Raw genomic sequence first — 47,483 nt, forward strand, 5'->3', positions numbered from 1 at the left:
ACAGCCCTGAAGTCGAAGGCGTGACGGTTGACGTCTTCCTCACAAGTTCAGTCGCCGCTATCCTCGACCCTTCGAGCGGTGCGATTCTGCTTCAGATCTCGTAGCATCCGGCGCAGTAGCCCCTGATCATGTCCGTGTACGCCATCTTCGCATTGGCCGGAGCCTTAGAATCCTTTCCGTGACCGATAATGCACATGCAACCACTGCCACTCAGGCCATGGCCGAGTCTCTGATTGCCCTCGCCATCCGCCTGTCAGAAGACGGGATTTTCGGAACAGAAACAGCGCAACAACTCGTAGATGAGCTGAAAAATAGCCCAGATGACTGTGTAATGGTGATCCGCAAGTTCAGCCAATGCGAAATCCGGCCCTGAGCCCTAGCCTCACCGTCTCAACCTCACCCCCGTCCAGTACATACGTCAAGGCCCCCCGGCGGCAATCCGGCCCGCGAGCTCCTTCGAGGCCGTGGCGCACTGCGTTGCCGGGGAGCACCGCGTCTACGCAAGGCGCATTGGATGACCTGCCCCCACCTGGGCTCGTGGCTCATTCGAGTGTGGTGAGGTGGTCGGCTTTGCCGCCGCGCCATTCGATGAGGAAGATGGTGGCGTCGTCGCTGGTGGCGCCGCCCCGCTCCCGTTTCAGGGCGTGCGAGAGGCTGCGCGTGACCGCTCGCACCGAGGCGTGTTCGTGGAGGGTGCGGTTGGTGCACTCGATGAGCTGTTCCTCACCGAACTGTTCCTCGCCGGACTGGTGTTCCTCGATCAGGCCGTCCGTGAAGCACAGCAGTCGATCCCCGCGTTGCAGCATCCGCTCGCTGACTTGCGGCTCCTCACCGCCGAAGCCGACGGGCAGCGTCGTGGGGCTCTCCAGGCGGTCCACCACAGCGCGGTCGCGGATCAGCAGAGGGGCCGGGTGACCGGCGTTGACCCATTGCAGTTGTCCCGTGGTGATGTTCAGGCACATCATCTGCGCGGTGACGAAGTGGTCGGGCCCGAACTGTGCACTGATCGCATCGTCCATGAACGCATACATCTGGGACAACTCGGTGTTCACGCGGCGGGTGTGGCGGTATGCGCCGATAGCCACTGTCGCCATAGTCGCCGCGTCCAGCCCGTGCCCCATCGCATCGATCATGGCCACGTGCAAAATGTCGTCGTTGAGAGCGTAGTCGAAGCTGTCGCCAGCCACGTAGTAGGCAGGTTCCAAGATCCCCGCCACTTCAACCTGCGGGACGATCATCGACAGCGGAGGCAGCAGTGACCACTGGATCTCGGCAGCCACGGTCATGTCAGCGCGGCGGCGAGCCTGGAAGAACAGATCGGTGTAGGCGTCCTTGGTGACGATCATGTCGGCGACCAAACCGGCCAGTCTGCGCAGAAGCCGCCGGTCGTCATCATCAACGTCATCGAGGGTGACGACCATGGCCCCGACCTGGTCACTGCCGTCCAGAAGCGGGAGATACATCCGCACACTGCCGTCCTGGGGAACCTCCACGGTCCTGGCGCGCAAGAAGGCATCGCCGGCGGGCGAGTCCTCGATGGGCTCAGGGTCGCCGACCACCAGCCGTCGCCCGGGCAGAGGCACCAGCAGCATTTGTTCGTAGTCCTGCAAGAGGATGGAGACATCCCTTCCTCCGATGCTGGCGACCTCTTCCGCGATCAGCGGGGCGATCAGCTGTGGGGGCATCTCGTGGGCGCGGTCCAGCAGCACCCCCAGCAGCCGTTCGCCGAAGCCCTCCGAGCGGTCCACCTTGACCCTGTGCGGCTTTCGCTCAGCATCTGCCACCGCGCACGCCCCTCCTGGCTCCGCTGTTTCCACGGACCGTGATCAACCCACACAGCCTGGCGGGGCCAACCGGCCCAACAAGCCCATTACGCCAAAGGCGGCATGTCGAATCCATGCCCGATCACCCCCCACCGCAGGCAACGGTGCCTGAAATCAACCAGCCCCTCTTCCAGCGAATCCACGACCCGATCCCCCCGCACCCCGAAGGCCACGACCAGACCACGTGGGGCAACGGCTGCGGGACCGTGCACTGCGTCGCCGGCTGGGTGATCACCTTCGGCACCGACTACGGGATTGAGGGAATTATCCGAGGACCGCATGCGCAGGATACGAGAACGGCGGGGCCCGGCCCCGGCGCCGCTGAGGTGGCCGCCGAACTCCTCGGTCTCACCAAGCGGGAAGTCGACCAGCTCTATGCCGCCGCCCTGGTGGAGCGCTACGCCCTGAAGGGCCGCACCCATGACTGACCGGGGGCCATGATGAGCAGCGCCCGCACGGCTACGCCCGGTACAAGCTGGACGGCTGCCGCTGCTACACATGCGGCTACGTGGGGGCCGCATACAACGACGCGCGGAGCCAGGCATCATGTACGGAACCTGGCGGCCGTGGTTTGACACCGCTCCAGTGCGTCGGCACATCCGTTCCCTGCAAGAGTGCGGAATGGGACTCCGGCGGATAGCGGAACTTGCCCAGGTGGACCGAAAGCGCCTTCAGGCCGTCCTCCACGGCCGCCCGGAACGCGGGACGCCCCCGCAGGAACGCGTACGCCCCGCTATCGCGGTCGCCGTCCTGGCCGTGGAGCCCGACGCGAAAAACGTGAGCAACGGAGCACTCGTGGATGCCACCGGCACCACCCGCCGCCTCCAAGCGCTCGTCGCGGTCGGCTGGCCGCAAGCGCACCTCGCGCAACGCCTGGGCTTGACGCCTGGCAACTTCGGCTCCCTCCGGCGAAGCCACGTGACCGCAGGCACCCGGCAGGAGGTCAGCTCCCTGTACCGGGAGCTGTGGGACACCAACCCGAAGCTTCACGGCGTCAGCAACCGTGCGTTCGTGCGGGCCAGGAACCATGCCGCCGCGCATCACTGGGCACCGCCCGCCGCATGGGACGACGACATTGATGATCCCGGCGCGTTTCCAGACTGGACCGGCCGCTGTGGCACGCCCGACGGTTACCGGGCACACCGCACTGCGGGCGTCCTGCCGGCCTGCGAACCGTGTCTGGCAGCACGACGGAATGTCCACGTGACGCCATAGGGGGAAGGGCCACCACAGGGGGAAGGGCCACCACAGGGGGTGTGTCGGGTGGCCCTTCCCTTGTGGGCGGACCAGCCGACTAGAGCGGGCCCACAGAGTCCGCCGGCCCGCACCTCACCTCGCGAGGTGAGGTGCGGCGCATGAGACCAGCAGAAACAGAAGCAACACTACCCCTGACCTGACGTGTAGTCAGGTATTGACACGCGGGAGCTAACAACCATGACTGATCACCTCGACGCGGGCTCCGTTGAGTTGCTGGACGACGCCGTGGACTACATCAACGAACACGGCTGGCCCCAAGAGGAGTACCGCACCAAAGACGGCCGCGTGTGCGCCATGGGCGCCATCGGCCAGGGGCAGGCGGTCTACCTCGCCGCCCGGCTCAACGCCCAACGCCCACGCCGGCTTCACACTCGCCGATACCGTCAGCGGCGTACCCGCCGAAGGCTGCGCCGACGCCAACGCAGTCCGGCCGCTCTGGAAACCCGAACCCGACAGCAACGGTGGGCCGACGGAAGGCAGCTCGTCCCGCACACGTCTTCGGTCGCTGACGAAGATCGTCATTCCCGTGGAGTCGGATGATGTCCACGGGCTGGATGCAGCTCGAGGAAGTATCGGTCTGAGGCCTGCCAGTCGTTGCCCGGCTGCCACCCTGTGACCGTTGCCTTGCGACGAAGTGCGGGAAGGCCGATGCCGGCCCAGGGAAAGGGCCTTCCCAGACGACCACAGCCGTCGTCGAACTGCACCTGCAGCTGTTCGTCTACGTCAATGGCGGCTGCTTCCACGAGCAGCAGGCTTCCCAACGGTGCTACGAGGGTCCTGATCCGTGCGAGCAGGAGCTGGGGGTCGCCGCCGATGCCAATGTTGCCGTCCATGAGCAAAAGGGTGTTCCAGAGCCCTTCGTCCGGGAGCCGCTCGAAGACGGACCGGCACAGCGCCCTGCCTCCGCTACACATGGTTCTCGCGACCGCGGCGGGGCTGGTGTCGATGCCGAGTGCAAGGTGACCGCGGGAGTTGAGGGCGGTGACCAGGCGTCCGGGCCCGCATCCGACATCGAGGACCGCCCCATTGCACCGTCGCAGGACCGTCATGTCGGCGGAGTCAGGTTCAGCGCACCATCGGTCCACCTCTGACAGCAGCACCCCACCGTCCGCCCGGCGCATGTACAGGGAGCCGCGGCCATTGGTCAGGGCGGTGGCGTACGGGTCCTGGTGCCGGCGGCCGGGGCCCGGGCGCTGCTCTGGCGCCTGTTCCTGAGTGTTCACCCGGAGTGCGCTTTCGCGATGCGGCGCAGCGGCCGCGACGGCTTGTGCTTGTGCGTCGGGTGCGGTGTCGATGTTTCTTCCCCCGCCCGGTAGGGATTCCTTGGCCAGGACGATCATCGTGGTGGGGCGCATTGCACCGGTCATCGGATCTCCGCTGTCACGATCAGGGCTGGCACGTCGACGCTCTCTCCGTCGTGCATCAAGGAGATTCGCTCCGAAGGTCAGGCGGGTGACCCATTTGGTGTTGTGCACGCCGGGGTTGAGTCCTTCCTCGCACCCGCACGACCGGCCTCGCGAACCACGATATGTGACACTTCGCGCAGTTCACGTGAACCAGTGGGGGGAATAGGGAGGGCGCGCCGGGTCTCCAGGGCACCACGGGCTCGTCCGGCTTCGATGTTCGTGGTAGCTGCGGCAGGTCAGTGCCAGGGGAGATGGGCGTGGACGCGTTTGCCGCCGGTGGAGTCGACAGCGGCGTCGATCTGGTCGCAGACGCCGGTGATCAGGTGTCAGCCCCAGCCTCCGGTACCGTTTTCGGTGTCGGGGGTTCGGGCGTGGGGAAGTTGGGCGCTGGGGTCGGTGACGGTGACGTCTAGACCGCCGGTGTGGGCGACAAGGGTCAGTGTGCCGGAGCCGTGGGCGTGTCGGATGGCGTTGGTGACCAGTTCGGACACCACAAGCACGGCGGCTTCCTGCTCGTCCGGGTGCCCGGGGTGGGTCTGTTCCAGGAACCTGCGGGTCAGGGCGCGCGCGAGGGCGACGTCCTCGGGGCGCTCGGCGAACCTCATGTCCTGTGAGCAGCTGTTCCCGCGGACTGCGGAAGGTGCGGGCAGCCCGGGCTCCTGAGCTGGTCCACCGTTCACGGCTCGGGCGCGGCGGGTGAGTGCGAATGTCGGAGTCATGGCCTTGAGCCTTTGAACGGTGGCTGTGCGTGGTTCGGGGCGCTCGTGACGCCTGGGTGCGGCTCCCGTGGCCGGGAGCCGCACCGTTGCTCTCTGTCGGGCCGTTCAGCGGTAGCAGGACCAGTAGCCCTTGTGCCACTGGTTCTCCCAGTAGCCGTGGTGCCACTGGTGGCTCCAGTAGCTGTGGTGCCAGTGCTGATGGTTGTCCCACCAGCCGGCATGCCACCGGTTCTCCCAGTACCCCTTGTGCCAGTGCTTGCTCCAGTGACCAGGGTGCCAGTAGCAGCCGTGGTGATGCTGACTGCTCGCGGTGGGCGCGGCGGCGGGGGCGGATGCCGTGGCAACACCCGCGGTGCCGATGGCGGCACCGCCGGCCAGCAGAGCGCCGGCCGCGGCCACTGCTGTCAATGGCCTTCTGTGGCGCCCCGCTGGCTGCCTTGAGACATCCCCGCAGGTGGTCGGCATGATCGGTTCTGATCCACTTCTTGTGGGGCGGTTGCGGAGGGTGACGGTCTTCAGTCGGCGAGGAGGATCTGCAGGCGGAGGAGATCGAATCCGGCGCGGCCGTATCCATCCCTCTTGATTCGCTTCGCCCGATTTACATTGCCCTCGACCTTGCCCGAGCTCCATTCCAGGGTGAGGCCGGCGGTGACGGCGTCGAAGTCCTGACGGAGGCCGCGGGCCAGGCTCCGCAGCGGCTTCATCCCGGTGCCCTCGGCGCTGGTGAGCCAGCTCTCGAGGTCGCTGCCTCGGCGCTCGGTCATCATCGCGGCGAAGGAACGAACGTACGCGGCGACGGCGTCCAGTTCGGGACTGCGCGACAGGAGCTTCTTGAGCTTGAGCTCGCTGCTCTCGTCCAGGTTGTCCGGGTGCGACGTGATCAGCCAGGTGGCCGTGCGGACCGTCAGCGCCTTGGGCTTGTCGGGGGCGGGTTTGCCGCTGGCCCGGATCTCCTGGAGGTGCCGGCGCACGGTCCTTTTGCTGCCGGTGAAGCCGAGCTCGGCGATCTCGGCGTGGAGCCGTGCCGAATCCGTGCAGCCTTCGTTCCAACGTCGGTGGAGGTAGGGCGAGTAGGCGTGGACCTGGCCGTAGCGGCGCGATCCGGTGCCCAGCGACGCCTCCTCTGGCGTGGCCGCGTGCGCGTAGCGGCGTACCGTCTTGCGGTCCAGCCCGAGAGCCTCGGAGATCGCCTGGATCGGGGCGCCCTTGTCGTAGAGGGCGTGCACGGCGGCGTGACGCTCGCGGCGCCGGATCACGCGCATCCCCTCCGGCCGCCCCGACACCTCCTGCTCGGCGGTGGCGTCAGCAGGCGCGTCCTCGGTAGGCTCGGCGAGGCAACTGCGGTGTATGGCAACGCACTTCCCGACGGCTTCGCACAGGTTCTTCCACAGATGGAAGCGGTCTGCGACCTGGATCGCGTCGGGGCAGGCGGTGCGTACGGCCTCGGCGTAAGCACTGGCCCGGTCCCGGCAGACGATTTCCGCTCCGGGGTGTGCGCGCAGCCACGCGGTGAGGGTGTCCGCGGTGCGGTCGGGCAGGACGTCGACGCGTTCTCCGGTCTCCATGTCCAAGATGATCGTTCCGTAGACGTGCCCCTTCTTCAGGGCGAAATCATCGATGCCCAGCATGCGGGGTGCGGCGCCGACATGCTTGTCCGGGAGCCTGCGTACGAGCCTGATCAGGGAGTTCGCACTCGTCGGGACGGACAGATGTGCGGCCAGCCGGGCGCCCGGACGTCCGGCGAGCGCCAGCGCGATCTTCTCCAGCGAGCGCCGCAGGAGCGGTGTGCGCCGCGCGAACCGCTCGGTGAGCCCATCAACTTGCTCGACGAACGTGCGGCGACCGCACCCTGCTGACGGGCAGAGGAAACGTCGCACCAGGAGCTCGATCACGACCTGCTGCCCGGCCGCCGCAAGGTCGGCCAGGCGCCGCCGGTAACCGCCATGGGCACGGCCGGACACTGCGCCACAGTCCGGGCACGCAGCCTCGCGGGTCACCGTCCGTGCCGTGAGGGCTATCCCAGCGCCCTCTGCTCTGACCCCGTCCACCACCACGGAGGACAGATGGGAGAACACCGTCGAGAACGTCGAGAACGCGCTGCAGTCACACGAACGGCAATCCTTCCAGCCCTCTGTGACGCCGTGTCACCGCCCCACAAGAAGTGGATCAGAACCGCTTACGAAGACCGCCGTCAGTGGTCGGGGGGAGGAGTAGGCGAGGACGGCGTCGGCAGGTGAAGCGCCCGTGTCACGAGCAGACCACATAGCGATGTCCCGGTGAGGGTGGCGCGCTCATGAGCAGGTCGGAGAGGGGCCAGGCCAGGGTGACCAACGTTCTCGGCATGGGAAGTGAGCGGAACCTGTCGACGACGCCCTTGTCCATGTCGTGGGCTAGGCAGTTTCGTTTGGATCAGTCGGTCGTTGGCCCGGGTGTGCCGTTAACCGATGTGCAGTGGGGGCATTGAGCCGTTGCTTCCGGACCGGACGCGGAAGCGGGGTGGACGCAGGGGGCCGGGTCACGGCGACGTGACCCGGCTACCCGACCAGTGGCGAGGCATCGCCACCCCCTACGAGAAGACCGCGACCATCTACCTGGCCGGTCTCCACATCGCAGGCACCTTCCTCTTGTCCGCCCGATGATCCAGACGGAACTGCCCTTCGGCCTCATGACTCGCGGCGACGGTCCTGGTCGGCGGCGGCTGTCGTACCCGCCGCCGGGGGCAATGGCGGACGCGGTCAGGCTCTCGGTGCTTTCGGGATGGGTGCGCTCTCGATGTGCACGCCGGGGGCCTCAGCGTGGCGGGTGATCAGCCCGGTCGCTGCCCTCGACGCCAGCACCGCCAGCAGCAGGAAGATCAACCCGAACAGGCCGAGTTGATGGGCGCCGACCAGGTCGATGCCAGCGGCGCCAGTGAGACCGGAAGCCGCGATGGCCAGGTACAAGGCGGAGGCGTTGAGCCCGAGGCTCACGGTGGCGTGCTCCGGTGAGATGCCGATCAGCCGATGCTGCAGCGGCACCACCACGGCCCAGCCGCACACGCCCCACACGAACAGGGCCACCGCCGCACTGGCCAGGCGACTGCTACTGAGGGGCAGCAGTGCGAAGTCGACCGCGACTATACCGACGGCGGTCGCGATGAGTCGGCCGGCGGGTAGGCGGTCGACGAGGCGGCCCACGCCCAGACTGCCGACCGACGCCCCGACGCCCCAGATGAACAGCAGCACGGCGAGGGTGAGTCCGTTCCCTCCGGTCACCCGGTCGAAGGACTCCGCCACATACGAGTAGTTGGTGTAGAAGCCGGTGAACGCCAGCAACGTGGTCAGCAGGGTGAAGCCCACCCGGGCGTCCTTCATCGGCGCCAGCCGGGCCCGGAGGCTGACTGCGGGCGTGGCCGGGATGGCGGGCATCAGCACCGCGATGCCGAGCGCCCCGAGCACGGCGAGAGCGGTGACGAACCACAAGGTCGCCTGCCAGCCAGCCTGGTTGCCGATGACCGCGCCGAGGGGCGAGCCAAGCGCGGTGGCGGCACTGAGCCCCGCCAATACGAACGCCAGCGCTCGACCGCGCTGGTGGGGAGAGACGAGCGCGGAGGCGGTTGAGCTGGCAGTCGGGGTGAACAGGCCGGCCCCCAGGCCGGCGAGGGCCCGACTGGCCAGCACCGGCCCGAAGGCGTGCAGGGTGGCCGTCAGTACATTGCCGAGCGCAAGAATGCAGAGGCCGGCGATCAGCAGGCGCTTGCGGGGCACGTGGGCGGTCGCCGCGGTGATCAACGGTGAGGACACCGCGTAGGTGAAGGCGAACACTGTGATGAGCAGACCAGTGGTCGAGATACTCACGTCCAGTGAACGGGATATGTCGGGCAGGATCGCCGCGACGACGAATCCGTCCGTACCCACGGCGAACGTGCCCAGGGTCAGGACGAACAGACGGCGGTACATCAGACCTCGCTCGATAGGGAATGGTTGGTTTCATAGGCATCTAGCCGTAGATCGACGCTATCGATCGTTTCGCGGGCTCACGGCGTGGCGGAATACACACCTCAATCCTGCTTCTTGTCGGAATCGTCCAGGACGATGGGCGGTTGCTTACGTCCTGATCAATGCCATAGCAGGAGCTGCTGGAGCAGAAGACCGCGCCGGGGATGGGCAGGACATGAAAGCTGGGTCTGTCGACGGGCAGCGGGACCAACGGCTTTGTTCACCTCAAAGGGCAGCGTCGGCCGGTGATCCGAACGAAACCGCCTAGGCCCCGGCGCGGTGGAGGCAGCATTGAAGGTGACCGTCTGGGCGAAGGTGTCACCCATCAGGAAGGTGCAGTAGCCGGCGCCGCCGAAGCTCTTGCCGAACACGTCGGCAACTGCTGCTGGAACTCAGGGACAAACGCTCTAGGTCGATCGCTGTCTCCTGCCCGGAGACTGCAGTATCGGCGAGTCTGCGGCCGTAGCGACTGTGGACCCGCGACGACACAGTGCCGCATCCCGAACACCGGGCAGTCGGCGGTGCACCTGGCGGCGATCCGTATGGACTTCTCGATCCGGGCAACGTTGTTGATCACCGCCTGCGCCAGGTGCGGGAAGAAAACTTTCAACAGACCAGAAGCATGATTCCCAGCGGGAAGGGCTACCCAAGATCATCCGCTTCACGGAAAGTGCCGAAGAGCCAGAACTGAGTCGCCGTTGACACCCCCGCGGGTGAACCTTCAGCGACCACCCCGACTCTCAACCGGACCGCCCGCCACAGACGACGGCAGACGCCTTGCCCCTCGGCGTCTCAGGGCAGTTCGCTCTCATGAGAGTCACGGACTCTGGAGAATACAACAACCACTCCTGTCAGCAGCAGACGCACCTGCGGCTGGGCACGGCAGCGGAGAACCGGGCGGAATGGCTGGCTCGCCGCCGGGACCCGAGCAGTCCGCTCGCTGATGTCCGCCGCCCGGCCGGACGGTCCCGCGCCATCGGCGCCGCAATTCAGGTCGGCCAGAAGAGCGGGGAGTCCGGAGCGGAGATCGAAGCACGCGTCCGTGCGGCCATCGGAGCGGGACGCCCCCTGAGCCTGTGGTGACCGCACCCGCCTCCAGAGCCGGGACGGCACTCAAGAGGGACGACAGGCGCGCACCCAGCGCACCCAGCGCACCCAGCGCACCCAGGACGATCTTCACCATCCGGGCGGCCTGTGTCTGGTCGCCACGCCCACCGGCAGGAATCGATGGGTATCGGGCGGCCGCCTCATGATGCTGCATGAGCCGATTGTGGCCAGCGACAGGCCGCGGGCCTGCTCGGACGTGACGGCCGTTGGGCACGGCCTGCTGGCGCTATCACAGGGGGCCGATTGGGTGTACGGCTGCTTTAGGTCAAACAGGTTCGGGAAACCGTGATGCGAGGGCTGGAGGAGCCGGTTGCTCAGAGAAGGGCGGAATTGCTGTGGGGCACGGCGGCGATGTGATCGCGGAGCTGACCACCGACCACCGGGAGGTCGAAGAGCTCTTCACACAGTTCGAGAACACTCCCCCCGGGAGCACGGACCGCAAGCGTCTGGTGGATGCCCTGACGATTGAGCTGGTGCGGCACTCCGTTGCCGAGGAGGAACATCTCTATCCCGCGGTGCGTGAGCATCTGGAGGGGGGTGACACGCTGGCGGACAAGGAGCTCGCCGACCACTTCCGCATCGAGAAGCTCCTCGACGATCTTCAAAAGCGCAAGGTCGATGATCTCGACTTCGACCGGCTGGTGGTAAAGCTGCGCACCGAGGTGGCAGCCCACATCAGTGAGGAGGAGAACGACCTCTTCGCTCAGCTCCGCAGGGGCGTGCACCCCTACGTGCTGGAAGAGCTGGGCGACAAGGTTCGCCAGGCGAAGAAGAGCGCGCCCACCCGCCCGCACCCTGGCGCTCCGAGCACCCCGCCGGTCAACAAGCTGCTCGCTCCGGGCCTGGGGCTGGTGGACCGGGTCCGCGACTACGTCTCCGGCCGCGGTAGATGACCGCCGGCGTGGCACGTCGAAGCCACCGCCTGGTCGCCAGGGTGACCCTCACCGATTGCGCACGCGTCCTGCCCGGTCTCCAGGCAGGTGACCTCTTCCATGCCCTCTCCACTGGCTGACGCCAGTCGGCGCCACCCGGGTGGCGCCGGCGGCCCGTCGGAAGTGGACTGGTGTGTAGCCGCGGCAAGGCCGCCGGGAACGACCGACGAAAGGGTGAGTAGCTGTGCCGGCAGGATCCAGTAAGAAGCGTGAACGGCAGTACGAGCACATCAAGGAACAGGCCGAGGAGCGCGGTACCTCGCACAGGCGGGCCAAGGAGATCGCCGCCCGCACGGTGAACAAGGAACGTGCTCGCTCCGGCGAAGCCAAAACTGCCAGCAAGACCTCCCTCCGCGACCCGAAATCCGCTTCCCAGCGCGGCGGCGAACGCTCCCACCAAGGGGCCGGCGGCCCGACCAGAGACCAGCTCTACGCAGAGGCCAGGAAGAAGAACATCGACGGCCGCTCCACCATGAACAAGGACCAACTGCGCCGAGCCGTCGGACGCTGAACTGTAAGGTTGTCTCTCGGCGTGCTGGAGAGGCGCGTTGCGCCGTTGCCGCCTCCCGGGGGAGCGGCAACGGCGCTCAAGGGTGAGGCTGTGTGCCGTCAGTCAGTGACCAGCATCTTCTCCCGCAGACGTGAGCAGACGCGGGTGAGAAGGCGGGAGACGTGCATCTGGGAGAGACCGAGCTGTTTGCCGATCTCGGCCTGGGACATCTCGGCGCCGAAGCGCAGTTCGAGGAGAGTGCGGTCGCGGTCGTCAAGCTCGGCCAGGTGCGGCTTGAGGGCCTGAAGGTCTTCGGTCAGTGCGAGGGCAGGATCTTCGGAGCCGATAAGGTCGGCGACGAACCCCGTCTGTCGACTGGAGCCGACGGCTTGGAGGGGCCGATCGATGGAGACGCTGTCGTAGCCGTTGGAGGCCATGAGCCCCTCCGCCACCTCCGCCTCCTCCACATCGAGGTGGGCAGCAAAGTCGGAGACGGAAGGCTCCTGGACCCCTTGGCTTTCGAGCTGTTCGCGGGCTCGGGCAAGGCGGATGCGCAGTTCCTGCAGACGCCGGGGCACACTGACCGACCAGGTCGTGTCACGGAAGAACCGCTTGATCTCCCCCTGGATATAGGGGACAGCCAGCGTCGTGAACGCTGCTCCACGTGAGACGTCGTAGCGGTCGATGGCCTTGATCAGACCGATCGTGCCGACCTGCAACATGTCCTCGGTCGTCTCCCCACGACTGGAGAAGCGCCGGACAACGTAGCGCACCAAGGACAGGTTCATCTCGATCAGAGTGTTGCGCACGTACTGGTACTCGTGCGTCCCACGCTCCAGCGCGCCAAGCCGCAGCAGCAGAACCTTCGTCAGCTCGCGCGCGTCGACGGGGGCCATCCGCCGGGGAGCGCAGACCTGCGGCAACACCGTCGTGGCCGGGACGGCACACACCTTCGGCGGGGCCGCCTGGCTGGCGCCTTCCGCCGTCGTGATGGGGTCGCTCATGGCCGGCTCCTTCCAGTCGCTGAGCCCCCGTCGCCACGCCCCTACCCGACACCCTCCCTCACCACACCCGCCAGCGGCCTTGGTCGCCAGCCCCACAGTGGCAGCAGCGCATCAACACGCTGCAGTTCAGAGCCCGTTGAGCCAGGGCTCGATCAGCGCATCGGCAAGGCTGGGAAACACACGAAAGACTTGCGTGGTACCGGTCAGGGTGAGTACGCGTTGGGGGTTGGGCGCGAGAGGCCCTGCGAGCCAGGGCGCAGGGCCTCTCGGTCGAAGGAGAGTTCCCAGCGTTGTCACGTCGAGGAAGTTGACGCGGGAAAGGTCGGCGATGACTTGTTTGCCGGAGCGCCGGGCTGTTCTCATCGCCAGGTGCAGCAGGTCCTGGTCGTCGTGGTCGAGGTCGCCTTGCAGTACGACGACGCATGCACCCTGGTAGTCCTCGATCGAGACGATGGGACTTCCCTTGACCCTTCGATGGTCTGGTTCAGGCAGCATGCCGTAGCCCTGCCCGACCAGGCCAGCTCAACACCCATACCAGGAGACGACCGGAATTTGGCTGAAAGGCACAGCTACAGCACCGCTCCCACCACAGCGGTCCCACGTCCGGGGCTCCCGGTAGTCATCGAGCCGGGAAGTGCCGGGTCGATGCTCGACGAAGAGACGTCCTGGGAGCGACGAACTTGAGCCTTGCGTTCAGTTGTGTGCAAAAGCGATGCCTTTTCGACCGGTGGGCTTGAAAACCGGTAAGTTTACCGGTCGTCACACGGTGGCAGCCCGGCGCGAGGTTCCTCAACCAGGTGAAAGGCCCGGGCAGGCGGCGACACTGGTGAGGAGTGGTGGGTGTGGACGGTCCGCTCCGCGGGGCGTTACTGGATGTGGTCAAGAGCCGCGAAGGCCGGCTCTACATAGCAGCGGAGGGTGTAGGCAGTCTGCTGCGCGGCATCGCCAAGGAGTATGCGGACCTTGCCGGGCTCTGCGGCTGCGGGCAGGTGGCGGCCAAAGACGATCAAGTGGAACTGGACTGCACCACCCTGTCTGCCCTGGCCACGGTGCTGACCGCCCAAGCCGACGGCCTCGACATCCAGCTGATCCACATGGCTGACCAGACTGCCCACGAATCGTGAGGCGCGCAGACTCGCCAGCTCAGATCGCACCGTCCACCGACACCACGCACCAAGAACATCGCTTCGCCCCTATGCGTCTTGCCTGTTCAGGGACGTTTCTCCGTATGAGCCACCGGATTGTGAGATCGGTCGATCGCGTAGCTGTTTCAGGCCGTGACCATCGGCGGCAGCGCGCACCACCCCAAGCACAAGCCAGCGGAGGAGCTCGCCGGACGGCTGCGGCGCTCGACCTACGCGGTTGTGGCCAGCTCCGTGAAGGGGGCCGTGGGGCTGTTGGGCGACGCCTCGCTCACTATGTGGTATCCGGCATCGACCGGAGTACCCGTGCTGGTGACACGGACAGTGAGCGGGCCTGCCCATTCGTAGGCGCACTCAGCTCCGTGGAGCGCGAGCACGTCGGTGAGCTCCTGGCTCAGCGCGACGGTGTGCACGTCCAGGCTCACGCTGACGCCAGGGGCGAGTCTCACCAGATAGACGTTGGGGACCAAGGTCCGCTCCCGGCCGCAGACCACGGCGTGCGCGTCACAGTGACGTCTCAGGGCATCGAAGAGCTCTACCTGGTCATGCCCGCGGACACGTCGCAGCATCTCGTGTTCCCACCGTTCGACGGCTTCCTCACATCGTTTGACCATTCCCATGGAACACGTGTGCCCGACGAGATTGTGGAAATGCCTGTCGCCGCCGCGGGTGACAAGTTTCGCTGCACGCTGGAGAATGCCCGTCCGGGAAATCCCTGATCAAGGGATCATGCGGTCGCGCCGGGGCTCCCGGGGAAGCGGAGATCACCTCGTGAGCTTGCCAGACGACATTGCATTCTACGGACGTGCCGTCGACACCGGCGAACTGCCGCAGACCGAAGCAGTGCGCCTCCTGGTCAGCGCCGGCCGGGGCCTACTGTCAGCGCGGATTGCCGAACACCCCTTAGCCCACTGGCCCTCTGCGCGAAAGGGTTACACGCGACTGCTGGCCGAGATACACAGCAGCTCCGCGAGGAGCATGGGCCCTCACCTGGCCAGACTCCTTGACCGGCCGCGCCTTCAGTCGCATCCACACCGTGTCACGCCGACCGGTACCCGGCCCGGCAGGCCGCGCTGGGCGCCTGGCGGCGGCTGGTCGTGCCGAACCGCCACTGCCAAGCAGCGATCCGTAGAGACAGCGGCCTCTTGCGCCTGCGACATGCGTCGGCGCGTGGACGTGGCTAGTGTGGAAATCGGGATGACCTCCGGAAATCTATGGCGAAGCGGAGCGGAGGTCGGTGGGGTTGGTGACCCCACCGCACCAGGGCCCTCCTCCGGCAACGGAGGAGGGCCTTCCTTGTGGCGAGCGGGCCCACGCGGCGCGAGAAGGCGAGAAGCGGAGTCTCATTCTCGGGTCGGCGGCTGAGGCGCTGTCACGGTCACCATGGGTCACTGTGTTCACTGAGGCGCTCCGCGCGGGTGCGGGTCACCGTGAGGGCTTCGGGATCTGGCACAGACCACTCGCGGCTGCCGGCTCCGCGCAGGAAGTAGGTGCCGCTGCGAATGTCAGTGACGACGGCTCTGCATCCGGCAGCGTATTCGACCTCGTCGCCGACCTCAGGCCTTCCCATGAAACCGCCCCCAGAAATCAAGCGATTGAACGCGCTGCGTGTGTAATGAGTCGCTGCTGCCACGGCCTCACCGACACGAGCCGACGCCCCGCGAGTTGACACCCTGCAAACGGGTGAATGCGGGGAAGGGTTTCCCTCGGTCGCAGTGTGCATGCGCAGCAGGATCCAGACGAAGCCTAACGAGGGACGAGGCCGTCCTCAGAGGCGCGTGCTGCTGTGGTGCTCTGTGCCGTTAGTGAAGAGCGGGCAGTGTCGGTCGTGCATCGCACCGTATGGAGTAGTGGTGTTACTATCCGGAGCGATTCTGCTGCGGTAAGTTACCGGTCCAGGTCGCCAGCTTGACGCCATCCCTCGAACTCGCGGCGCAAGCTGCGTGCCCTGGGGGCGCGAGAGCCGCCCCTGCTGTGCAGGTCCGCAGGGGCGGTCTCGCCCCGTAGGCGCATGCAGGTGGTGCCGGGCTCCGAGTTCGCGTTACTGAGCCGAGCTATGCCACGGCCCGTGGCTCATGGGCGGTGGGCGTGGAGGTGCAGCGTGGCAAGGCCCAGCGTGTGGCGGATTCGGCTGACTTCAGCCTCCCCGCTCGTGCTTCCCGCCGGTGCGGGGATGCGGCAGGTCAGGAGCAGCGCCTCGCAGACTTCGAACGCTGAGAGAAGTCGGCGTAGTTGGTGCGGGCCTGCATGGGGGAGAAACCTTCCTTCAGCAGGCCAGTGGGCTTCTCGGAGTCTTGCCAGATTCTGCCGGTGTCCCTCAGGGGTGGGGGTCTGACCGTCCTCCTGGTGCAGGTCGGGGTCGGCGAGCAGCTGGCGGCGAGCGAGTGGGCCTGTCGTCAGGAGGAGAAGGTGCGGCGTCGTGGCGGTGGAAAGCGCTCGTATCAGGGCGAGGTCGGCATCAGAAAGGGTCTTTTCAGGCAAAAGTGCCATCATGGCATTTCACGTCTCTCTGGTCTTGGGTACCGGCGGCACCTCAATGACAACGCCGTGAACAGGACGAGGTGTCGGTTCGGCGGAGGTCGGCGGAAGAGGGGCTGAAACTGTGCTGTCCGTTCAGTCCGGCCGGCGCTCCTTCCGCGGCCCCGGAGGGGCGAGCGTGAGGTTGTCGCCCGGTATCCGGCCAGCCCCGCTGGAGCCAGAGTCTGCGTGCTCGGACCGTGGCAACTGGGGCGCCCGTGGCTCTGCCGGGTAATGGGCCACGCCACGGGGTGAGGCCGAAGATGTTCGCCGCAGAGGCGAGCAGGGCCTGAGGCGGTGTCGCCGTAGCCAGTGCGCGGTACGTCTCCAACCGCGTCAGTCGTCGTCTGGCCCGCCCCCTGGAACGGGCCGCCGTGGGGGTGGGCTTTCGGTTGGGTGCGGGTCGCGGGCGCCCCCGCGTTGGACTGTGCGGGAGAGTCAGGGAGTGCTCACACTGACGTGCTTCCCCAGCCACTTTCGCCCACAGTCTCGCTTCTTGTCCTCTGAGAGGTGAGGATGAGTCGGCTTGCACGGCTGCGTGCGTGGCTGAAGAGTCTCGCCGGCCAGGTGTTCGTCCTGCAGGTGATCATGGTGTTGCTGCTGATCGGCGTGGCGGTCTTCGAGACCGTTGTCCAGTCCAAGCGTGACAGCACAGACGAAGCGCGTGCCCGGGCTCGGTCCGTCGCCGAGACGTTCGCCACCGCGACAGGCGTGGTGAAGGCGATGGATGATCCCGACCCCTCCGCCGAGCTGCAGCCCAGGGCCGAGAAGGCACGCAAGGTGGCTCGTGTCGACTTCATTGTCGTCACCACGCCCCAGGGGGTACGCCTCACCCACCCCCGGCCGAGCCTTATCGGCAAGAAGTTCATCGGCGCCATCGGCCCTGCCCAGCGCGGTCAGGTCGTGGTCGAGATTCTGGATGACAAGGACGGACGTTTCGTTCAGGCCGTCGCGCCGATCCGGCAGAGCAACGGTCGCGTGGTGGGGCTGGCCTCGGCAGGGCTGCGCATCGGTGAGGTGCCCAGCGTCGTGGTCCGCCAGCTGCCTTTGCTGGTGGGCAGTGGGGTCACCGCTCTGCTCGTTGGTGTGGGAGGCACAGCCCTTGTCACCCGGCGCCTACGCCGCCAGACCCGGGGGCTCGACCCCGCCGAGCTGGCCCGGATGTACGAGCACCACGATGCGGTCCTGCACGCCGTCAAGGAAGGAGTACTGATCCTTGATGGAGACGAACGGCTCGTGCTCGCCAACGACGAGGCACGCCGGCTACTGGACCTCCCCATCGACGCCGAAGGTAGACAAGTGCGGGACATCGGCCTCGAAACCCGACTGGCCCGCCTCCTCACGTCCGGCGACCTGGTGGTGGACAAGGTCCTGCCCGTAGGCGACCGGCTGCTGGCGGTGAACCAGCGGGCCACGGACCAAAATGGAGGGCCGGCGGGCAGCGTTGCCACTCTCAGGGACGCCACCGAACTGCGCGTCCTCGGCGAAGAGGCCGAAGCGGCACGCCGCCGCCTCAAGCTCCTCTATGAGGCCGGCGATCAAGTCGGAAGGTCACTCGACGTCACACAGACGGCCCAGGAGCTGGCAGACTTTGCCGTCGCCCGGTTCGCAGACTTCGTCACGATCGACCTGGCCAGCGACGTACTGAGCGGAGGCGAACCAACCTCCGGCTCAGGAATGTACCGGGCCGCGGTCAGCGGCATCACAGACGACCACCCCCTCTACCCCCTCGACACTCGCATCCATTACGCAGCCGCCACACCGCACTCCTCCGGTTTCACCAGCGGCAGCGCAGTGCTCGTACCTTCCCTCAACGATTCCGCCGGCTGGCGTCAGCAAAATCCTGAGCTCACCGCACATGTCCTCGACTACGGGATTCACTCCCTGATCACCGCTCCCCTGCTCGCACGCGGCGAAATCCTCGGAATGGCCAGCTACTTCAGGGCAGAAAAACCCGACCCTTTTGACAGCGACGACCTCGCGCTTGCCGAGGAACTCACCGCTCGGGCAGCCATCAGCCTGGACAACGCCCGCCGCTTCACCCGCGAGCACACCCTCGCCGTGACCCTCCAGCGCAGCCTGCTGCCGCACACCCTCCCCCAGCAGAACGCACTCGAGGTGGCCCACCGCTACCTCCCGGCACAGGCCGACGCCGGCGGCGACTGGTTCGACATCATCCCCCTCCCCGGTGCCCGCGTGGCCCTGGTGGTCGGCGATGTCGTCGGCCACGGCCTGCAGGCCGCCGCCACCATGGGGCGACTGCGTACCGCCGTCCACAACTTCTCCGCCCTCGACCTGACACCCGACGAGCTCCTCACGCACCTCGACGAACTCGTCACCCGAATCGAACCCGACAGCAACCTCGAGGCGACAGACGACGCACTGGCCGGCGCCACCTGCCTCTACGCCATCTACGACCCGGTCACACGCAACTGCTCCATCGCCCTGGCAGGCCACCCCGCCCCCTTCTTCATCAGACCCGACCGCAGCGTGGAGAGCCCGGACCTGCCCGTGGGACCCCCGCTGGGCCTCGGCCTCGGCGGCCTCCCGTTCGAGACCACCGAGGTGCACGTACCCGAGAGAAGCGACATCGTCCTGTTCACCGACGGACTTATCGAAAACCGCACCCAGGGCATCGAAAAGGGGCTCGCCGCCCTGCACCACGTCCTGACGCAGACCCACGGCGGGCCCGAGCAGATCTGCGACGCGATCCTGACCGCCGTGGTGCCCGAAAACCCACGCGACGACGTCGCACTCATGGTGGCCCGCACACGCGCCCTGAACACGCAGAACGTGGCCGAATGGGAACTCGCACCCGACCCTGAAGCCGTGGCCGACCTGCGCGCGGCAACAAGCCGCAAACTGGAGGAATGGCACCTCGGCGACGAGACCTTCACCACCGAGCTGATCATCAGCGAGCTGGTGACCAACGCCATCCGCTACTCCGCCGGAACCATCCACGTCCGACTCATCCGCGACATCACCCTCATCTGCGAGGTCTACGACAACAGCAGCACCTCCCCACATCTGCGCAGAGCCGCCACCACCGACGAAGGAGGACGAGGCCTCTACCTCATCTCCCAACTCGCCGAACACTGGGGCGTCCGCTACACCGCCAGAGGAAAGATCATCTGGACCGAACAGAAACTCTCGGCCGACACCCCTGCGGTGGACTGAACCGGCAGTGCTCGCCGGTCAGGTCAGTCGGTGACGTGCACGGTCACGTACAGGTCGCCGCCCCCGCGCTTGCCAGGGCTGCCGAACTCGCGAGTGGGCTGCCGTCGCGCTGGCAGAACGACCCACTCGACTTTGCGCTCCCAGCCACGGCGGGGAGCACGAAGCCTGAACGCGCCGCAGGGGAGCATGCCCTCCTGCGGCACCACCTGGCGGTTACGGCTAGCGGTCAGGCGCGACCGTAGTGCCACGCGCTGCAGCCGTAGAACGTGTCGTTCCTGCTGAGTTTGCACACCCGCACTGCGACCTTCCGGCCCTCCGGGATGTGCATACGGACGATGTTCATGTCACCCGCCCCCTTGGCAACAACGGAGTCACCTTCCGTGCCCGGTTCACCGCCCAGGTTCCACATGCCTTGCGCGTAGACCCCGACGCCGTCAGCCCTCTTGTCCCAAGCAATCAGCTTGTCCCCGCGGTGGTCAAACTTCGCCACTCCCCAGGCGGGCGATACCACGACGTCCTTGCCGGCGGCCTGGGCCGGCCAGACCCCGGCTGTACCGGCCAGCAAAGCCGCCGCAGCAGTCACAACTGCGCTTCTGCGCAACACTGCGCGCATCATTCGGGGCAACGCCCCGTGACCCTGCCTGCACGTCAGTAGATGCGGTGGCCTGCACGAACCAGAAGAAGAATTTCGGCCTTTAGGTTATGTTCTGATACCGACCATCCCTTTTGTGATCCTGTGGAGCTGGGCTGGTGTAAGCCGCTGGAGCGGCAGGCACTGGTCGGCCCCGCTTGCGCGCGCCAGGCTGTGAGCCAGGACCTCAGCTCGGCTTCGGTGTATCGGACAGCCCCTTCGGACTGCACGCCTTGCGGGACGGGCACGCCTCGTTGGGGACCTCTCGTTCATGTACGTGCGGGCGGTGCGATCCGTCCATGGCAGAAGGTTCTTCTCCCATGCCTCGCGGAGTATCGCGGCGCGTCGCCCTGGCCAGGACCGGCGGAGGCCGGCTGTTGCGTTGGTGGTGCCGCCTCCCGGCCAGCGGTCTGCCGCGGTACAGGAGCCGGCGGTACCGCTGAGCTCTGCCCGCATACATGGGGCCGGTCTTGCGCGAGCAGGGGCTCCATGTGGGTGGGGAGGATCGGCTGTCCCGGGCACTGGTCGCAGCGGATGATGGCCCGGTCGGTGGTGTAACGCAGGCTCATGGGGCACTCCCGGCGTGATCCTCGACGTGGGCGGCGGCAAGCTGTTCAGCGTAGCGGGTGGTGATGGTGCACCAGGTCGCAGTGGCAGCCGATACGCGGCGTTGGTGGTGAGCCGGGTCGTCCGTTTCGGCTGCGGGGGTGTAGGCGACGAGTGCGGCCTTCTCCGCGACCTGGGCAGCCCGGGGAGCGACGGCGGCGAGCACACGCAGCTGCTCGCAAACGGGCCCCGGCAGCAGCGGATCCCCGGCAGGCTGCCGCGGATCCGGCGACGCTTCCGTACAGCTCTGCGACGGCGCGTCCGGCTGCAGGGGGGGCTGGAGGTTCGGCGGCCGACGGGGGCAGGGGCGTGCGGAGGTAAGCCTCCAATTCCTTTCGGGCCCGGATCGCCTGCTGCCAATCCTGTGCTGCCAGTTCGCAGTCGTCGCATCGCACGGTGTCGGTGGCCTTTGCCCGCATGGTGCCGGGGCAGCCGTGGCGTGCGCACGGGAGGGTGGTCTTGCCGCCGGGGGTGTAGGGCAGGCCGATGGTCAGCGCCCACGAGAGGCCGTCGCGGCGAAATGCGTACGGCTGCTTCCCGAAGCCGCTGGCCAGCGGCTTCAGTCGGTCCCGCACGCGGCCGGCGATCATCGCGTCGTCCTCGCCGTCGACCAGCAGACCGCGCACCAGATGCGACAGACGGTCGCGTTGATGGCCAGCGCGTGTTGGTCATACGGGATGCAGCCGTGGAGTGCGTAGCGCAGCTGCATTCCGCCCCACCGGCGCACCGGGGCGCCGTAGGCGACGATGTGCGCGGCGGCGTTCTCGGTGAGGGTCATGACGGGGTCCTCGCCGCGCTGCGCGGCGGCGGCCAGCACAGTCAGGTGCAGTCCGAGTCGCGGGTCGAGCACCAAGTTGGCGTCCAGGCCGAGCGGGCCGAGGCTGATACCGCAGGCGCGGGTGCGGGACAGCAGCAGCCGCTGCGGGGCGCTCTGGGCGAGGTTCACCAGATGGGCGGGCATGCTGGCGCGATTCGCGTGGAAGTCCGCGCGCTCCAGTACGGGCCGGCCTTCGGGCCGATCGTGGACGAGGAGCTGCCGGATGGCCGGGCGGGTGCCGGCGTCGGTGGTGCAGGCCCGGCAGGCATGGTCGACCTCACCGGTCATGTGGTCGCAGGCCCGGCACAGTCGCACCTTCCCGTGGGCCAGGGCCAGCGTGCCGTTGGCCAGCAGGTCCAAGCAGATCTGCAGGGCCAGGGCGACGACCTGCCGTGCGGTGTCGGTCAGGAGCCGGCGGCCGGGGCCGGCTCGGGTGCGTACTTCGCCGCGAGCTCTTGCCGTTCCCACTGACCGCGCGAGAGCGCCACGGTGCGGTGGCGGAGGTCGTTGGCGAGCGTGACGGTGTTCCACAGGTGCGGTGCCGGCTGCTTTCCCATGAGCTGGTTGAGGGCCTCGGCCAGCCGGATGCCAGCGGCCTTGCCCGGCCGCCCGGCGAGAGTGAAGGGGCCGTTGTGCACGGGCCCGTTGAGGAAGAGCGTCATCGTGGCTCCTCAGCATTCCGGCTCGGCGACGTCGGCGATCTCGAAGCGCTCGTCGCGCAGTCGGTAGAGCAGGACGGCGGCGTTCGGGGTCTTGCGGCGGCGGGCCTCGTCGACCAGCTCGGTGACGGGCCGCCTCTCCAGGAGGGCGCGCAGCGCCAGAATCGCGGTGTGGTGCGTGACAGCCACCACCGCGCCCGCGGCCGCGGTGCTCGCGATTGCCGGGAGCGTGGCGAGGAAGGTGCCGGCCCGGCGCAATACGCCGCCGGCCAGCGATTCGCCGCCGTCGCCCGGTGGCACCCACAGGTGCTTGCGCAGACGACGGTTCTCCGCGTCTTCGGGGTAGGCGGCGAACAGCTCCTGCTTGGTCATGTAGGTGGCGTCGCCGTAGTGCTGTTCGTTCAGCTCCGCGTCAGAGAGCGCGTTGCACAGCCTCGCAGCCGGCACAGCGGTCGGCCGCCCAGGTGGCCGCGGCCTGGCGCTCGCACTCTGCTCGCTCCTGCGCAGCCGCGCGGGCCTTATCGCGCCGGGCCTCCTCGGCAGCCGCCTGCTCACGCCGCCGCACGAAGTCCTCCCCTCGGTGGCCGCCTGTGCACGCAGCCGCTCTTCGAGGAGCTGGCGGCGCTCGCCGTCTCCCAGGCCGGGCAGCTCTCGGTCGATCTCCGCCGCGATCTTCGCCCGCCGGGCACGCGGAGGTGGACTTCCTGGGCGCATTACATTCAGAGGCCCGCTCAGTGGCCTGTTCCGGGATCGCGGTGCCGCCCCGTCCTGCCGCGGACGGCGCCGGCGATGCCCACCTCGCGCATCAGTCGCTCGACGTTGCAGCGGGCCACACCTCTTCCTTATCCCTGCAGCGGGCGGGCAGGGCCACGGTCGACTCGCCCATGCCGCAGCGCCTGGGAGAGCCGGTCGACGACACCGGCAACACCTGAGCCACTCCTGCCTTCGGGTGTATGTGTGGTCTGCAATGGTTTGCGCGGGCTGATAGTGCGATAAAAGGACATCAAGGTATCTGTTGCGCTATCCGCTTGGCGGGAATCACATGGACCAAGAAACCCTTCCTCTTGAATTTAAGCTGGTGCGGCGAGGATACGATCGCAGGCAAGTGGAGGAATACATTCGGGAGCTGGTCTCCGAGCGCGATTGTGCCGTCGCTGATCTCGAAAACTCCCAGAGGCTTATCAGGTCATTGGAGCAACGCGTCGAGGAGTTGCACCTCGGGGCCCCGGAGCTTCAGGAACAGCAGGACGACGACGCCTCACCCTATGCTGGGCTGGGGCACCGCGTTGAGGAGATCCTGCGTCTCGCCGAAGAAGAGGCGCAGAGCATCAAGGAAGCCGTCGAAGAGCATCGGGAGGCCACCGAGGCCGCTGTTCGGCAGCTGTTGGAAGAGGCAGAAGCAGCGACGGCCGAGCGGGGAGCCGCCGGCCGGGAAGATTACTCTCGTCTCATTGCTGCGGCGACGAGCGAGGCTCAGAAGCTGCGCAATGAGGCTCTCAGGGCAGCGCGAGGGAAGCGGGAAGAGGCGGCCACCTTCTTCGAGGAGTGGCGGTCCAAGGCCGCCAAAGCGGCTGCTGAATTCGAGTCCAACCTTGCCGAACGGCGCGAACAGGCTGAGCTGTATCTTGCTTCGCGTCAAGAAGAGGCGGAGAAGGCCATCTCGGAGAGTGAGCGCCGGGCCGAGCAGCTCTTCCTGGAGGCGGAAAAACTGCGTACGGACGCAGAGCGCCGAGCTCATCAAACCGTCGAGGCATCAGATTCTCATGCAGTGGAAATTGTGGCAGCCGCCGAGGCTCAGGCGGAACGGATCCGCAACGAGTCGGAACGCGAAATTGCAGTGCTCATCAAGCGTCGTGACAGCATCAGTGCTCAGATGACGAGTTTCACGGAGATGCTCGCGACGGCGACGGCAACGGACGGCCCCGGGGGCGTGATGCATGCCTCTGATGACGGCGACGCCGGAAGCGGGGACACCGGTGAATTGGAACAGGTCCACTGAAGGCTTCTCCTCCTGAGTGCCATAAGGATGAGAGCGGGAACGGTGAAGCCTCCGGGGCCGTCAGACCCCGGAGACCTCACGGCTCAACACAGCGCACCCGACGTCACGCGGGCGTCAGCTGCGGCACTTCCAGAGCGTCGGCCACCTTCCGCGCCATGGCCGCCATCTGCGGCGACAGGTAGCCATCCAGGGAGTCGACGTCGTCGCACAGCCGAGCCCTGAGCCCGTGCAGGCACGCTTCGGTGAACAGTCTCTCCGGAGCGTCCTCGGGTCGCTGTGCGGCCTTGGCCTCAAGCTGTCCCTGGAGAAAATCCACTGAACGGGCTGTGCCCTCGGGCAACCGGCTCGCCGAGAAGGCCGGCGAGGTGTGCGCGGTCCTCGTTCGTGGGCCCGGCCGCCCGGCTGTGCTGCTGACTGGTCTGCAGGTACGACGTCAGCGTGTCCCGGTCCATGTCGGTCTTCTGGCAGTACGCGGCGATCAGCATGGCGACCATGTCCATGGTGTCCGACGCGTTGGTCGCCTGGTACAGCGTCATCCGCTTCCAGGTGTGTGCCTAATCGGGCTCGGTGTACCGCAGCACTTCCTGGAGGTTGGCGACTGCTTCGGAGGTGAGCCGGTGGACGGCGCGGCGTAGCGGTTCGGGCATCTTAGGGTGTTCCATGACGGCACGCTAACGGGGCCGCACCTCTGGCCGTTGGAGTCGGCCACGTCGCTTACCCGGACGGTCTACTCTCCTGTCGTCCCGTGCCGGAGTGGACCGCGCGGGCAGGCCCGGGGCCGCATTGCTGGGGCCGTGAGTTCGCGGTGCTGAGGAGTTCGCCCAGCGGCAGATCCTGCTCGGCGACTTCTCGCCCGAGGACTGCGACGACTACCTCGCCCGTCGGCTCGCCCGGGACGGCCAGCCCCTCATCAGCGAAGACGTCCGTCGCGTCATCGCCGACCGGTCTCATGGCCTGCCGCTCTACCTCGACCTGTCGGTCATGCGGTTTCTGGAGATCCGCCGCACGGGCCGCGGACCGCAGCCGGCCGACTTCGACCACGACTTCCCCGCCCTGATCGCCCGGACCCTCTCCGACTTCACCCCAGACGAGCGGGGCGTCCTGCGTTCCGTCGCGCTCCCGGACGCCTTCGACATCCCCGTCGCCACCCAGACCGCCGGCATGCAGCACGAAGCGCCGGCAGGCGCCTGATCGAGCGACCGTTCGTCCGCGAGCACCCCTTCGGGTTGTGGCCGCACCACCTGCACGCTCTGATCCGCTCCACCGTCCGCAACGCCGATGACCAAGCCGACGACCGCTGGAGCCCGCGGGACTGGCAGCAGGCCGCCGAACGCGCCCTGGCCGCGCTCGGCGCTCAATGGGCCACCAGCACCGCGCCGGGCCGGCTCCTGCTGGTCGGATGCCTGCGCCAGGGGCTCGCCCTGGTCCGGGACTTCGGCCGCGAGCTGGGCTGGCTCACCGATGCCGTCTGGGCATACGTCAGCGACTCCGTGTGGGAACCCATCGCCCCACCCACCCGCCAGACCCTCGAGGGCGAACCCACGGCCGCCGACGCGCTGGTAGAGCTCCTCAGCACGCTCGCCCGGCGCCAGCACGAGCACCGCGAGCGCACCGCCGACCGGCTCACCGCCATCGTCCAGGCCAGCCTGCTGCCCACCGAGCTGCAGGAGATGGCCGTCTACTACCTGGCCAAGGCCCAGCGCGACCTCGGCCGCTCCAACGACTCCCGCCACGGCATGCAACGCGTCGCCGACGGCGGCGGCCGGCTCGCACCCGCCGCCCAGCGCGGCCTGGCCCATCTCGCACGGCTCGCCGGCGACTTCCCCACCGCCCTGACCACCGCCCGCACCCCTCGGCTGGGCAGGCCGCCACCACCGCGTGCTGGGAGACATCTGGTGGCCCCACGGCGACACCGCCCGCGCGGCCGCCGCCTACGAAGCCGCCCGCACCGAAGCCGAACAGCACGGGGTGGTCGGCGAGCAGGCCACCTCACAAGCCCAGCGAGCCTTCACCCTCGCCTTCACCGACCCCGGCCAGGCCGACGACGAGATCGAACTCGCCCAGCAGCTCCTGACCGGCCTCGATCTGCGCGCCACCACCCTCACCACCCACATCGCCGCACTCATCCGTGACGCCGGCACCAGCACGGACATCGCCGACCGCGCCCACCTGCTCCGCACACAGATCCACCTCGCCGGACTAACCTCCCAGGAAGCGCCCCTCCAACTTGCCCTGTGCTTCCACCACGCCGTCCTGGACGCCACCGACGAACTGACCGCCGCCATCAACCAGCTGCGCGAGATAACCACCAGCGGCGACTACGCCTACTACGTCGACATCGCCCACTTCATGGCCGGCCGCCCCCTCCCCGCAGAGCCCCGCTCCCAGGCCCGGTGGCTCGACAGCGAGCACACCACCCGCAACCGCTGGCACGCCCTGGTCACCACCCGGCGCGAACGACTGGACGCAGGGCAGTAAAGAGGTGCGGCCGCTCTATCGCCCGGCAATGGCGCGATGACGGATGCCACCTACGCCCGTAGCCGGCGCTTTCGCCCCGGGCGCGCCGTACTCCCGAATCCGGGAAAGCGACGGACGCTCGGTGGAACCGCCCCTGAGGCGTAGGAGGGACCGTCCCTGCGCCTGCGGGCCGTACTCGCCGCGGCGACGGCCTTGGCGCCCGCCCCGGGGACCGTCCCTGCGCGTGCGGGCCGTACTTGGCCCGGACGATCTCGGCGTAGTACGGGCCGGGACCGTCCCTGCGCGTGCGGGCCGTACAGTCGCTGACCTGCATGCGGGCGCTCACGCTTTGCAGTTTCAGGCCACTTTCACAGATTCCGGCAAACGTTCCTTATCGCACTTATCCACGCGGTAGTGGGGACGGGCGGCTCGGTTTCCCGGCCGCGCTGCCCTGCCGTAGGCGGGGCTTCTCGCTTCCTTCCTCATCGCGTAGCGGAGAGGGGCTGCCTGCCCTTGCCGTAAGGCTGGTGCAGTCCACGAGCGTTCTGCTCCCCCGTCCGGGGGCCGAGCTCGCCCGTGTCGGCGAGCAGCCACAAATCTACACACACCTGACTGAAACAGCTCGTATCGACGCGTATAGCATTTTCCCGGATATTCATTGTCAGTGCCGGGTGTGAAGCTACGCACCATGACCGAGAACACCGTCACCGTCGTGGTCCGTGAGGCACTGGACCCCACCCCTGAACAGAGACTGATCCTGCACCGCTACGCCGATGCGTCGCGATGCAGTTTCAATTTCGCTTTCGGGATCAAACACGCCGCTCAGCAGCGCTGGAGCCACGGACGGGATCTGCTCCTGGCGCAGGGCCTCACGCTGGCCGAGGCAGCCGAGCGGGCACCGCGGGTTCACATGCCGTCGCAGCCGGACATCCAGCGGGTCTTCCTCGCCGTCCGTGAGCGGCCGCTGCCCGGCCCCTGCCGCGTAGGCGAAGAGCCGCACTCCTTGTATCCGTGGTGGAAGGGGGTGAACGCGATCGTGTGCCAGCAGGCGTTTCGCGATGCCGACAAAGCCTTCGCGAACTGGAAGAGCGCTTCCCGGCGGGGAGTCGACCCGGTTGGTTACCCGCGGCCCAAGCGGCGCGGTCGGTGCCGGGATTCGTTTCGGATGTTCAGTGTGCGGCTGGTGTCGGAGGATCTGCGGCACGTGCGGATCGGCGGGGAGCGCGACCCGCACGGGCAGCGGTCCTTCGTGGTGCGGCTGCACCGTCCGGCGCGGCGCCTGGCACGGTTGCTGGCCCGGGGAGGGGTGACGAAGTCCGTGACGGTCGCTCGGGAGGGTCACCGGTGGTTCGCGGCATTCAACGTCCGCTTGCCCGCTCCGCCGGCGGTGCGGGCGACGCGGCGGCAGCGGGAGGCGGGGACGGTGGGAGTGGATCTGGGCGTGGCGGTGTTCGCCGCGACCTCGGACCCGTTGGTGATCGGTGATGACAAGGTCCAGCTGTTCGCGAACCCGCGTCATCTGGACAACGCGCGGCGGCAGTTGCGCAAGTGGCAGCGGCGCATGTCCCGGCGTCATGTCAGGGGTGTGCCGGCTCACCGGCAGTCGCAGGGGTGGAAGGAGGCGCGGGACCAGGTCGCGCGCCTGCAGGGTCTGGTCGCCGCGCGCCGCTCCTCCACCCAGCATCTGCTCACCAAGCGCCTGGTGACCCAGTACGCGCAGGTCGTACTGGAGGATCTCCGGGTGCGGAACATGACCAGGTCCGCTCGGGGCAGTGTGGAAGCGCCGGGGCGGAACGTGGTGGCCAAGGCCGGGCTGAACCGGGCAATCCTCGACGTCGGCTTCGGGGAGATCCGCCGCCAGATCGAGTACAAGGCACCCTGCCACGGCACCACCGTCTCGGTGGTGAACCCCGCCTACACCTCGCAGACCTGCAACCGGTGCGGCCACACTGATGCCAAGAGCCGCCGCACCCGCAGTCTGTTCGTCTGCACCCGCTGCCGGCACACGACGCACGCTGACACCGGCGCCGCCGTCAACATCAAACGCCGCGCCCAGAGCGCCGCTCCCAAACCCGGCTGAGGACGGCGGTCGGAGGCGGACCAGCACTCACGCTCCGCTCCCGGTCGCGGGTGACTCAGAGGACGGGGCGCCTTCGGGCCGGTGTCCTCGCGGCGGCGCTCGGCACCTTGGTGAAGCGCCGGCCAGATCAGCTGGCGACGGTAAGCACTCGGTCCGGGCGGCACACCGGGCACGGGAGCGTCGCGTCCGGGTCGGCGAGCCTGCCCAGGGCCTCCTGGCCGGTCAGAAGGCGGTCGGTGCACTGCGCCTGCGCGCAGTCCCGGCGGTGGACGTAGAACTCGACCCAGCCGTCCGTAGGCGGCGCAGCATCAAGGCGCCACCGGCGGCGCTCGTGAGGCGGTGGCGGATCAAGGTTCGCGGGTACCGCGGTCACCCACCCGAGCCCAGCCGCGGCGTAGCAACCGCAGCGTCCGCCCGGCGATACTGGGGGCATGACCGTGCAGTCCCCCTCGTCTCCGCCGGACGCGTTCGAGCTGCTGTGTGCCCAGTACGCGAAGCGGCTGCCCGCGCGGCTGGAGGACCTGGTCGGCCCCGCCCACGGCTCGGTCGACCTGCCGCTGCACGTGGTCTGGTCGGGCCGCCGCTCCTACGGGCTGGAGCAGCCCCGCTCCCGGATGAGCCTGTACCGCACCGTCCTGGCCGAAGGACAGCGCCAGGACCTGATCGACTTCCTCAACCGGGGCCTGCTCATCGCGCAGTGGCCCGTGCTGCGCACGCTGATCAGCCGCCCGATCAGAGACGTGTGGGAATCGGCCTTCCCCGAGCTCACCGCCACGACCGCCGCGACGGCCGCGACGGCCGCGTGAACCTGACAGATCTGCACCGCCGGCTCCTGGCCGACATCCTCACGATCGGCACTCCCTACCCGCTGGTGATCACCGGCGGGTACGCGCACGTCCTGGTCTGTGTAGCTCATACGGATGTCCCATCGCAGCCAGTTCAACGGGCGCGCAGTGCAATCGGCCGAACACGCAAAATTACGCACCCAACTGGGCGCACATGCAGCCGGGTTGCCGCTGCAAGCGCCGTGGTCTGCGGTGTAGGGGTGTCACCGCGTTCTGCGGGGTTCACCCGTGAGGGGGAGGACCGGCTGCCGCTGTTCCCGCTCTCCGAGGGCCTGTGACACGACGCGGCCCGGCGGCAGCGTGAGGGTGTGGCAGTCCTCACAACTGGCTTTCATCCAGACCTGGTTGCCAGGATGCAGAGCCCCATGCGGTCAGAGTTTGGTGAGGGTCACGAAGCCGAGCGAGGTCAGGCCCTCGGCCTGGCAGAGCCGGTCGGAGGGGCCGCCGACCTCGGTCTGCAGGAGCTGGTAGTCGGCGCCGTGGGCGGCACCCCAGGCCATCGCGGCCCGCCACAGGGTGCGGCCGTAGCCCTGGCCGCGGTGCTCGGGCAGGACACCGAAGTACTGCGGCAGCAGGCGGGTGGCCCCGGCCGAGTCGGTCATGGTCTCCATGGGGCCGATCGCCCCGGCCACCCGGCCGCCCCCGACGACCGCGAGGACGGGGCCGACGGTACCGGCCTGCATCTGGCCGTGGAGGAAGGCGAAGCCGTCGCTGGTGAGCCGGTCGGCGAAGGCGGCGAAGGTGGCCTGTACGGGCTCTGGCAGGCCGTCTACAGGACGGACCGGCCCTTCCTGGCCCTCGGGCCGGGGCGGGGTGAATTCGCGGAGCTGGACGCGCGTGAGGGCCGCCCCGGCCGGCGGGTCCTCGTGAGGTCCGTGGAAGGTGATCACGCGGGCGGTGGCGGCGGTGTGGTCGGCGGCGAGCTTGGCCGCCAGGTCGGCCGCGTCGTCATAGCCGGGGCCGTAGGCGTACACCGTCACGGTGCCGTGACCGCGGCGGGCCAGGGTGGGGATCAAGGTGCGGACGTAGGTGTGCTCGATCATGTCGGGCAGGACCGTCTCGTCCTTGCGCTCGGCCCACCGCTGGTCCTTGTCGTAGGCGAGGAACGTGCCGGTGCCGGCGACGCGCACGGCGTCCGCGAAGAGGCCGGGACCGAGGGCGTCGGGGTGGACGGGGCCGAGGGTCGGCACGTACGGCACGGGCATCACCGGCAGCAGCCAGTCCCACGTCAGTCGCATGGGAAACACGCTACTCGCCCGGCGCACAGGCTCAGGCCCCGACGCTTACGCGCCGGGGCCTGAGCGGCTTTGACCGGTTGGAGGTTAGTGGGGGTTGTCGTCGCCCGCGTTGCACGAGCACTTGATGCTGTCCATCACCGTGTCCAGGTCCGCGACCGGCGTGATCACGGTGACCGGCGGTGCGGCGGCCTCGATGGGCCGGGTCACGTACGGCAGCCCGTCCGGAAGGGGCAGCCCCGGAGAGATCTCGACAGCTACAGCGGTCATGTCACCCTGCTTTCTTCATCCCGTGCTGGCAGTAACTTTCCAGTGGTGCCTTCGCCTCCTGGTAGTGCTTGGCCAGGGGCCTGCACACGGTGCAGGCCCCGGAAAGCTGGCAGCCGGAGCAACCACCGGTGCGAAGCATGAGGCGGTCCGCGATCTCGCCCAGCCGGGAAAGGCCCCCGATTCCCTCGGCGGGCAGGCTGATCTGGTCGTCGCGGCCGATCTTGCAGATGGACACCAGCCCGTGCGGGTCGGTGTGGAAGAAGGTGTGGCCCGCGTTGCAGCCGGTGAACGGCTTGCGCATCCGCAGGTGATCTTTCGACTGCGCGGTCAGCGACTCGGCGCCGCCGTAGATCGTCGGCGTCATGTTCGTGAAGACGTTGTACTCGACGCCCCACTGTTCGCACAGGGCGGTCATGGCCGCTTCCTCGTGCGCGTTGTCCTCGGTGACGATGACGCTCATCCGCAGCGGCAGGCCGGCCCCGCGGGCGGCGTCCATGCCCTTGACGAACAGATCCCAGGCGCCTTTGCGCTGGGTCAGCTCGTCGTAGCTGTCCTTCGTCGCGCCGTAGAGGGAGGCCGTGATCCGGTACGGCGGGAGGTGCTGGAACATCTGAAGCAGGTCCTCGCGCCACAGCAGGGAGGCATTGGTGGAGACGGTCAGCATCATGCCCAGCTCGAACGCGGCCCGGTACGAGGGCATGAAGTCCTTGTCCACGGTGGGCTCACCGCCGGTGATCTGGAGCCACAGGACCCCGGCCTCGTGCATGACCCGCAGGCAGGTGAGCTTGTCGGCCAGCGGCATACCGGAATAGACCTTCAAGCCCAGGTAGCAGTGCTTGCACTTGTAGTTGCAACCCAAGTTGATCTCCCAGCTCGCCCGCGAATAGCCCCAGGCGGACGGCTGGCGGACCAGCAGGAGCTCACCCGCCGCACGGCCGGTCACATCGAGGTCGGCCCACTGGCCTCAGGCGGCATCGGTGAACCAGTCGGGGGCCGGCTCGGCGGGGTCAAGGCCGCGCAGTTCCTCGTACTGGGCCTGCGGCAGGAGCAGGCCGCTGGGACTGCCGGGCCGCAGCAGCAGATGCTGTTCCAGGAACGGGCTCGCGATCAGATCGTGCACGGATACCTCCTGGCGTACGCCCGCCGCCGACGAACAGGCGTACGGGACATGGGGTGTTGCGGGCCTACGGCCGCCGGTCGGACGACCGTGTGGGCGGGCGGGAAGCCGCTGCCGTGTAGCGGGACAGGATCTCGGCGGACTTGCCCAGCAGCCGCAGGCTCGCCACGGGGTCCCCACCCCGGTCGTCCGCCACCTTGCGGGCGTGGGCGACGGTGTTGACCGCAATGTCCTTCGCCCTGTTGTCCGCCATACGCTGGGCGTAGGCGTCGGCCGGGCCGGCCAGGGCCCGGATGTAGCCGCGCAGGCGCTCGCGCAGTGCGTCGGCCGCCGCCCCCGTGGGGCGCCCGGCCGCCAGGCGGAGGGCGAGGTCCGCATCGAGCGCGACGTCCCTGGGGTGGGGCAGCGGGGGCGCCGGCTGTGCCTCCGTCTGGTTCATGACGGCTGCCTCCTCGGCTTGGAATGGTGGTGCGGCAGGCCCGCCGGGAGCAGAGCGCAGGACGAAACCCGAAGGGCCCGCCGCATTCAGGAGCCGTACCACCGCGGACGCTTCACCGCCCGACCAGATCCGGCGTCAACTACCGTCCACCCGAGTCAACTTGAATTGCAATCGAAAGTGCGGAGCCAATTGTGCTCCGGTAAGGATCGGTATATGACGGGAGGTGAACCGGGGTCCGAACAATCTGCACCGGGTCCTACGCGGGGTGAACCGTCGGTGCCATCATCGGCGCCGAAGGCCCGGCGGGAGGAACCGGAGGGAGGCGGCTGTATGGCAGCGAACACCGGGGCGACATTCCTGCGGATCATGCTGGGAGCCGAACTCATACGGCTCAGAGACAAGGCCGGACTGTCGGGCGAGCAGGCGGCGAAGGCGGCGCGCTGTGCGGCGTCAACGATCACCAACCTGGAGAAGGGCACCACCGGCTTCCGCCGCATCGCCCAGTTCACCGACCTCCTCACCGCGTACGGCGTCGACTTCGAGGGCCAGGAACTGCTGCTCGACTGGTACAAGAACGCCAAGGGCGACGACTGGTGGACACCGAACACCTCGGTGCTTCCCTCCGGGATGCCTGTCTACCTCGGGCTCGAATCGGGAGCGAGGATCTTGCGCCCGTGGTGCCCCAACGTCGTCTACGGGCTGCTGCAGACCGAGTCGTACGCCCGCGCGCTGATGGAATCGGCGAAGGGCGCCGACGAGACCACCACCGACTTCATCGACGGCTCGGTAGCAGTCCGCGCGAACCGGAAGAAACTCATCACAGAAGCCGGCGCCGAACTGTTCTGCCTGATGGACGAGTCCGCGCTGCGCAACGTCGTCGGAGACGCCGACACCATGCGGGGCCAGTACCGGGAGATCGCCGAGCTGGCGAAGCTCCCCAACGTGACCGTGCGGATCATCCCGTTCTCCGCCCCGGCCTACCGGGTGACCTCGGGAGGCTTCACGGTCCTCGACTTCGACCGCAAGGACCTTCCCGGACCGGTCGTGTCCATGAGCACCGTCACCGGAACCATGCAGGTCGTCTCGAAACCGCGGGTCGTCAAGCAGTTCGCCCGCCGCATCGACTTCCTCGCCGGCGGCGCCCTGCCCGACCACGAGACCCCCGCTCTACTGGAACGATACGCACGAGAGGTCTGATCACCATTAACACGCACACCGACACCGGCCGCCCGTACGGCGAGTGGTTCAAGTCCTCATACAGCAGCGAACAGGGCACCGACTGCGTCGAAGCGTGCCCCCAGCCCGACGCCGTCCATATCCGCGACTCCAAGCGGAACGCGGAAACCGGCCCGGTCCTCACCTTCCCCCTGACAGCCTGGGCCGCGTTCACCCAGCAGATCGCCGGTCGCCCCTCGGCGTAGGAGAGGCGCCCCGCTTCACCGACCGCAATCGTCATCAGCCCGGCCGGACCCCGGCCGGGCCTGATACCCACCCGGGATGGCCGCTCCAGCCTGAACCCGCCAGCACCGGGCTGCTACCCGCTCCCCGGTTAGTGCCTGACGCTGTCGGGGATCTTGGAAGCCGGTGTGGCGGATCAGGTTGAGCGCTGTACCCGAGTGGTGCGTTCGTCCTGGTCAGATTGCTTCTCGATGCGGCGGCCGACGGCCGGGGAGCTTCATTCGGGCCTGGTGACCGTTGGGCGAACGGAACGTTCGTGGTTGGAGATGGCTATCCCCCGGCCCAGGTCCTGGCGCGTCGCCACCCACCCCGCAGGCTGAAGTGATCGTTCTGAAGGTGGCGGTCACCACCTTCACCCGGACCCCTGCGAACTCTGCCTACGCGGCCAGCTTCACACTGCCACGGACGCCCCGAACAACGCGGCCATACGCAACAACTCTCTGCCAGACCAGGACCTTCCAAGATCCCCGACAGCGTCAGGCAGCCGCGTCGCGTTGGGCTTCTCCCTGGTCCGCGGGATGCGACGGATGTGACGTGTGGTCACTACAGGGCCTAAAGGTCGGCTTTGGCGCTTCGGGCTGTTTGGCGCTGCTACGCGACCTTTTGGTGTGGTAGCTTCCACATCGATCTTCAGATTTTCTTTACAAAGAAGGAGCATTCGGCGTGAAGCTCTCGCGCAAGTTCGCGGTTGGTCTCATGGCTGCCTCACTCGCTGGTGGCACCTTGGTCCTCAACGCGCCATCGGCTGGCGCTGCCCCGAAGGTGAAGTGCACGAAGAACATCAAGAACACCTGGGGCGCAGGGACCTGTTCCAACTACGGTCCTGGTTCCGTCAAGGTGCGGCACGTCTTTGACTGCTCCTGGCAGGCCGACCTGCGGTCGGGGTGGACAGGGGTCGGCGCGGGGTTGTGGGTGAAGAACTGGGCTGAGTGCCGGTTTTCGATGCGTGACATATCCGCGCAGCTGTCGTAAGTAGGAGTGTCAGTTCCCTTGTCACACGAACCGCAGCCTGTCGAGGTCCAGAGCCTGGTCCAGGGCTACCCCGGTCGCCCCGTGCTGAACGGCCTCGACCTGACCGCAGGCACCGGTGTCCTTGGACTCCTGGGCCCCAATGGGGCAGGTAAGACCACGCTGTTGAAGACCCTGGCTTCCACACTGCCGCCGCGCTCCGGAAGCGTCCGGCTCCTGGGCCAGGATGTATCTGACCGCCACGGTCTGCGGGTGGCTCGCCGGCAGCTGGGCTATTTGCCGCAGGAGTTCGGCTACTTCCCCTCGTTCAGTGTGCTTGATTTCGTTCGCTACTGTGCATGGCTGCGTGAGGTGCCGGCGCGACTGGCCCGTGATGCGGCGGTGCAGGCGGTGGAGAGGGTCGGGCTCGCCGCTGTACGGGACCGGAAGCTCAAACACCTGTCCGGAGGCATGGTGCAGCGTTGCGGGATCGCTCAGGCCATCGTGGCCGACCCCGCTCTGCTCATCTTCGACGAACCCACCGTCGGTCTGGACCCGCAGCAGCGTCTGGACTTCAGGGAACTACTGCACGACCTTGGCCAGAGCGCAACGATCATCTTCAGTACCCATCTGGTGGAAGACATCGCTGCCGTAGCCGATACCGTCACGGTGCTGTCAGGCGGCACCGCCCTTTACACCGGGACACCGGAGGAACTCGGCGGCCTCGGCCGCCCGGATTCGAGAGGCGACTCCTGCCTCGAACGCGGCTACATGGAGCTGCTGACCGGGGCGGCGGCATGCTGAGCACGCTGCGGATCGAGCTGCGCCGGGCCCCTGCCCGCTGGTGGGTACCCGTGATGGTGGCCGTCGGTGTCGTATGGCTGTTCGCCCGCTCGGGCGACTGGTCCAAGGTCTGGCCGCAGGCTGCTGCCGCAGCTCAAGCCACCACTGTCTTCCTGGCCCCCATGGCAGCGGCAGCAGCCGCCATAGGGACAGGCCGCAGACACCAGCCAGGATTCTCAGAGCTGACCGCTCACGCACCTCAACCGTTCTGGTACCAGCACCTGACGCAGCTCATGGCATCGCTCATCTACGCCGTCAGCGCGTTCCTCGCCGTGACAGGAATGGCACTGTCAGCGCCCTTGAGCGCGGGAGTACCCGCCGGGCAACTATGGGGCAGTTACGTCATTCTCGGCACGATCACGATGGTGGCGGGCACGGCGCTGGGCCACTGGGCCGGCCTGCTCCTGGCGGGACCAGCAGCCCCGGCTGTGTCCGCAGTAGCCATCTTCATCGTCTTGGGAGTGATCCCGAGCGACAGTCCCTACAACTTCACCGTCATCTCCGGTTCGCCCGAATTCCGGCTCAACCCCAGCGCGCTAGCCATCCGGGCCGTCATCGCAGGCGCACTGGTGCTGATTGCCGTCAGCTGGCCCCGCACCCGCGTGCGCTGGGGCTACCTGGCCGTCGCTCCCTCTCTCGGGATCACTGCCGCCGTGCTCGCCACGACGGCCATGGGGCCGGTCGGATTTCCCCAGATCACCCGGCCCCCCGGGCAGTCCCCCCTGTGCTCCACCACGAGTCCCCAAGTGTGTCTGTGGCCGGAGAACCGGGCCTATCTCGCCCAGACCGCACAGACGGCGCAGAAAGTGGCGGCAGCAGCAGACGGCGTCCTCACCCTGCCCACCCGCTTCTACGAATCCGGCCTCCGCCACACCCCCGAGGGACAACCGCCCGGCTTCAGCCTGCGCGCCGGCACGTACGGGATCGTCGGTGACATGGTCAACGAGATGCTGCCACGCCCGCCGGCCTGCGACCGCGCCTTCACCGACCAGCAAATCTCCCAGTACGCCACCGCCCACGAGAACCTCTCTACCTGGCTGTTCACCCGTGCCACCGGCAAGCAGGCGACCTTGGACGACACATCTGAGGAGATCGTGCGGGTTCTCAAGCAGCCCGAGCCAGAACAGACCGCCTGGGCACGGGCGCAGGTCACGGCTCTGAAGGGCATGAAGTGCCCCGTGTGAGCAGGCCCTGGGGCACCGGGGCCTACCTACGGGCCCGCAGCACCCCCCGGCTGCTGGCCGGGCTGCTGGTCCTGGAAACCCTCACCCTGCTGAGCGGGAACACCCCGCTGCGCTTCCCCACCTGGAGCGGCGTGTCCGCTCCCGTCTCCGTCGCCGTCGTCATCCCCGTTCTGTACTCGGTCTGGACAGCAACTTGTTTGCACAGCAGCATGCAGGACCTGGAACACCATGCTGCTCGTCCCCTGCGCTACTGGGAACTGGGGCAGGCAACGGGGGTCTGGCTACTCACCATGCTGCTGCTGGGCACCATCGTCGCCGCAATCTCCACCCCGGACTTCGTAACGATCGCCCTCCGAAACACCTGCCTCTGGTTCGGGGTCGCTTTGCTCTCCGCACGCGCCCTGGGCACCCACCGCGCCTGGCTCATACCTCTCGCAGGTTCTCTGATTGTCCTGGCTTTCGGCTGGGACCCGGCAGCACATCCCCACCGCTGGGCTGTTGTGCTCCATCCCGCCGGCAGCACCTGGGCACTGGCCTGCTCGGGTCTGTTCATCACAGTCGGTCTGGCCGCCACTGCGGCCACCGGGCGCCACCGCACATAACGCCCGTCAATGGCCGCGAGTTCACCCCCGGTGACGGACGGCTGAACCCATGCACTGGCGGACACGAGAGTTCCCCACGGACTCCCCGCGGACAGCGGATTTCCCCGCCTGGTCCACGAAGGCCGTCAGTATGCCCGGCGAAACCCCAGATGAGCGGGCCTGTACGAGGCAACGTTCGAGGCCAGAGGCAAAAGAACAAGCTTAGGGCCGAGCGGGCGGGGCTACTGCTGAGCCTCGCGCCCTGGGCAGAGCGATGCCCAGGGCTTGAGCAGCCTGCCCCGGGCGCAGCGTCCACGGCACAGGGCTCGTATCCGTCAGCCACTCGTTCGACAGCAGTCGCTGCACGATGAAGCCGCGCACTGAGCGGCACACGTCCCAGCCCACTGAGCACAACTGATTGTAGGAGGGGCCGTGGCCGTGCTCGGCCCGGAAGTCCACAGTGAACTCGGCTGCCTGTGGGCCGCGGTCAGGGTGTGCCTCCTTCCACTCGCCGCAAGCGTTCTTGATCCACTTGGAGAAGAACTGAGGGCGAACCCGCTCCATGAATGCCGATGCAACCTGCCCCGGTTCGAGTGCGCACACGGCGCAGAACTCGACAGTCTCGACGTGCCGTCGCAGCGCAGGGGTTGCCGCTCTCTTCCACTCCGCCCAGGCGGCAGCGTCGAACCGAACCTCCGGCCTCGCGGGAAGCCCGCCCTTACCTTCGGCCTTCGCGGGCTCCGCCGCCTGTTCCTCTTCATCGGGGCGGCGCATGCCCGACAAGTGGCGTACTGCGGGGTCGAGTCGGCAACGGTCCTCGGACAGCTCCGCAAGGAAGCCCCTCCGCCGGAGATCGGGCAGGGCGGCCCGGCAGGCTTCGGGAAGGTCCGGCGGAATCTGCCCCTGGAGCTTGGCCGTGCTATGCGCGGCGAGGAACAAGCCGGCTAGCCGGGCGGCGGGCGGGAGCTTCTTGACCGGTTTGGCGGACAAGGCCCGTGTGGTCCATCCCGACACCCGCGAGCGCACGTTCTTCCCGAAGGGAAGGGGGTGGTCAGCCTCCCGGGCCAGGTCAGGGACCGTGACTGGTACCGGCGTTGCCGGATCATCGCCGTCGAAGAGCGCGTCGTCCACCTGCCAGCCCAGGGCGCGGAGGGCATCGACGCCGCCGCGTGCGGCCCGGATAGCCACCACCACGGCGACAAGCTGGGAGTCGGGGCCGGGAAGACCCAGCGAAGCCACGTAGCTCAGCAACGCACGGGCGGCTTCGCCTTGTTGGGAAGACAGGAGGAACGGCAGCTGCTGAGGCTGTCCGGCGGGATCAGCGCTCACATTGATGGAGCTCGATGCAGTCGTCGACACGACACGTCCAACGCACACCGAAGACCGGAGTCACCGCCCATGCACCGTCTGGAGCAGACGGCTACTGAGAGAACCTGCCTTACTTGCCAGAACAGCTTGTAGCAGATCTACCTGCACCTTCGCTTGACAGCACTAGATAACGAGGGTGGTCGACGACCTTCTTCGACGCGGTCAGGCTGTGCCCGGCATCCCAGACCTCGGCGGCGATCTGCGCGTGGACGGCATCAGCGGACCGCCGCCAGCGGCCTTGGCGGGGGCTGAGGAATCCGGGCCGGGTAGCACGGCCGCCACCATCGCATCGACCGCCGCGGCGTCGCCGGACGGCGGCCGCGCGCTCACGCCAGTTCTGCGTCAGCACCTCGGGGCCCGGCCTCTCTCTTGCCTCGGCGCTGCGGGCAGCGGACTTCTGCTGGGCGCGGGTCGCAGCGGCGTCGACCGGGTCGATGACGGCTCATAACAGAGTGTCCTGGTCGGAGTCGAGGAGGTCCTGGACGGCCCGTGGACGGCTCAGCTGAACCACCCTTGGGGTTGCAATGACCGCAGCGGGGAAACGTGCGTGCCCGCTATGCCAGAGGGCCTGGATCCGTCGTCGGATCCAGGCCCTCGCGCATCTGGCGGGTTCAGCTGGCGTACCGCGTCAACGCAGCTGGCGTCCCATCTTTGCCGACTGACGGTTGTGCCCCTTGGTGTCCCACCACTCTTCGAGCAGGGCGTGGACCAGGTGCACGAGTTGCTTCAGCCGTTCAGGATCGGGCTGGGGTGAGGTGAGCACGTCGGTGAAGGACTTGTCGTCCCAGGGGAGAGTGAACTCCCAGTCTTCTTCCGGGTGCCGTTGCCGCACGACAGTGATCCAGTACGTGAAGGTGACGCTGCGGTTGGCGTGGTGATGAACAGTCAGGTTCGTGACCTCAAACCTGACTTGCCCGTTGCCAGAGGTGAACGAGCGAGCCAGAGCTCGCTCTGCCGGCGTCTGTTCCACCACGCGAACCATCCCCCTTCGCCTCACCTATCGATGAATGAACTCCACGCGCACGGGAGCGTTAACACTTGCTGGCACTGGCCAAGCTCGTGACGTTGTACGCAGTGAGAACATCATTTTGCCCGCCAGGGGTTCCGATGATGGTGCGGTACCGTTCCCTGGGCGGGCATTGATTGGTGAAGATGGAAAATCCAAGGGCATCGAGCCTCCGCGCAGGCCGAGCCCCGCCGAAGGCGGGCCGATGGGCCTGATGGCCGCACTTGAAGCGAGCGCCCAGGCCGCGCAGTCGCGGCGGGCCGACCACCATGAAGGAGACCGGCAGGCGGCACAGAGAAGACCACCGGGCGAGCCGCCCGAGGACCCGCCGACGTAGAGTCGAACGTGTGAACGAATCTTCTCCGCTGCCTGACGGCGTGGAGCGGTTGAGAGTGATCGCGACCTACCTCCGGCTGGAGCTGGAGCGCGTTCACCGCCGCCTCGCACAGGCCGAACAGCGGGAGCAGGCACAGGAGGCTGCCCGTCAGGCGGCCGCGCGCGCTGCGTCGCCGCCGGCCTGGACGGTCCAGGTGACCCTGGGCGCCGATCCGCGCCCGGTGGCCATCCATCACGGCCAGTGCACCATCGGACAGCCCCGGGTGCGGCCGATAACCCGCCGCGCGGCCATCGAGGCGCTGACCGCCGGGGTGGAAGCGTGCGCGCTGTGCCGCCCAGAGCGTGAGCTCCAGACCGACTGAGGCCGAGATCCAGGCGTCGGATGGCCACGCTCAGCAGCCGGCTGCGTCGGCCTGGCGGGTCAGGGCCTGTCGGCGGGGGCGGCGGAGGGATCCGCGACCGCGTCATCGACGACGGACTGCGGCACGCTCTGCGGCGGCTGACCTTGCTTGATGTGATCGATGACGGGGGCGATGGCGTCATAACATGCGCCGCGCCATCGGCTCGTTATCGCCGGGGCGCTGGCCATTCATGTCGATACCGCCGTGGGCGTCGTAGTCGAGCTTGCGGAGGTACTCCACCAGCTGCGGGCCGGTGAGCGTGATCTGGATCAGGCCGCGTTTGCCTTGATCGCCGCCGAGCTTGACCTGCTTGACCTTGTCAAACTTCTCGTCGTTCCTTCCATCGAGGCCGCTTTTGCGGGTGCGGTCCCACATGTCCTTGGTGCATGTGACCTTGAACTGAGCCAGGCCGGCGGCCTTGTCCAGACGGTTTTGCTGCTCGGGCGGAGAATCGGCGCCGCAGCCCGATGCACACAGGGCGGCAAGCACGATGGCGGCCAAGGCGGCCGTCGCGCGACGAGGGGTTCATGGAATTCGACACGACCGAATCCTGGGCGACCACACCAGCCGGGCGGTGGCGTTTCGCTCTTCCTCGGCCGGATCCGCCTGTCGCTTGGCCTGTGCCGTATCGCTCGATCGTGTCTGACGCCAACGACCCCCGCCCCGCTGAACTGGGCAGTCCCGCGATCCTCCCCATCACCGTCCAGCGCGCGTGGTGTCGCGCCGGCGCCGGGCAGCTCCACGACCGCCACTGGTGCGGTACGCCTGCCGCACAGCCGATGCGGCCCTCACCGCCCACCTGGCCCGCTGGAACTCGGGCGGTCGTCGCCGTCCAGGTGAGCCATCGCGAAGACGTGCTCGTCCGGGTGCCAGGCCAGCCGTGCCATCGTCCACGCGGTACGGGCGTCCATGCCCGGCCCGAAGTCGGCCGCCAGGCGGCGGGCCTGCCAGGTCGTGCGCGGGGCGAGCAGCCAGCGGGTGAGCGAGAACCGCACCCGGCCGGTGCCGGCCTCCGCGTCGGGACGCCGTTGTGGTTCTCGACCCGGGGCGCTCGAAGATGTGTCGGCCACGCCCACGACACTCGGGTGTGGCCGACCGGCATGGGGGCGATCGGCCGATCACCACCGCATCGGGTGGCCAGCAATCGCACGCTTCGGCGACATCCGTGCCAAGGGGCGAGCCGGCCACGGCTCAGTCGTCGGCGAACTCCGACTGAGCTGCGAGCCATTCACGCCGGACGTAGGCGCGCACCGCGTCCCGCTGGGCGTCGGTGCAGCCGGCCTCGAGGGCGGGCGGGAGATCGCCGGTCGTGCTGGTGCCGTGGCGCCGGTCGTGGCGCACGGCCTGGTCGGCCATGTCGGATGCGTCGGTGCGTAGCTCCACGCCCTGGGCCGGCGATTGTCCGGCCACCTCCTGGTAGGGCCGCGGGAGGTAGCTGCCCGGGCCGTGGCACAACGCGAGCGCGTCCAGGACGGCGGCCGTCTCCAGCAGATCGTCGCGGCACTCCAGCGCCACGCTTATCACGTGAGAGTCGGCCAGGTCCTGCCGGCCTGGAGTGGCCGGGACCTACGGCTGGCGCGAGACGCCGAAGGAGCCGACGGGCCCGGTCTTCGGCGTCCTGGTGGTGCGGGATGGCGTCCCCATAGCATCGGCCGCGCGGGACCGTCCTTGCGTGTGCGGGCCGTACATCTGGCCTGAGCGTGCACGGATAGCACAGCCAGCCGACCCGCGAGACCTGATTGGCCTGGACCTTCTCTCTCGTTAGTTCGAAGTGTCGATAGTAATTCGCCAACTCGACCATATGAACGTGGATTTCAAGTAGTTTTCCTCTCCTTCCTGCCCGGGTGATGCAGCCCGGTGCCGGGTTACCCAGGGGGAAAGGACCTTGCAGCGTGCCGAAGCAGATGGACGTCGGGCGAAGCTGGCGAACGCGGGCAAAGCACAAAATGTTGAATCAGCTGATCGGACAAGAGGTCGGCGCCAGTCGGTACCTGCCGAAGGCCCCGCACAGACTGGTCTGGTACGACCTCACCGCCGGGGACGCGGAAGTGCCGATGGGCGACGGGGAATGGCACCGCAGCTGCTCACCAGGAATCTTGGCCTACCACGCCTCGAAGTCCCCCATCCCTGTCGTGATCCTCCTCCACGAGATCAACCCGGACACGCACGTTCGACTTCTCGCCAATCTTGAAGAACACCTTCCCGACTTCGGCTTCACTCGAATGGGTGAACAACAGTGGGGGACAGAACGGGCCATCATCCGGGTCTTCAACAAGAGCGGTAGCGACGCCTCGATCGACATGCTCCGGCGATCCGACGCTGTGTTCCTGATCAACGACCCCAACGCCATCACCGAGTGGGCCATGCGCCCCACCTTCTCCCGCGAGATCAGCGCACGGAGCGTCTCCTACTTCCGCGGCTTCACCACCATGGGCTGCAACGCCAGCGGCCTGAAGCGCAGCAAGGGCACCCGCCGCGGACGCATCGAGCTGTTCGATCGGATCGCGGCGCTCCAGCACACGCTGCCGCGGTACCGGGACCTCTGCTTCGCTCCCATCATCCGCGACCGGGACCAGTGGGCCTACCTCGTCGAGACCTCGGACAAGTGGCGCCCGAAGACAGAAGACCTGATCCGCTCCGCGTTCAAGAAGTATCGCCGGGATGCCACGGTCACCTGGTACCGGAATGAAGAGGCCCGGTTCCGTGGTGAGATGCTCCGGCTCTTCCTGACCCAGGCGGAGCTCAAGGGCGTCCGCGGACAAGAGAAGCATTGGGTCAACGCGACCCTCGATGAACGCATCGAAATGATCAGCGCCTTCGAAGATGCGCCGGTCCCCCGGCCGCCCGAGCAGATGGGCATCTGGGCAATCGACGACGAGGAAACATCCGAATGAGCAAGCTCGGCCCTTTTGAAGTACACCCATTCGCAGACGTGTTCCCCCTCATTGAGGGCGATGAGTTCGACGACCTGGTCCGAGATGTCAAGGCCCACGGCCTGCGAGACAAGATCGTCCTCAATCATGACCGCACCGTCCTCGTCGACGGTCGCAACCGCTACCGCGCCTGCGACGCCGCCGACGTGGACGCAGATTTCGAAGTCCTCCCCAAGGACTTCTCGGAGTCTGCGATCTTGGACCTGATCGTCTCGAAGAACATCACCCGCCGTCAGCTCAGCGCCGGTCAGCGCGCTTTCCTCGCCCTCGAATACGAGAAGGCTTTCGAAGGCGAGGCGAAAGATGCGCAACGTGAGTCGGCGCGACGAGCCCGCAAACACGCAAACACGCAGGTAACGGACGGTCCGCTGATGCGGGCGGATCCGTCCGAATCAGCGGAGGAGTGCCGGCCACGACCGAAGGCCGCGCGGGCTGTCGGAGCGTCGCCTCGGGCGGTGCAGCGGGCGAAGGCGGTTCAGACCTACGCCCCCGAGCTGGTGGAGAAGGTCCGCTCCGGCGAAATGCCGCTCGACCTGGCCGACAAGGAGGCCCAGCAGCGCCGGCGGGCCATGCCGGAGAACGCACCGTCCGAAAAGCCCGGCAAGGTGATGCTGACGCTGCGCACCCATGACGGGGCGGAGGTCGCCTACGCCCGGCCCGAGGGGAAGCCGACGTTCAACAACACCAGCGACGGTGAGGGCATCTCCTGGGCCCAGTGGTCGTGGAACCCGGTCACTGGCTGTTTGCACGGGTGCGACTACTGCTATGCGCGCGAGATCACCCTGCGTTTCAAGCAAGTCAATCCGGCCGGATTCACGCCGCTCTTCCACCACGAGCGTCTCGCTGCTCCCGCCAACACGAAGGTCCCCGAGCAGCACCGCGATGACCCGTCGTGGCGTCGGGTCTTCGTCTGCAGCATGGCTGACCTCTACGGCCGCTGGGTGCCTGATGCCTGGATCTACGAAGTCCACGACGTCATGCACCACCACGCCGACTGGGACTACCTGCTCCTGACAAAGTTCCCCGCCCGCTACACCAAGCTCGACCTGCCGAAGACCGCCTGGGTCGGCACCAGCATCGACGAGCAAAAGCGCGTCCGGATCGCCGAGGACGCCTTCCGCAAAATCGAAGGCGTCAAGGTGAAGTGGCTGTCCATCGAACCCCTCAAGGAGCCGCTGGAGTTCAGCGATCTGTCGATGTTCGACTGGGTCGTCATCGGCGCGCAGACCGAGACCCGCCAAGAAGGCGGCGTCGTCCCGGCCTTCAGCCCCCCCTTCGAGTGGGTGGCCCGTCTAGTTGCCCAGGCTCGGGACGCCGGCTGCCGGGTCCACCTGAAGCCAAACCTGGTCAACGGGCACCCAGGGATGGCACTCCCCGACGAATACCCGGCCTGACCCCCGTAGGCGCCGCGGGAACGCGTCGCCTACGAGTTCGGCGAGAATCGATGGATGTTGAAGGGGGTGGTTGCTGTGGTCCGTCCATGGGTGCGGCGGAACTTTGGCGAGCAGCGGATGTGGGTCTGAATGCCGTATGAGGGAGGATCCAACCTTCGCTGGATCCTCGAAGAGCTGGGCGCTCGGATCCGCCCGGAGTGGAATAAACCAGCCCGACGATGGCAGGTCGCCCGGAAGCACCTGCGGGTGCTCGCTGGCGCACTCGCCGAACGGTTCGGCGAAGTCGATGTGTACCTGCAGTTCTCGGCAGCCGAACGGTGCGGCACTCGTTGTCAGCGGGCGCAGGGCGACGACTGCAGCTGCTCTTCATGGGAAAGCGTCACGGTGGTGCTGCCTACTGGCGTAACTGTCTCCTAGTGGGCGACACCACCCTCGTCAGCGGCGCCCGCCGCGAGCGCCACCTCCGCGTCCTGGCCCGCCCGCACGCGTCCCCCTGACCGGCCGGTGTCCGACACGCGCGAGGAGGTCCCTTGGGCAGCTTCGTGCCGACTGCCGGGGCTTCGGGGACGACGTCCAAGCGGCCGGTGCGCGTCGAACGCCACGGCCTGAACGCGGCCGGTGAGTTCGGGCGCGGCCACGGCGAGGATGGGGTCGAACTGGGCGAGGACGCTGCCGCTCACGGCCGGAGCGACCAAGCTGCGCTCGGTCATCATCGCGCCGACCGCGCTGCCGAGTCCGAGCGGCTCGCGCCCGTCCCGGCGTACGACAGCGGTGGTGCGCCGCTTGGGCTTCTTCGTCTGGGCGGCGCCGTTCTCCTTCAGGATCACCCGGCCGTGTCGATTCCTTCCGGGACAGCTCTCGGTCAAGGGTTGCGCAGCGCGATGGCGGAGCTGAGGAAGGTCGCGAATGTGCACCAGGCCACGTAGGGCAACAGGCTCGTGGCGGCGGGGCATCGATACGGTGCCCTGCTGCCTGACCTGGTCAGCTCGAGCCCGCCTCGAGGGGCTGCGGCTGATCCTCCGACTGCGGCCCGGTCTCAGGGAAGGCCCTCGCCGACATGCGGCGCAGCGCCAGGGTCTGCTGCTCGTTGGCCTCCTGGAGCGCCAGGTCGGCGGGACGGCCGGACCACGCCTTTCGGTGCGCAGCGAGTGCCTGGCGGAACCCGTCGGAGGGCTGGGCCAGCTGAGCCGGCCTGGGCGGCTCAGCCGGCTCGGCGGCGGCCGGGGCCTGCGTCGTGGTGGTGAGGGTCGGGAGGTTGCCGACGGGCAGGACCCGTACCCGCCGCACGGTGGTGGTGCCGGCCGCCTGGTTCGCGGCGGTGATGATGCGCGGGGTGATCAGCCGGGGCTGGGTGGCGTAGGCGGGTGAGGTGGGCTGCAGGTCCAGCTGTCCGGTCTCCGTGTGGAAGGCGACGGCGGCGATGTGGTGGGACAGCTGCGGGGCGATGGTGGCGGCGATGTCCGGCCAGCGGTCGAGGATGCGGCAGCGGCTGATGGCGGGCAGGCCCCAGGCCCGGTCCGCCATCAGCCGCTGAGCACCGCACTGAAGCCCTGCGGGTCGCGGCCGTCTCGGCCGCGCCGGCCGGCGGCTTCCCGGCGGCGGGCAAGGGGGGCTCTCGCCGCCACGCTTCTTCGCGCTCTCCCGCGCGGCGTGCAGGGCGACCCGGGCGAGGTCGACGCCGCACGGCTCCCCGCCGTCGGGGTGGTGGGCCGGTGGGGTCATCTCGGTCATCACTCCTACCGATGTCCGATGGTCATTAGCGTGCTGCGCGAGCCTGCGGCCAGCTGCCGGGCCAGGTGCAGCAGCGTGCGGCCGTAGAGCTGTTGGGCGGCTTCCGGTCCCATTGAGGCGACGGCGTCCTCGATCAGGTCAGTGTCGCCGAGCGCCAGGGGTGGCTGGCCTCTGCGCGGGAATGCGCCAGGAAGTGGGTGGATTATGTCGCTGAGAAGAAAGGTTCCGCAGTGACCACGCCCGCCCCCGCACCGTCCACCGTGAGGGTGTCCTGCCCGCGCAAGGACGTCGGACGGTGCGCGACTTGCCCCGGCAGCCCTGCCACCGTTACGGGCACGGCGGCAATCCGTTGTGCCCGACATGTCGCGCCGTAGTCGAAGCTCGGCGGGCTAAGACGTCAGCTTCGGTGTAGACGGTCCCGACGCCCCGGCAGCATGGCCGGCTGCCGCCAGTTGGACGATGAGGGCGCCCCGGCCTTCGCCGGGGCGCCCTCATCGTTTAGGCGAAGGCCAGTTCGCGGAAGGTGTTGCGGATGTCCGTCAGGGGCTGGCGGTCGCGGGTGTAGTAGAGCTTGTTGGTCAGCAGGATCGCCCA

53 protein-coding genes and 2 pseudogenes (1 of these 55 running past the window's edge) are annotated in these 47,483 nt (G+C 67.8%); 26 read left to right on the top strand and 29 right to left on the bottom strand.

What is annotated here, in order from left to right:
* Window positions 1-104 carry the final stretch of a hypothetical protein gene (locus IEY78_RS13430; RefSeq protein ID WP_189097912.1) on the top strand. Its footprint begins 169 nt before the window's first position, so the window shows 104 of its 273 coding nt (coding positions 170-273); the start codon falls outside the window, past its left edge; it ends in the stop codon at window positions 102-104.
* A gap of 74 nt (window positions 105-178) precedes the next feature.
* Window positions 179-373, top strand: a complete 195-nt coding sequence (locus tag IEY78_RS13435; RefSeq protein WP_189097913.1) for a hypothetical protein — start codon at window positions 179-181, stop codon at window positions 371-373.
* A gap of 169 nt (window positions 374-542) precedes the next feature.
* On the opposite strand, the gene IEY78_RS13440 is transcribed toward IEY78_RS13435, so the two are convergent.
* A complete protein-coding gene (locus IEY78_RS13440) occupies window positions 543-1,784 on the bottom strand; it encodes a PP2C family protein-serine/threonine phosphatase (RefSeq protein WP_189097914.1) in 1,242 nt (413 codons plus the stop codon).
* Between the two features lie 143 nt (window positions 1,785-1,927).
* Here IEY78_RS13440 and IEY78_RS13445 point away from each other — a divergent pair, with 143 nt between their 5' ends.
* From IEY78_RS13445 to IEY78_RS35255, 3 genes are all read left to right on the top strand, one after another.
* A complete protein-coding gene (locus tag IEY78_RS13445) occupies window positions 1,928-2,251 on the top strand; it encodes a hypothetical protein (protein ID WP_189097915.1) in 324 nt (107 codons plus the stop codon).
* A gap of 226 nt (window positions 2,252-2,477) precedes the next feature.
* A complete protein-coding gene (locus tag IEY78_RS13450) occupies window positions 2,478-3,038 on the top strand; it encodes a hypothetical protein (protein ID WP_189097916.1) in 561 nt (186 codons plus the stop codon).
* Between the two features lie 219 nt (window positions 3,039-3,257).
* Window positions 3,258-3,620, top strand: a complete 363-nt coding sequence (locus tag IEY78_RS35255) for a DUF6197 family protein (RefSeq protein ID WP_444544917.1) — start codon at window positions 3,258-3,260, stop codon at window positions 3,618-3,620.
* On the opposite strand, the gene IEY78_RS13460 is transcribed toward IEY78_RS35255, so the two are convergent.
* From IEY78_RS13460 to IEY78_RS35150, 7 genes and pseudogenes are all read right to left on the bottom strand, one after another.
* Complete coding sequence (locus IEY78_RS13460) at window positions 3,599-4,555, bottom strand: class I SAM-dependent methyltransferase (RefSeq protein WP_373294147.1); 957 nt, start codon at window positions 4,553-4,555, stop codon at window positions 3,599-3,601. The genes IEY78_RS35255 and IEY78_RS13460 overlap by 22 nt on opposite strands.
* A gap of 257 nt (window positions 4,556-4,812) precedes the next feature.
* Window positions 4,813-5,091, bottom strand: coding sequence for an ATP-binding protein (locus IEY78_RS13465; RefSeq protein ID WP_189097918.1), 279 nt, complete (start codon window positions 5,089-5,091; stop codon window positions 4,813-4,815).
* Between the two features lie 219 nt (window positions 5,092-5,310).
* A complete protein-coding gene (locus tag IEY78_RS13470; RefSeq protein ID WP_229699924.1) occupies window positions 5,311-5,604 on the bottom strand; it encodes a hypothetical protein in 294 nt (97 codons plus the stop codon).
* Window positions 5,605-5,720: 116 nt separating this feature from the next.
* Window positions 5,721-7,280, bottom strand: coding sequence for an ISL3 family transposase (locus IEY78_RS13475; protein WP_189097920.1), 1,560 nt, complete (start codon window positions 7,278-7,280; stop codon window positions 5,721-5,723).
* A 173-nt stretch (window positions 7,281-7,453) separates the two neighbouring features.
* Window positions 7,454-7,599, bottom strand: a pseudogene (locus IEY78_RS34990) (ABC transporter permease); the annotation flags it as partial.
* 341 nt (window positions 7,600-7,940) lie between these two features.
* Window positions 7,941-9,143, bottom strand: a complete 1,203-nt coding sequence (locus IEY78_RS13480; protein WP_189097921.1) for an MFS transporter — start codon at window positions 9,141-9,143, stop codon at window positions 7,941-7,943.
* Between the two features lie 158 nt (window positions 9,144-9,301).
* Window positions 9,302-9,553, bottom strand: coding sequence for a hypothetical protein (locus IEY78_RS35150; protein ID WP_229699914.1), 252 nt, complete (start codon window positions 9,551-9,553; stop codon window positions 9,302-9,304).
* Window positions 9,554-9,992: 439 nt separating this feature from the next.
* On the opposite strand from IEY78_RS35150, the gene IEY78_RS13490 reads away from it, so the two are divergent.
* The 3 genes from IEY78_RS13490 to IEY78_RS13500 all read left to right on the top strand — a co-directional run bounded on the left by IEY78_RS13490 (window position 9,993) and on the right by IEY78_RS13500 (window position 11,732).
* Window positions 9,993-10,265 carry a hypothetical protein gene (locus IEY78_RS13490; RefSeq protein WP_189097922.1) on the top strand — a complete coding sequence of 91 codons (273 nt, stop codon included), beginning with the start codon at window positions 9,993-9,995 and terminating at the stop codon, window positions 10,263-10,265.
* 359 nt (window positions 10,266-10,624) lie between these two features.
* Window positions 10,625-11,182, top strand: a complete 558-nt coding sequence (locus tag IEY78_RS13495; protein ID WP_189097923.1) for a hemerythrin domain-containing protein — start codon at window positions 10,625-10,627, stop codon at window positions 11,180-11,182.
* A gap of 223 nt (window positions 11,183-11,405) precedes the next feature.
* Window positions 11,406-11,732, top strand: a complete 327-nt coding sequence (locus IEY78_RS13500) for a plasmid stabilization protein (RefSeq protein WP_189097924.1) — start codon at window positions 11,406-11,408, stop codon at window positions 11,730-11,732.
* A 98-nt stretch (window positions 11,733-11,830) separates the two neighbouring features.
* Here IEY78_RS13500 and IEY78_RS13505 read toward each other — a convergent pair whose 3' ends face one another.
* Together IEY78_RS13505 and IEY78_RS13510 are read right to left on the bottom strand one after the other, a co-directional pair.
* The gene (locus tag IEY78_RS13505; RefSeq protein ID WP_189097925.1) at window positions 11,831-12,715 is read right to left on the bottom strand and encodes a SigB/SigF/SigG family RNA polymerase sigma factor; all 885 of its coding nucleotides are present in this window, start codon (window positions 12,713-12,715) and stop codon (window positions 11,831-11,833) included.
* Window positions 12,716-12,841: 126 nt separating this feature from the next.
* Window positions 12,842-13,210 (bottom strand): STAS domain-containing protein, encoded by a 369-nt coding sequence (locus IEY78_RS13510; protein ID WP_189097926.1) that lies wholly within the window; start codon window positions 13,208-13,210, stop codon window positions 12,842-12,844.
* A 347-nt stretch (window positions 13,211-13,557) separates the two neighbouring features.
* On the opposite strand from IEY78_RS13510, the gene IEY78_RS13515 reads away from it, so the two are divergent.
* Window positions 13,558-13,839 carry a hypothetical protein gene (locus IEY78_RS13515; RefSeq protein WP_189097927.1) on the top strand — a complete coding sequence of 94 codons (282 nt, stop codon included), beginning with the start codon at window positions 13,558-13,560 and terminating at the stop codon, window positions 13,837-13,839.
* Between the two features lie 230 nt (window positions 13,840-14,069).
* Here IEY78_RS13515 and IEY78_RS13520 read toward each other — a convergent pair whose 3' ends face one another.
* A complete protein-coding gene (locus tag IEY78_RS13520) occupies window positions 14,070-14,426 on the bottom strand; it encodes an FhaA domain-containing protein (protein ID WP_229699925.1) in 357 nt (118 codons plus the stop codon).
* Between IEY78_RS13520 and IEY78_RS34390 the strand changes: the two genes are divergently transcribed.
* Window positions 14,355-14,576, top strand: coding sequence for a hypothetical protein (locus tag IEY78_RS34390; RefSeq protein ID WP_229699926.1), 222 nt, complete (start codon window positions 14,355-14,357; stop codon window positions 14,574-14,576). The two genes, IEY78_RS13520 and IEY78_RS34390, sit on opposite strands and share 72 nt — an antisense overlap.
* A 2,314-nt stretch (window positions 14,577-16,890) precedes the next feature.
* Complete coding sequence (locus IEY78_RS13525; RefSeq protein ID WP_189097928.1) at window positions 16,891-19,551, top strand: SpoIIE family protein phosphatase; 2,661 nt, start codon at window positions 16,891-16,893, stop codon at window positions 19,549-19,551.
* A gap of 226 nt (window positions 19,552-19,777) precedes the next feature.
* Here IEY78_RS13525 and IEY78_RS13530 read toward each other — a convergent pair whose 3' ends face one another.
* The 4 genes from IEY78_RS13530 to IEY78_RS13545 form a co-directional block, all read right to left on the bottom strand.
* Window positions 19,778-20,134: a hypothetical protein gene (locus IEY78_RS13530; RefSeq protein ID WP_189097929.1), complete on the bottom strand. Its 357-nt coding sequence runs from the start codon at window positions 20,132-20,134 to the stop codon at window positions 19,778-19,780.
* A 1,240-nt stretch (window positions 20,135-21,374) separates the two neighbouring features.
* On the bottom strand, window positions 21,375-21,965 hold the full coding sequence (locus tag IEY78_RS13535; protein WP_189097930.1) for a hypothetical protein: 591 nt from the start codon (window positions 21,963-21,965) through the stop codon (window positions 21,375-21,377).
* Window positions 21,966-22,009: 44 nt separating this feature from the next.
* Window positions 22,010-22,267, bottom strand: coding sequence for a hypothetical protein (locus IEY78_RS13540; RefSeq protein WP_189097931.1), 258 nt, complete (start codon window positions 22,265-22,267; stop codon window positions 22,010-22,012).
* 9 nt (window positions 22,268-22,276) lie between these two features.
* Window positions 22,277-22,711, bottom strand: coding sequence for a histidine phosphatase family protein (locus tag IEY78_RS13545; RefSeq protein ID WP_189097932.1), 435 nt, complete (start codon window positions 22,709-22,711; stop codon window positions 22,277-22,279).
* Window positions 22,712-23,306: 595 nt separating this feature from the next.
* On the opposite strand from IEY78_RS13545, the gene IEY78_RS13550 reads away from it, so the two are divergent.
* Window positions 23,307-24,263: a coiled-coil domain-containing protein gene (locus IEY78_RS13550; RefSeq protein WP_189097933.1), complete on the top strand. Its 957-nt coding sequence runs from the start codon at window positions 23,307-23,309 to the stop codon at window positions 24,261-24,263.
* Between the two features lie 103 nt (window positions 24,264-24,366).
* Here the strand turns inward: IEY78_RS13550 and IEY78_RS13555 are convergent, their stop codons facing one another.
* On the bottom strand, window positions 24,367-24,579 hold the full coding sequence (locus IEY78_RS13555; RefSeq protein ID WP_189097934.1) for a hypothetical protein: 213 nt from the start codon (window positions 24,577-24,579) through the stop codon (window positions 24,367-24,369).
* A 665-nt stretch (window positions 24,580-25,244) separates the two neighbouring features.
* On the opposite strand from IEY78_RS13555, the gene IEY78_RS13560 reads away from it, so the two are divergent.
* The 3 genes from IEY78_RS13560 to IEY78_RS13570 all read left to right on the top strand — a co-directional run bounded on the left by IEY78_RS13560 (window position 25,245) and on the right by IEY78_RS13570 (window position 28,800).
* Entirely contained in the window at window positions 25,245-25,454 is a 210-nt protein-coding gene (locus IEY78_RS13560; protein ID WP_189097935.1) for a hypothetical protein, read from the top strand.
* A gap of 687 nt (window positions 25,455-26,141) precedes the next feature.
* On the top strand, window positions 26,142-26,741 hold the full coding sequence (locus IEY78_RS13565; protein WP_189097936.1) for a hypothetical protein: 600 nt from the start codon (window positions 26,142-26,144) through the stop codon (window positions 26,739-26,741).
* 667 nt (window positions 26,742-27,408) lie between these two features.
* A complete protein-coding gene (locus IEY78_RS13570) occupies window positions 27,409-28,800 on the top strand; it encodes an RNA-guided endonuclease InsQ/TnpB family protein (protein ID WP_189097937.1) in 1,392 nt (463 codons plus the stop codon).
* Between the two features lie 127 nt (window positions 28,801-28,927).
* On the opposite strand, the gene IEY78_RS35155 is transcribed toward IEY78_RS13570, so the two are convergent.
* Window positions 28,928-29,233, bottom strand: a complete 306-nt coding sequence (locus IEY78_RS35155; protein WP_373294148.1) for a DUF6233 domain-containing protein — start codon at window positions 29,231-29,233, stop codon at window positions 28,928-28,930.
* On the opposite strand from IEY78_RS35155, the gene IEY78_RS13575 reads away from it, so the two are divergent.
* Both IEY78_RS13575 and IEY78_RS35260 read left to right on the top strand, forming a co-directional pair.
* Window positions 29,232-29,606, top strand: a complete 375-nt coding sequence (locus tag IEY78_RS13575; RefSeq protein WP_189097938.1) for a hypothetical protein — start codon at window positions 29,232-29,234, stop codon at window positions 29,604-29,606. The two genes, IEY78_RS35155 and IEY78_RS13575, sit on opposite strands and share 2 nt — an antisense overlap.
* Window positions 29,603-29,692 (top strand): annotated as a pseudogene (locus IEY78_RS35260) (nucleotidyl transferase AbiEii/AbiGii toxin family protein); the annotation flags it as partial. The gene IEY78_RS13575 and the pseudogene IEY78_RS35260, both read left to right, overlap by 4 nt.
* A gap of 324 nt (window positions 29,693-30,016) precedes the next feature.
* On the opposite strand, the gene IEY78_RS13580 reads toward IEY78_RS35260, so the two are convergent.
* The 5 genes from IEY78_RS13580 to IEY78_RS34405 all read right to left on the bottom strand — a co-directional run bounded on the left by IEY78_RS13580 (window position 30,017) and on the right by IEY78_RS34405 (window position 32,706).
* Window positions 30,017-30,883, bottom strand: coding sequence for a GNAT family N-acetyltransferase (locus IEY78_RS13580; protein ID WP_189097939.1), 867 nt, complete (start codon window positions 30,881-30,883; stop codon window positions 30,017-30,019).
* An 84-nt stretch (window positions 30,884-30,967) separates the two neighbouring features.
* Complete coding sequence (locus IEY78_RS13585; protein WP_189097973.1) at window positions 30,968-31,150, bottom strand: hypothetical protein; 183 nt, start codon at window positions 31,148-31,150, stop codon at window positions 30,968-30,970.
* 1 nt (window position 31,151) lies between these two features.
* Window positions 31,152-32,093 (bottom strand): radical SAM protein, encoded by a 942-nt coding sequence (locus IEY78_RS34395; RefSeq protein ID WP_229699915.1) that lies wholly within the window; start codon window positions 32,091-32,093, stop codon window positions 31,152-31,154.
* Between the two features lie 21 nt (window positions 32,094-32,114).
* The gene (locus IEY78_RS34400) at window positions 32,115-32,270 is read right to left on the bottom strand and encodes a hypothetical protein (RefSeq protein WP_229699916.1); all 156 of its coding nucleotides are present in this window, start codon (window positions 32,268-32,270) and stop codon (window positions 32,115-32,117) included.
* A gap of 64 nt (window positions 32,271-32,334) precedes the next feature.
* Window positions 32,335-32,706 (bottom strand): DUF6415 family natural product biosynthesis protein, encoded by a 372-nt coding sequence (locus tag IEY78_RS34405; protein ID WP_229699917.1) that lies wholly within the window; start codon window positions 32,704-32,706, stop codon window positions 32,335-32,337.
* A gap of 330 nt (window positions 32,707-33,036) precedes the next feature.
* On the opposite strand from IEY78_RS34405, the gene IEY78_RS13595 reads away from it, so the two are divergent.
* The 6 genes from IEY78_RS13595 (at window position 33,037) to IEY78_RS13620 (ending at window position 37,741) form a co-directional block, all read left to right on the top strand.
* Window positions 33,037-33,903, top strand: a complete 867-nt coding sequence (locus tag IEY78_RS13595; protein WP_189097940.1) for a helix-turn-helix domain-containing protein — start codon at window positions 33,037-33,039, stop codon at window positions 33,901-33,903.
* A gap of 5 nt (window positions 33,904-33,908) precedes the next feature.
* A complete protein-coding gene (locus IEY78_RS13600) occupies window positions 33,909-34,127 on the top strand; it encodes a DUF397 domain-containing protein (protein WP_189097970.1) in 219 nt (72 codons plus the stop codon).
* A 700-nt stretch (window positions 34,128-34,827) separates the two neighbouring features.
* Window positions 34,828-35,136 carry a hypothetical protein gene (locus IEY78_RS13605; RefSeq protein ID WP_189097941.1) on the top strand — a complete coding sequence of 103 codons (309 nt, stop codon included), beginning with the start codon at window positions 34,828-34,830 and terminating at the stop codon, window positions 35,134-35,136.
* Between the two features lie 18 nt (window positions 35,137-35,154).
* Window positions 35,155-35,916, top strand: a complete 762-nt coding sequence (locus IEY78_RS13610) for an ATP-binding cassette domain-containing protein (RefSeq protein WP_229699918.1) — start codon at window positions 35,155-35,157, stop codon at window positions 35,914-35,916.
* Window positions 35,910-37,139 (top strand): DUF7224 domain-containing protein, encoded by a 1,230-nt coding sequence (locus IEY78_RS13615; RefSeq protein WP_189097942.1) that lies wholly within the window; start codon window positions 35,910-35,912, stop codon window positions 37,137-37,139. The genes IEY78_RS13610 and IEY78_RS13615 overlap by 7 nt, the downstream gene beginning before the upstream one ends.
* Window positions 37,136-37,741 (top strand): hypothetical protein, encoded by a 606-nt coding sequence (locus tag IEY78_RS13620; RefSeq protein ID WP_189097943.1) that lies wholly within the window; start codon window positions 37,136-37,138, stop codon window positions 37,739-37,741. Before IEY78_RS13615 ends, IEY78_RS13620 begins: the two co-directional genes overlap by 4 nt.
* A gap of 201 nt (window positions 37,742-37,942) precedes the next feature.
* Here IEY78_RS13620 and IEY78_RS13625 read toward each other — a convergent pair whose 3' ends face one another.
* Window positions 37,943-39,079: a hypothetical protein gene (locus IEY78_RS13625; RefSeq protein ID WP_229699919.1), complete on the bottom strand. Its 1,137-nt coding sequence runs from the start codon at window positions 39,077-39,079 to the stop codon at window positions 37,943-37,945.
* Window positions 39,080-39,716: 637 nt separating this feature from the next.
* Complete coding sequence (locus tag IEY78_RS13630; RefSeq protein WP_189097944.1) at window positions 39,717-40,061, bottom strand: hypothetical protein; 345 nt, start codon at window positions 40,059-40,061, stop codon at window positions 39,717-39,719.
* Window positions 40,062-40,441: 380 nt separating this feature from the next.
* On the opposite strand from IEY78_RS13630, the gene IEY78_RS13635 reads away from it, so the two are divergent.
* Window positions 40,442-40,792, top strand: coding sequence for a DUF6233 domain-containing protein (locus tag IEY78_RS13635; RefSeq protein WP_189097945.1), 351 nt, complete (start codon window positions 40,442-40,444; stop codon window positions 40,790-40,792).
* Between the two features lie 177 nt (window positions 40,793-40,969).
* Here IEY78_RS13635 and IEY78_RS13640 read toward each other — a convergent pair whose 3' ends face one another.
* From IEY78_RS13640 to IEY78_RS13650, 3 genes are all read right to left on the bottom strand, one after another.
* A complete protein-coding gene (locus IEY78_RS13640) occupies window positions 40,970-41,332 on the bottom strand; it encodes a hypothetical protein (protein ID WP_189097946.1) in 363 nt (120 codons plus the stop codon).
* Window positions 41,333-41,619: 287 nt separating this feature from the next.
* On the bottom strand, window positions 41,620-41,901 hold the full coding sequence (locus tag IEY78_RS13645; RefSeq protein ID WP_229699920.1) for a hypothetical protein: 282 nt from the start codon (window positions 41,899-41,901) through the stop codon (window positions 41,620-41,622).
* 121 nt (window positions 41,902-42,022) lie between these two features.
* Window positions 42,023-42,346, bottom strand: a complete 324-nt coding sequence (locus IEY78_RS13650) for a hypothetical protein (RefSeq protein WP_189097947.1) — start codon at window positions 42,344-42,346, stop codon at window positions 42,023-42,025.
* A 377-nt stretch (window positions 42,347-42,723) separates the two neighbouring features.
* Here IEY78_RS13650 and IEY78_RS13655 point away from each other — a divergent pair, with 377 nt between their 5' ends.
* Entirely contained in the window at window positions 42,724-43,725 is a 1,002-nt protein-coding gene (locus IEY78_RS13655; RefSeq protein WP_189097948.1) for a hypothetical protein, read from the top strand.
* Entirely contained in the window at window positions 43,722-45,158 is a 1,437-nt protein-coding gene (locus IEY78_RS13660) for a DUF5131 family protein (RefSeq protein ID WP_189097949.1), read from the top strand. Before IEY78_RS13655 ends, IEY78_RS13660 begins: the two co-directional genes overlap by 4 nt.
* Before the next feature lie 413 nt (window positions 45,159-45,571).
* Here the strand turns inward: IEY78_RS13660 and IEY78_RS13665 are convergent, their stop codons facing one another.
* Together IEY78_RS13665 and IEY78_RS13670 are read right to left on the bottom strand one after the other, a co-directional pair.
* Window positions 45,572-45,985 carry a hypothetical protein gene (locus IEY78_RS13665; protein WP_229699921.1) on the bottom strand — a complete coding sequence of 138 codons (414 nt, stop codon included), beginning with the start codon at window positions 45,983-45,985 and terminating at the stop codon, window positions 45,572-45,574.
* 154 nt (window positions 45,986-46,139) lie between these two features.
* Window positions 46,140-46,889, bottom strand: a complete 750-nt coding sequence (locus tag IEY78_RS13670) for a DciA family protein (protein ID WP_189097950.1) — start codon at window positions 46,887-46,889, stop codon at window positions 46,140-46,142.
* Window positions 46,890-47,483 lie beyond the last annotated feature (594 nt).

The sequence above is a fragment of the Streptomyces kronopolitis genome, assembly GCF_014646275.1.
In the GTDB taxonomy this organism is placed as follows: Bacteria; Actinomycetota; Actinomycetes; order Streptomycetales; family Streptomycetaceae; genus Streptomyces; species Streptomyces kronopolitis.

Bases quoted from the DNA above. Each gene is read 5' to 3' on its own strand.
- IEY78_RS35155 (WP_373294148.1), bottom strand. From the start codon at position 29,233: ATGCCCCCAGTATCGCCGGGCGGACGCTGCGGTTGCTACGCCGCGGCT.
- IEY78_RS34405 (WP_229699917.1), bottom strand. From the start codon at position 32,706: ATGAACCAGACGGAGGCACAGCCGGCGCCCCCGCTGCCCCACCCCAGG.
- IEY78_RS13570 (WP_189097937.1), top strand. From the start codon at position 27,409: ATGACCGAGAACACCGTCACCGTCGTGGTCCGTGAGGCACTGGACCCC.
- IEY78_RS13465 (WP_189097918.1), bottom strand. From the start codon at position 5,091: ATGAGGTTCGCCGAGCGCCCCGAGGACGTCGCCCTCGCGCGCGCCCTG.
- IEY78_RS13670 (WP_189097950.1), bottom strand. From the start codon at position 46,889: ATGACCGAGATGACCCCACCGGCCCACCACCCCGACGGCGGGGAGCCG.
- IEY78_RS13525 (WP_189097928.1), top strand. From the start codon at position 16,891: ATGAGTCGGCTTGCACGGCTGCGTGCGTGGCTGAAGAGTCTCGCCGGC.
- IEY78_RS13550 (WP_189097933.1), top strand. From the start codon at position 23,307: ATGGACCAAGAAACCCTTCCTCTTGAATTTAAGCTGGTGCGGCGAGGA.
- IEY78_RS13560 (WP_189097935.1), top strand. From the start codon at position 25,245: ATGCGGTTTCTGGAGATCCGCCGCACGGGCCGCGGACCGCAGCCGGCC.
- IEY78_RS13615 (WP_189097942.1), top strand. From the start codon at position 35,910: ATGCTGAGCACGCTGCGGATCGAGCTGCGCCGGGCCCCTGCCCGCTGG.
- IEY78_RS13540 (WP_189097931.1), bottom strand. From the start codon at position 22,267: ATGACGCTCTTCCTCAACGGGCCCGTGCACAACGGCCCCTTCACTCTC.
- IEY78_RS13575 (WP_189097938.1), top strand. From the start codon at position 29,232: ATGACCGTGCAGTCCCCCTCGTCTCCGCCGGACGCGTTCGAGCTGCTG.
- IEY78_RS13585 (WP_189097973.1), bottom strand. From the start codon at position 31,150: ATGACCGCTGTAGCTGTCGAGATCTCTCCGGGGCTGCCCCTTCCGGAC.
- IEY78_RS13490 (WP_189097922.1), top strand. From the start codon at position 9,993: ATGAGAGTCACGGACTCTGGAGAATACAACAACCACTCCTGTCAGCAG.
- IEY78_RS13580 (WP_189097939.1), bottom strand. From the start codon at position 30,883: ATGCGACTGACGTGGGACTGGCTGCTGCCGGTGATGCCCGTGCCGTAC.
- IEY78_RS13660 (WP_189097949.1), top strand. From the start codon at position 43,722: ATGAGCAAGCTCGGCCCTTTTGAAGTACACCCATTCGCAGACGTGTTC.
- IEY78_RS13505 (WP_189097925.1), bottom strand. From the start codon at position 12,715: ATGAGCGACCCCATCACGACGGCGGAAGGCGCCAGCCAGGCGGCCCCG.
- IEY78_RS13510 (WP_189097926.1), bottom strand. From the start codon at position 13,210: ATGCTGCCTGAACCAGACCATCGAAGGGTCAAGGGAAGTCCCATCGTC.
- IEY78_RS13480 (WP_189097921.1), bottom strand. From the start codon at position 9,143: ATGTACCGCCGTCTGTTCGTCCTGACCCTGGGCACGTTCGCCGTGGGT.
- IEY78_RS35255 (WP_444544917.1), top strand. From the start codon at position 3,258: ATGACTGATCACCTCGACGCGGGCTCCGTTGAGTTGCTGGACGACGCC.
- IEY78_RS13595 (WP_189097940.1), top strand. From the start codon at position 33,037: ATGGCAGCGAACACCGGGGCGACATTCCTGCGGATCATGCTGGGAGCC.
- IEY78_RS13520 (WP_229699925.1), bottom strand. From the start codon at position 14,426: ATGCTGCGACGTGTCCGCGGGCATGACCAGGTAGAGCTCTTCGATGCC.